The sequence below is a fragment of the Alistipes sp. genome (assembly GCF_020026455.1).
GTDB lineage: Bacteria > Bacteroidota > Bacteroidia > Bacteroidales > Rikenellaceae > Alistipes.
This window is the reverse complement of the sequence record NZ_JAHHQJ010000011.1, coordinates 1-57,379: the sequence shown is the minus strand read 5'-3', so window position 1 is coordinate 57,379 and position 57,379 is coordinate 1. Positions and strand designations below refer to the sequence as shown.

Here is a 57,379-nt window from a genome sequence, read left to right as displayed (position 1 = left end):
TCCGGAGGTGCAGGATTTCGCGCTGCGCTTCATCCGGGAGATCGTCACGAACTACGACTTCGATGCTTTTGCGCTCGACTACTGCCGTTTCCCCGACTACCAGAGCGATTTCTCGGAGGCTTCGAAGACAGCCTTTGAAAAGTATATCGGCGGCATCGTGGAGACCTGGCCGGGGGATATTTTCACCTACAATGCCTCCGGCAAGCGCATTCCGGGCAAGTATTATAAGGAGTGGTGGGAGTTCCGGTCGATGGTCATCCACGACTTCGTAGCGCGTGTCCGCAAGGAGATCAAGGCCATCAAGCCCGCTGTGAAGCTCGAATACTGGGCCGCATCGTGGTGGGGTGCGCTCTATGTCAACGGCCAGAACTGGAGCAGTCCGAAATTCCGTCCCCTGACCGATCAGGATGCGCGCTCGTTTGCGCCCTGGTGCTCGGCCAACTACCACAAGACCGCCTTTGCCGACCAACTGGATACGTTCCTTCTGGGCACCTACCTGCCGCGCGTCTACGGACCCAACGACGGCGAGTCGATCGAATTCGGCATCAACCGCGCCGAGCGGTTCCTGCTCAACGCCTGCCCCTTTTACGCCACGGTGGACTGTTCGCGGAAGACGTTCGACATCGAGGAGGCCTGCTACTATTGCCTCAAGCGCACGGCCGGACTGATGGTCTTCGACATCGTACACGTCATCAACAACAACATGTGGGCCGCCATCAAGCGCGGTATCGACCGTTACGAAGAGGAGGCCGCCAAGGAAAAATAATCCCCGAATCTTTGCCCCTGCCAGCGGCCGGGCGCCAATCTCAAACCCTTCCGATGAAAAGACTGCTTGTTTTACTGACTCTACTGCTCGCCGGCTCCGCCGTTTTCGGTGTGGAGCCGACGCTGCCGCGCACGATCACCCTGCGTGGCCGGGTGACGGCTTCCGGCAAAGGCGTGGCGGGAGTTCCCGTCACGGACGGCCGCACGATTGTGCGTAGCGATGCCAAGGGATATTACCGGCTCACATCGGACAGCGATGCGGAGTTCGTCTACCTCTCGCTGCCCGACGGCTACGCCATTCCGACCGAGGAGGGAACGCCGGTCCTCTACCGGACCATCGTCGCCGACCGGCGGCAGCGCTATGATTTCACCCTGGAGCGCACCCGGACCGACGCCACGCGCCACCGGCTGATCGTCATCGCCGACCCGCAGGTCTATTTCGAGTCCGAGCTGGACAGCGTGCGCCGCGCCGCCGCCGACATCCGGCGCACGGCGGCGGACGGGATGCAGACCCTGGGTGTAGTCTGCGGCGACATCATCGGCGACATCACGCGCCGTCCTTCGCTGTTCGAGCCCGTGCGCGCCGCCATCGCCACGAGCGGCGTCCCGTTCTTCTATGTCGTCGGCAACCACGACATGGACCTGGGCGTGCGCACGAGCGAGCGGTCCAAGGCCTCGTTCAAATCCCACTTCGGCCCCACTTACTATTCGTTCGACCGGGGCCGCATTCACTACGTCATCCTCGACGACAACTTTTACATCGGGCGCAGCTACCTCTATGTGGGTTACCTCGATGAACGGCAGTTGCGCTGGTTGGAGCAGGATCTCTCGGCCGTGGAGGCCGGGCGCACGGTCGTGGTCTGCATGCACATTCCCTCCTGGTCGCGTCCGGCACGCCGGGGCGAATGGGGCAAGGAGCAGTCGAACAAGGTGCTCAACAACCGCCGCGCGCTGTACGACCTGCTGAAGCCCTACAACGCCCACATCCTCTCCGGACACGAACATTACAACGAAAACTATAGGCCCGTCAGCCATGTCTTCGAGCACGTACACGCTCCCTTGAGCACGCTCTTCTGGCAGACGCCGTGGAGCATGGACGGCGTGCCGGCCGGCTACGGCGTCTATGAAATCGCGGGCGACAGCATCTCGTGGTACTACAAGGCCGTCGATTACGACCGCCGCCGCCAGTTCAACGCCTACGGCGTGGGTGCCGACAGCCACAAGCCCGATGCCGTGACCGTCAACGTCTGGAACCGGGACTCCGCCTGGGAGGTCCTCTGGTATGAAAACGGCGTTCTGCGCGGTCCGATGACGCCCTATACCGGCTACGACGAGTCGATTTACGATTACGTCAAACGTTTCGGCGACCGCTTCGTCTATCCGTATATCGGTGCGGACCTCACCGAACATCTTTTCTTCGCCCGGCCTTCTGCGCCCGATGCCGACATCCGCATCGAGGTCCGCGACCGCTTCGGCCGAGTCTCCGGATGGAACAACCGCACGGGCTACGAAATCCCCGACAACAAACGACAGCAATGATATGAAGACATCTTTTTTGAAACTTGCCGCGGCACTGGCCGCAGTTCTCTGCACCGCCATGGGGTGCCGCAGCGACCTCGGGATTTCGTCGCCCGACGGTTCGCTCCGTCTCACGGCCTCCGAGCGCGACGGCCGCATCGGATATGCGCTGACCCGCAACGGAACTCCGGTGGTCGACTTCTCGACGCTGGGCTTCGAGTTGCAGAATGACTCCGCGCTGCGCGACGGGCTGCGCATCGACAGCTCTGCACGCGCCTCTTGCGACGAGCAGTGGCAGACCGTCTGGGGCGAGCAGCGTCTCGTGCGCAACCACTATAACGAACTGAAGATCTCGGTTTCGGAGCGCGAAGCGCCCCACCGCCGTTTCGACGTGGTTTTCCGGCTTTTCGACGACGGGATGGGCTTCCGCTGTGAATTCCCGGCACAGGACCAGCTTGCGGAGGCCGTCATCACGGAGGAGCTGACCGAGTTCCGCTTTCCGCGCGACCACCGGGCTTGGTGGATGCCCATGCGCGAACCCTACTACGAAAGCATCGCCCGCCATACGCCCATCTCGCAGATGGACACGGTGGTGACGCCGCTGACGATGGAGTGTGCCGACGGGACGTTCCTGGCCCTGCACGAGGCCGACCTGACGGATTACGCCAAGATGAACCTTCGGCCTGCCGACTCGACCACGCTGCGCTGCTACCTCACGCCGTGGTCCACGGGCGTGAAGGTCTATGCCGCGACGCCCTTCCGCACGCCTTGGCGTACGCTCATCGTGGGCGACACGCCGGGAGATCTGGTAACTTCGCGGCTGATGCTCAACCTCAACGAGCCGTGCCGCATCGAGGATACCTCGTGGATCAGACCCGCGAAATACATCGGCATCTGGTGGTCGATGCATCTCTTCCAGGAGACCTGGGCGCAGGGGCCCCGCCACGGCGCCACGACGGCGAACACGAAGCGTTATATCGACTTCGCGGCCGAGAACGGCATCCCGGGGGTGCTGGTCGAGGGCTGGAATATCGGCTGGGACGGCGAGTGGACCAGGAATACCGATGCGATCCGCTTCACGGAGGCCTGTCCCGACTTCGACATCGCGGCCATCACGAAATATGCTGCCGAAAAGGGCGTCAGCCTGATCGGCCACCACGAAACGGGCGCCAACACGAAGAATTACGAAGCCCAGCTGGAGGAGGCCTTCGCCTACTATAAGAAATACGGCGTCAACACCGTCAAGACGGGCTACGTGAATGAACTCATGGACGGCCGGGAGCTGCACGACAGCCAGTACGGAGTGCGCCACTACCGCCGTGTGATCGAGACGGCTGCCCGTTTCGGGATCATGATCGACAACCACGAACCGGTGATGCCCACGGGTCTCGAGCGCACGTGGCCCAACCTGATGACGCAGGAGGGAATCCGCGGTCAGGAGTACAACGCCTGGTCGCCCGACGGCGGCAATCCGCCCGAGCACACCTGTGTGGTCCCGTTCCTGCGCGGACTGGCCGGCCCGATGGACTACACCTTCGGCACGTTCAACTATGCGAATCCCGTTTCGCCTTTCGCCCGTCCGCAATCGACCGTCGTGCGTGAAATCGCGCAGTATGTGGTGATTTACAGCCCGCTGCAAATGGCTTCGGATCTGCCGGAGAACTACCTCGGACACAAGACTTTCGACTTCATCCGCGACGTTCCGACCGACTGGGAGCAGACCCTCGTGCCCGAAGCCGTGATCGGCGACTATGCCGTCTTCGCACGTCAGGACCGCCATTCGGAGGATTGGTACCTGGGCGCCGTGACCGATGAGGAGGCCCGCACGGTGGAGGTTGCCCTGACCTTCCTCAAACCCGGGGTCAGCTACACGGCGCAGATCTATGCCGACGGAGCCGATGCCGACTGGAAGACAAATCCTTATTCGGTGAACTACGAGGAACGCACGCTCACGGCTTCCGATACGCTGACCGTCCGGATGGCCTCGGGCGGCGGCTGTGCCGTCCGTTTCGTCGCACCCTCGGAGCGTTGATGACGACGATTGCAGCGCTGCTGAATCAGACCGGGGGCCGTGGTGTGAAGATGCGCGCGGTGGATGCCGGGCGTCCCGTTGCACGCCGCGAGCCGGCTCTTCTTCTGGGGGAGAACCCCGATCCGCCGGCCCGTGAGATCGGACACGGCGGAGAATTCAAAAACTGATACCGCAATGAAAAAACTCTTTTTAACCCTGCTTCTGGCCGCTGCCGCGGCGACACTTCGCGCACAGGTGGATTCGCTGGACTACCGCTGCGACTACTACTTTTCGAAACGCGCCGGGCAGGAGGCCGTCCCCGTGCAGCCGCAGGACATCGTGATGCTGGGCAACAGCCTCACTGAGCGCGGCTCCTGGTCGGAATATTTCCCCGACAGCCGCATCCTCAACCGCGGAATCGGCGGCGATTGCGTGGCGGGCATGATCGCGCGCCTGGACAGCATCGTCGCCGGAAAGCCCCGGGCGATTTTCCTGATGGCGGGCGTCAACGACCTGATCTTCTCGACAATCGCTCCCGAAGTGCTGCTCGGCCAATACGAACGGCTGCTGGACGCCGTCCGTGCGGCCTCGCCCCGAACCCGGGTCTACATCGAGAGCCTGCTGCCGCTCGACGAGGAGCGGAACGCGCAATGGTTCACGGGCAAGAATGCCCGCATCGAGGCCTTCGACCTCCTGCTGCGCGACCTGGCGCACCGTCGCGGGCTCACCTACATCGATATTCGGAGCCGAATCATCCGCGATGGGAAGATGCCGGCGGAGTATACCGTGGACGGCATCCACCTCTCGCCCGCAGGATATGCCCGCTGGCGGGAGGCCATCGCGCCCTACATCGCGCCCGAAGGGGCCCGCTGCGGTACGGTCCGCTGCGAAGGCCGCGCCGTTCCGGGTGTCGTGGTGAGCGATGGCGACCGCTGCGCCGTGACTGATGCCGAGGGGCGTTTCACGCTTCCGCGCAACGACCGGGCCCGCTTCGTCTTCGTCTCGACGCCCGCGGGCTATGCTTCGCCCTCGGACGGGAGCGTCGTGCGCTTCTACCTCCCTGTCGATGAGGAGCGCACGAGCTATGATTTTACGCTGCAGCGCAACACCCTCGACGACACCCGCCACGGCTTTGTCGTCACGGCCGATCCGCAGATTTTCGCCCGCAAGGAGTTCCGCCTGCTCGAAGAGGCCGCCGAGGACATCCGCCGCACGGTGCAGGCAGCCGTCGCCGACCGCCGGCCGATGCACGGTATCTGCGTGGGCGACATCACCTCGGGCGACCATGCCTTCTACCCGGAATACAATGCCGTCATGGACCGCGCGGGCATCCCGTTCCGCAACGCCATGGGCAACCACGACATGAAAATCTGGGGCCGCTCGTTCGAAACCTCGCTGGCGCCCTACGAGGCTGCCTACGGTCCGTCGTACTACTCCTACAACGTGGGGCGGGTCCACTACGTCGTGCTGAACGACAACTTTTTCATCGGCCGCGACTGGTATTACATTGGCTATCTGGAGGAGCGGCAGCTGCTGTGGCTCGAAGAGGACCTCAGGCAGGTCGCTCCGGGCACAACGGTCGTCGTGGCGCTTCATATCCCTACGATGTACAAAGACAAGCAGACGCGGCCGTTCGACTATCCGTCGGCCAAACGTTCGCTCTGCAACTACCGCGCGCTTTACGACCTGCTGGAGCCCTACAACGCCCACATCGTTTCGGGACATATGCACACGATGGAGAACAGCGACATCCGCCCGGGGCTCTACGAACACAATGTCGCGGCGTTGTGCGGGGCCTGGTGGCAGGGGCCGATCTGCACCGACGGTACTCCGGCGGGATATGCCGTCTTCGAGATCGACGGCGACAGCGTCGCATGGTACTATAAGGCTACGGGCGAGCCGCGCGACTTCCAGCTGAAGATCTACGATGCGAAGGACGACCCGTCGTTCGCGGGGCGTATCGTGGCCAATGTCTGGAACTGCGATCCCTCGTGGCAGGTCGAGATGCATGCCGACGGCGGCCAACCCGTGCCGATGGAGCGCATGACGGCCGTCGATCCCCAGGCCCGGGCGCTCTATGCCGATCCCTCCAGGCTCGATCACAAATGGATCACCGTGATTCCCTCGGACCACTACTATGCGGCTCCGCTGCCTGCTGGCGTGCGGCGCGTACGCGTCACGGCCCGCGACCGGTTCGGAACTGTTTACCAGGCTGAAAAAAGAATCAGACCGTGAGAAACGCTTCTCCCTCCCGCCTCTTGCCCCTTGCCTTCGGGCCGCAGACCGCGGGATCCTCTTCACGGCCGCGTACGGCCGCCTGCTGACTGGGCTGCCGCCGCACGGGCTGAAAGCGCAGGGGCGCTGCCACACGGGCCGAATACGGGCTGCCGCACGGGTCGAAAGCACAGGGTTGCCGCCACACGGTCGAAAGCACCGGGCTACCGCCATACGGGCCGAAAGCACAGGAGCGCTGAGACCCTCGACTCGAATAGGGGCATATATACCATGAAAGAACCCGGGGTGTGGGCCCCGGGTTCTGGTTTTTCCTGTCGGTGTGTTCAGAGGCGTTTTTCGTAAGCCAGCCGTTCCCCGCTCCGATAGGCGACTTTCCCGCAATAGGTGAATCCCGTGCGTTCGAGCAGCCCCAGCATGGTCCGGTTGTCGAAGTTGGTGTCGATGCGAAAGGACCTGACGCCGCGTTCCCGGGCGAGAGCCTCCACACGCTGCAGGAACTCCGTCGCCACGCCGCGGCCCTGTTCTTCGGCGGCAACCGCCATGCGGTGCACCAGCACATAGGCCTCGTCGGTGAGCCATTGTCCGTCGATGGAGTCATAGGCCGGTTCGCCGTCGAACACCACCGCACCGTAGGCAATCACGGCGAGCGGTCCTTCCGTGGCGGGTTTGCACAATATATATCCGCAGTTGCGGCCGATGTCTGCCGAGATATGTCCCGGGGCGGGGTATCCATCCTGCCACTGGCGGCTGCCCGCCGCGTTCATCCGGGCCTGTGCCTGACGGATGATCTGCATGATGCGGTCTGCTTCGCAGGACTGTGCCTGCCGGAAAATCAATTCTTTGTCCATGTTGCAAAAATAGAAAAATATTTGAAATGCCACTCTGTCAGGACAATTTTTCTGCCTTTTCGGCCAATTTGCGCCTTGTATGTGACATTTTGTGACATTTTTTCATTTTTCGAGGACTGGCATAGGATTTGACCCTATCGGATTCGGAAGCGCTCCCCGAGGGGTGCGGAAATGATACGAAATGTTAAACCAAATAAAACCAAGGAGGACAAAACTATGGTACCTGTAAGACGTAATCAGAACTGGCTGCCGAGCATTTTCAACGATTTTCTGGCCAACGACTGGCTTGCCGAACGCCACAACACCACGGCTCCGGCCGTCAACATCATTGAGGACGAAAACGAATACAAGGTGGAAGTCGCCGCACCGGGCATGACCAAGGAGGATTTCAAGGTGCATCTCAACGAGGACAACGAGCTGATCGTCATGATGGAGAAGAAGACCGAGCAGCCGGAGGAGGAGAGGAAGAAGGGCACCTACCTGCGCCGCGAGTTTTCCTACACGAAATTCCAGCAGAGCCTGCTGCTTCCCGACAACGTCGTGCGCGAGAAGATCGAGGCCAAGGTCGAGAACGGCGTGATGACCATCGAGATTCCCAAGAAGAAGGAGACGGAAGCCGCCGTTGCGGCCCGCCAGATCGAGGTCCGATAGCCTGCATCCATTCTGCAATGAGGGAGAATCCGTCAAACGGGTTCTCCCTTTTTTTGACGGGCCGCCGGGGATGGTCCGAGCCGATGGGGTGGCGGGACAGGACGGGCCGCTGCCGGGAGTGCCTTCCTGCGCACCTTGCGGCGGAAAGGACGATCCTTTCCGGGAGCGGAAAGTCGTGCTTGACGCTTACTGATCTATTTCACAGATCGGTAAGTGTGTTCAGTTTGTGCGCCGCTGGAGATGCGTGGCGTTCGATCGTGATTATAAAAGCGTTACGGGAGGTTTGCGTCGGGCGAAGTTGCGTGCGAGGGCCTCGGCGAAGGGGGTGTGGAAACTCCGTGCTTCGACCGGACACCCCTTGACGCAGGCGCAGCAGCGGATGCAGCGTGCCGGGTCGGTGTGCTCCTCATCGCCCCGAGCGATGGCCTGCGTGGGGCAGATCGCGGCACAGCGGCCGCAATGGGTGCAGCGGTCGGCATTGCATGCGGGCAGGTAGACGACCGGATTTTTCTTCTGCCGGCGGCGGTACCCCATGACGAAGCGGATGAAGCGCAACATCGGCACGAACGGTGTGCGCACATCCTTCAGCCGGACGGCGTCGACTGGTGTCGGCGTTCCTGCCGCGAGCTTTTGGCGCACCGCAGTCCCGAACTCCGCGGCCCGGACGAGGTCCTGCGCATCGGGGCGCCCTGCGGCAATCGGGGTTCTGTGGGTGCTGTACGAGTGCTCGCCGACGAATGCCGCCGCGGCCACGGGTACAAATTCCTGCCGTGCGGCGAGGTCGGCCAACTCTGCGGCGGCCTTTTCGAAGGCTCGGTTGCCGTAGACTGCAATCACCACGGCGGGCGTTCCCGCACCGTGGAGCGTTTCCAGCCTTTTTACGGCCGTCGGGGCCACATGTCCCCCGTAGACGGGGGCTGCGATGACCGCCACAGTGCCGGCGGACAGCGCGGCGGACTTTGGCGCGACATGCGTCAGGTCGATGGTTTTCAGGGCGGCGGATTCGGTCCCGGCGCCGGAGGCGATGCTTCGGGCTACAGCCTCGGCGATTTTTTTCGAAGTGCCCGTCGGCGAGAAGACGACGGTGCAGACGCTTTCCGGTTTCATGGTGTTGGGTGTTGACTTGCGGACAAAGATACGAAAAAGTCGGACGAGTACAACCCCGAAGCGCATCCGCTCCGGCAAAATGCTGCGGCGGATAAAAGAGCGGTCGCGGCACCCAAGATACGAAAATACCGTGCTCCGGGCCTTTTGTCGCGGATTCCGGCCCTCGGACCGATCCTTGCCTGCGACTTTAGCCGACCGGCATCTTCCCCCAGCCCGTCCTGCGGGGCCGTGACGCAGGCCGAACCGCGGTTGCAGGCGGGGGATTCGCCCGTGGAGGCTTTACGTGCGCGGTTTTTCGGATTTTTCGGATTTTCCGGACAGGAGTCGGTTTTGATACTGTAAAAGTGTCGAAAAATTGTTATCTTTGGCTCACAACCTGGAATAGTATGGTACCTCAGACTGAACGCAAACGAATCATTGACCTCATCAACCGGGAGGTGGTCCCCGCCATCGGGTGTACCGAACCGATTGCCGTGGCGCTCTGTACGGCTCGTGCCGCAGAGACGCTGGGAGAGGAACCCGAAAAAATCACGGTGCGCCTGAGCGCCAATATCCTCAAAAATGCCATGGGCGTCGGAATTCCCGGCACGGGGATGATCGGGCTGCCGATCGCCATAGCCCTCGGGGCGCTGGTGGGGCGCTCGGAGTATCAGCTGGAGGTGCTGCGCGACGTGACGCCCGACGCCGTCGAACGCGGGCGCCAGATGATCGACCGGCGGTGCATCGCGATTTGCCTGAAAGAGGGCATCGAAGACAAACTCTATATCGAGACGGAGGCCGAAGCCGCCGGCCACCGGGCCGTGGCGGTCATCGCCGGAGGACATACCTCCTTTGTCTTCGTCAGCCGCGACGGCGAGACGCTGCTTGACAAGCGGAGTCCGACGGCGGGCGACGGTGAGGAGGAGGAGGTGCCCCTGACCCTTGCGCGTGTGTGGGATTTCGCCATGACCTCGCCGCTGGACGAACTGCGCTTCATCCTCGAAACCAGCCGCCTGAACAAGGCTGCCGCCGAACGCTCCTTCGCGGGAGAATTCGGCCACTGCGTGGGCCGCACGCTGTGCTGCGACCGCGAGCGCAAGGTGATGGGCGACAGCGTCTTCACGCGGATCCTCTCCTACACCTCTGCCGCCTGCGACGCCCGCATGGCCGGGGCGATGATCCCCGTGATGAGCAACTCGGGGAGCGGAAACCAGGGCATCGCCGCGACGCTGCCCGTGGTGGTCTATGCCGAGGAGACGCACGCCTCGGAGGAGCAGATGATCCGGGCGCTGACGTTGAGCCACCTCACGGTCATCTACATCAAGCAGAGCCTGGGGCGCCTGTCGGCGTTGTGCGGCTGTGTGGTGGCGGCCACGGGGTCGAGCTGCGGCATCACCTACCTGATGGGCGGCGGCTACGACCAGGCGGTCGCGGCCGTGAAGAACATGATCGCCAACCTGACGGGCATGATTTGCGACGGGGCCAAGCCCAGTTGTGCGATGAAGCTCACGAGCGGCGTGTCGACGGCCGTGCTGTCGGCCATGATGGCCATGGACGGACATTGCGTCACTCCGGTCGAGGGGATCATCGAGGAGGATGTGGACAAATGCATCCGCAACCTCACCGCCATCGGGCGCGACGGCATGAACGAAACCGACCGTCTCGTACTCCGAATTATGACCCACAAATGTTGATTATGAAATACCTTACACTGAAAACCCGTCTGCTGGCCCTGCTGCTGCCGGCTGCAACCTGCGCCTTTGCGCAGTCCCTCCCTGACCAACTGGTCGCCCGTCCCGAACTCACCGCGGGCATCTACCACTCCTACGAGTATCGGCCCGGTCCGGAGGTTCCGGTTCCCGCCGGCTATGAGCCCTTCTACATCAGCCACTACGGCCGTCACGGAAGCCGCTACCACACGACGGAGGCGGTCTATGCCGAGCCGCTCGCCGCATTGCGCAAGGCCGACGAGGCCGGGGTGCTGACCCCCAAGGGCCGCGAGGTGCTGGCCAAGGTCGAGGTGCTGACTGCCGATGCCCGCAAACGCTACGGCGACCTTTCGCCCCGCGGCGTGCAGGAGCTCCGCGGCATTGCCGAGCGGATGTTCGCCGCCTATCCCGGGGTCTTCTCGACCGACGGGGGCCGCGTGTGCCGCATCGAGAGCCGCTCGACGCAGGTTCCGCGCTGTATTTTGAGCATGGCGGCCTTCAACGAACGCCTCAAGGAGCTGAATCCCGCGATCAGCACCACGCGCGATGCGAGCGCCCGAGACCTCTGTTATCTGGCCAACGGACCCTCGCTCAAGAAGAGCGGCCAGGAGGCTTCGGCGGTTGCGGACAGCCTGATCCGCGTGCGCGTGAACCCCGACCGGTTCGTGCGGGGGCTCGTCTCTGATCCCGGGTGTATCGACAAGCCGCTGGAGTTGATGGAGGATCTTTTCCTGCTGGCAGCCATCACGCAGGACGTCAGCCATCTGGGCATCGAACCTTTCTATGAAATCTTCACACAGCAGGAACTCGCTACGCTGTGGGAGTGCGACAACCTTCGCCGCTACCTGATCATGGGCCCCTCGGCTCGCTTCGGCGATCCGCTCGTTGCCGATGCCGGGCCGCTGCTGCGCAATATCGTCGAGACGGCCGACCGTGTCGTTGCAGGGGAGTCGGACCTTTCGGCCTCGCTGCGTTTCGGCCACGATACCTATGTGGTTCCGCTGCTGGCGCTGCTGCGCGCCGAGGGAGCCTGTGCCCGCGTGGAGTCGCTCGACGACGTCGCTGCGGCATGGAACGCCTATGCGGTGACCCCGATGGGTACCAACGTCCAGTTCATCTTCTTCCGCAATCCCGAAACGGGGGACGTGCGTGTCCGCGTGCTGCATAATGAGCGCGACGCCAATCTGCCTCTCGCCGGAGGGCCCTACTATCCCTGGAAGGAGCTGAAGAAATACAGCGAAGCGCAGTACGGGGCGGAGAACTGACAACCGACGGATCGATCTGGCTCTGGGGCGGGAGTGACCGCCCTTGAGCGATCGGCCCGTTGCTGCTGCCGCTTCTTCGGGGAAGCTCCGAAGGGCTTCGGTTGCCTTTGAAGGGTTTCGGACGGCTCGAAGGGCTTCGGTTGCCTTTGAAGGATTCCGGACGGCTCCGTGAAGAGGAGCACGCCACGAGGTCTCCGGCGAAGACGGTCTGCCGTCCGGATGCCCGCACTCCCGGGATTGGGAACGGTCGTTTGTCCCGCAAACTGTTAACGGGGCGGATGGATTTGCGTGATGCACGCTCCATCCGCCCCGTTTTTTCGGTGTGCGAATCTCACTCGCCCGGCCGGGAAGACAGGTCCCTGCCGGCGGTTCAGTGGAAAATTGTTTTGACGATGATGCCTGTGGCTCCCTGATGCCGGGTGGTGTAGTCCTTGGCGATGCGGCTGGTTTTCAGCAGGAAATCCTCGTTGTCGCGCAGGGGCACGAACCACGTGCGCAACTGCTCGTAGTCGGTCACCGAGCGGGCGGCCGCGAGCGTCACCAGGTCACGGGCTTCCTTGAATTTCAGGTAGTTGGGTCCGAAGGCCACCGGGAGCCCGAATGTCGCGGCTTCGAGTGTGTTGTGGATGCCGGCGCCGAATCCGCCGCCGATATAGCTCCAGGTGGCATATCCGTAGACCGAGGCGAGAATACCCACCGTGTCGAGGATCAGCACCTGCCGCGAGCCGTAGCTCGTGCGGGGCGTGCATTGCGTGTAGCGCAGGGCTCCGTTCTTGATCTCGGCCATCAGCCGCGCGATGCGCGACTCGTCCATTTCGTGGGGTGCAACGACGAATTTCACATCGGGATTGTCGTTTATCAGCCTAATCAGCAGTTCTTCATCCGGCTCCCAGGTCGATCCGGCCACGAACAGGCGCTTGTCGCCCTTGAAGCGGTCGATGACATCGATGCGTTTGGCCGTGTGGGCGATCTCCGCCACCCGGTCGAAGCGCGTGTCCCCGGCCACCAGCACGTTGTCGAATCCCAGCGTCGCCAGCAGTTTTTTCGACTCCTCGTTCTGCACGAACATCACGTCGAACGACTCCAGCGCCTGCCGCCACATGCCGCCGTAGGGGCGGAAGAAGACCGAATTGCGGCGGAAGATGGCCGACACGACGTAGGTGCGGATTTTCCGGCGGCGCAGTTCGCGCAGCAGGTTGAGCCAGAACTCGTATTTGACGAAGATGGCGATTTCGGGATGTGCGGCGTCGAGGAACCGGCGGGCATTGCCCGGCGTGTCGATCGGCAGGTAGAAGATGTAGTCGACGCCCTTGTAGTTCTTGCGGATTTCGTAACCCGAAGGCGAGAAGAAGGTCAGGAGAATCTTGTATTCGGGGTGCGTCTTGCGGATCTGTTCGATGATGGGGCGGCCCTGCTCGAACTCTCCGAGCGACGCGACGTGTATCCAGATGACCCGGTCCGTCGGGGCGATTGCCTCGCGCATACGGAGGAAGAGGTCTTTGCGGCCTTCGATCCAAAGGCGGGCCTTCGGATGGCGCGGAGCCACGAGACGGATGGCCCAGACGTAGAGAATCAGACCGAAATTATAGAACCACATCGGTATTTACGGTGTTGAGTTTTCAGTTTCTAACGCCCGCGCCCGGTAACCCGACCTCAGGCTGTTTTTTTTCAGTCCGGCAAAGATAGCATAATTTGTCGGAACTGCAAAATTACCAATTGTATTCCAGCGCGTTTTCAATCAGTTCGACGCGGATGCCGCCCTTGTCGTCGACTTCGGCGGCCGCCAGGTCGAACTGCACTTCATCCTCCCAGCCCGTGACGCCCAGGTAGCAGGTCGCGGCGCGGGACAAGGCCCGGAACTTACGCTGTGTGGCGGCGCCCTCGGGAGGAGTGAGCGACCCGGAGTGGCGGGTCTTGACCTCCACGAAGTGCAGCACGCCGTCCTTGCGGGCCACGATGTCCAGCTCGTAACGACCCTGCCGCCAGTTGAGTGCGCAGATCTCGTATCCGGCACTTCGGAGGTATTCCGTTGCGGCACGTTCGCCGGCCCGGCCTGTTTCGGCTGTCGCGTTCATCAGTGGATGATGCGTTGGATGGTGTTGGCGCGCTCCATGGCGTTTTTCAACCCCTCGGCGTCGTCGCGTTCGAGCATCCGGCGCATGATCTGCAGCTGGTGTATGTGTTCGCGCAGGACATCCAGCACGTTGTATTTGTTGCGCAGCAGGATCGGGATCCACGTTGCCGCCGAACTCTTGGCTAGACGCACCGTGCTCTCGAAACCGCCGCCCGCCAGGTCGAAGATGTGGCGCTCCTCGCGCTCCTTTTCGAGCACCGTGAGCGCCAGTGCGAACGAGGTGACGTGCGAGATGTGCGAGACATAGGCCGCGTGCAGGTCGTGCTCTTCGGGGTCCATGTAGACGGCCGGGCTGCCCAGCGTGCGGAAGATCCCTTCAACCGTGGCCAGGGCGTCCTTGTCGCTCCGCACCGTGTCGCACAGCACGACGCTGCGGCCCGTGAAGGCACCCCGCTGGGCGGCTTTCGGCCCGCTGTATTCCGTGCCCCACATCGGGTGCGCGGCGACGAAGCGCCCGCGGCGGGCGTGCATCGAAATCACCTCGCACAACTCGCCCTTGATCGACCCCATGTCCATGACCACCTGCTTGCCGTCGGCACGATTGAGCGCCTTGACGGCCATCAGCGGGATGGTGTCGACAGGGGTGGCCAGCACCACGAGGTCAACTTCCGGAATCCCCTCCTCGAAACCCACGATCCGGTCCGCAAGGCCCAGCTTCAACGCCTCGGCGGCGTGTTCTTCGGAACTTTCGACCCCGAGTATCTCCTTCGCGATGCCGTGGTCGCGAAGGGCCAGGGCGAACGAGCCTCCGATGAGTCCCAGACCCGCAATCAGTACTTTCATAAACGATATACCTATTTATAATAAAAACGACAGGTCGCCGCCCGGCTCGACCTCGAACGTCTCGACCCCCTTGCGGAACATCCGCATCGGGCGGTTGCCGATCAGTTCCAGTTTTCCGTCCTCGTAGCGCAGCATGCATCCTTCGCGCAGTCCGGCCACCCAGCGGCGCGGATTGGCCTCGATATACTCCAGAATGCGCTGTTCGCGGGTCTCCCCGGCGTGTCCCGCGGGGTTGGCGTCGAGGTAGTGGGGGTTGATCTGGAATTTGATGGCCCCGATGGCCTTGAACGACTCGGGCTCCACGATGGGCATGTCGTTTGTCGTCGAGATCGTCGGGCAGCAGACGTTGCTGCCTGCCGACCAGCCCACGTAGGGCGTTCCGGCCTTGATTTTGCGGAGGATGGCCGTCATCAGCCCCTGCTGCTGCATCTTTTTGGCCAGGGCGAACGTGTTGCCGCCCCCGACGCAGATCGCTTCAGCCTCGCGGATGAGTGCGGCTGGATCCTTGGCCCGGTGTACCGAACGCAGGCGGATGCCCAGTTCGGCAAAACGCGCCTGCACCTTTTTTTCGTAATCGGCGTAGGAGAACGTGACGGCCGCGTAGGGGACGAAGACGATTTGGCGCACCCCGTCGAGAAAACGCCCTATTTCCGGGAGCGGATAACGCAGGTATTCCTCGCCGGCATTGGTCGAATTCGAGATTAGAAGCAATTTCATAAGGCTATGGTTTTGAGCGTATTAATTAAATTTTTGTGCTAAATGTCGAAAAAGTTGTGAATAAAAAAACAGGCTCTTTTGTCAAAAGTAATAAAAAAAGTGTTACTTTTGCGCAAAATTGCTCTGGAAATGTAAAAGAACTATTTCCAAATAATTGTTTAACTAAAAAATTAAAATTATGTCAGAAGTTCAATCAAAAGTTGTCGAGATCATCGTCGACAAGCTGGGTGTTAAGGAGTCGGAGGTAGTACCCGAAGCAAGCTTCACCAACCACCTGGGCGCAGACTCGCTCGACACTGTAGAGCTGATCATGGAGTTCGAGAAGGCTTTCGATATCCAGATCCCGGATGAGGACGCTGAGAAGATCGCTACCGTTGGCGACGCAATCTCGTACATTGAGGAGCACAAGAAATAATTACCCTTAGACAACTTTTTCATTTCACGACTGATAAAGCCTTAAATTTATGACAGAAAGAAGAGTAGTTGTTACGGGCATCGGTACGATAAACCCGCTCGGTAATAGTATAGAGGAGTATTTTTCGAATCTGGAGAAGGGAGTCAGCGGTGCCGCACCCATTACTCATTTCGATGCCGAAAAGTTTAAGACCAAGTTCGCTTGTGAAGTAAAAAATTACGATCCGAACCAGTATTTCGACCGTAAGGAGGTGCGTAAGTACGACCTCTTTACGCAGTATGCCCTGATCGCGGCCACGCAGGCCGTGGAGGATTCTGCTCTCGATCTCGAAACGGTCGACAAGGAGCAGGTGGGCGTTATCTGGAGTTCGGGCATCGGAGGAATCAAATCGTTCTTCGATGAGTGTGTGGGCTGGGCCGCAGGGGACGGAACCCCGCGGTTTAGCCCGTTTTTTATTCCCCGCATGATTTCCGACATCGCGGCCGGTTTCATCTCCATGAAGTACGGCTTCATGGGTCCGAACTACTGCACGGTATCGGCGTGTGCTTCGTCGAACCACGGCATCACGGCTGCTTTCGACGCCATCCGTTACGGCAAGGCCGACGTTATGGTGGCCGGCGGTTCGGAGGCTGCGGTCAACGAGCCTTCGGTCGGCGGCTTCAACTCCATGCAGGCGCTTTCGACGCGCAACGACGATCCGCAGCACGCTTCGCGCCCCTTCGATAAGGACCGCGACGGTTTTGTGATCGGCGAGGGTGCCGGTGCGCTGATTCTGGAGGAGTACGAGCATGCCAAGGCGCGCGGTGCGAAGATCTATTGCGAGGTCGTAGGCGGAGGTATTTCGGCCGACGCTTACCACTTCACGGCTCCGCATCCCGAAGGAAAGGGGGCCATGAAAGCGATGCGCGACGCCATCAAGGACGCGGGCATTGCCCCTGAGGATATCGACTATGTGAACGTGCACGGAACGTCGACCCCCGCGGGCGATATTCCCGAACTGAAGGCCGTAGCCGGCGTTCTGGGCGACCATGTTTACAACGTGAACATCTCCTCGACCAAATCGATGACGGGACACCTGCTGGGTGCTGCCGGTGCGGTGGAGGCTCTGGCCTGCATTTTCGCGCTGACGCACGGTGTGGTTCCCCCCACGATCAACTGCGAGAACCTCGATCCCGAGATCGACGAAAAACTGAATCTGACGCTTAACGTGGCGCAGAAGCGCGACGTGAAGTGTGCGTTGAGCAACACGTTCGGATTCGGCGGTCACAACGCGACGGTTATTTTCCGCAAACTCTGATCCTTGTAACGTCCGAGGTGCCGTGATTGACTTTTTACTGCGTCCTATCCGACGGAATTTCGGGCGTGACCGGGCATATTACAGAATTGTCGACGATCTGTTCGGGTTCATTCCGCACAACGTCGAACTCTACAAGCTGGCTTTGATTCACAAGTCAGCTTCTTTGGTTTTGGAGGACGGCCGCGCGATCAACAACGAGCGTCTGGAATATCTGGGCGACGCTGTGATCGAGGCCGTGACTTCGGACTATCTGTTCATCGAATATCCCGATCGCGACGAGGGTTTCATGACCCAGTTGCGGTCGAAGATCGTCTCGCGGCAGTCGCTCAATGCCCTTGCCGTGAACCTCGGGCTGGATGTCCACGTGATTTCGAACGGCGGCACGGGTATTACCCAGAAGCATATCTATGGTGACGCCTTCGAAGCGATGATGGGGGCGGTCTACCTCGATCAGGGCTATGACTTTGTCAACCGCCTGCTGATCAATAACATCTATTTCCGCTTTCTGAATCTGGAGGAGCTGACCGAGTCGGAAAGCGATTTCAAGAGCCGCCTGATCGAGTGGAGCCAGAAGAACCGCCACCAGGTCGAGTTCCGCACGGAACACGATAAGGAATACGCCCCGAACCACCCGGTTTTCTACTGCACGGTGCTGGTCGACGGCATGGAGGTCGGCCATGGCGCCGGGGATTCGAAGAAGGAGGCCGAACAGCATGCGGCATTTTCCGTGTCGCAATACATGAGCGACGAACAGTGCGCGTCGCTGCTGGACAAGGTTGACCGGTTGGAAGATTCCCGCTTGGAAAGCGGGTTGTAGCGTCCGGAGAACCTGTTGCACGCTCGCTCCGGTCCTGCGCCCGGGTCTTGGAGAGAAGAGAGGGAGGGGGAGAAGCCTTGGGGCCGGTTTCAGCCACGGTCCGCTGATGACGGTTCCGGTTGGCCCGGTTGCTTCGGCCGCTCTGACCGCTCCGGTTGTTCAGATAGCTTCGACAGTTCCGGTTGACCCGGCTGCTTCGAAGGTTCCGGTTGGCTCAGTTGCATCGACCGCTCTGACCGCTCCGGTTGGCCTGATTGCTCCAGTTGCTTCGGCCGTCCCGGCCGTCCCGGCTGTCCCGGTTGACTCGGTTACTTCGACTGCCTTGACTGCTCTGACTGCTCCGGTTGTTCAGATAGCTTCGACAGTTTCGACCGCTCCGGCTGTCGGAATGAAAACGGAATAAATTCGTAGAGAGTCACCTCACTTTTATGAAGAATATCCTCGATAAGATGGCGCCCCGGGGTGTGGAAGCCTTGAGCGACCGGGAGTTGCTGGCCCTGCTGACCGACGACGAGCAGTTGGCCGAGGCGGTGCTTTCGGCCTGTGGCGGGTCGCTGGCGCGTATCGGCGACCAGCCCGAAGCCCGCCTGCGCATGGTCGGGGGGCTGGGACTGAAACGGGCGCGGCTGCTGTTGGCCGCTGCGGAATTCGGACGCCGGGCAGCCGCTTCCGGGGATTCGGGGAGCGATTTCATCAATACGGGCGACGATGTGGTGCGTCTGTTCCGGCCGCAGCTGGAACGCCTTTCCTACGAGGAGTGCTGGGCAGTCTATCTCACCTCGTCGAACCGGATTATCGAACGTTGCCGCATCAGCCAGGGCGGGGTGACCGCCACGGTCGTCGACCACCGGCTGATTGTCAAACGGGCGCTGGAACTGCTGGCTACACAGCTGATTCTGGTGCACAACCACCCTTCGGGGACGCCCGAGGCCAGCGGGCAGGACAAGGTGCTGACCGAGCGCGTGGCGCGCGCCGCGGCCCTGTTCAATATTCGGCTGCTGGACCACATCATCATCGCCCGCGACGGCGATTTCTCGTTCCTGCGCGAAGGGCTGATAGGGCGCTGAGCTTCCCGGCAGGCAAGTAAGATAAACGGCGGTCCGACAAGGTCCGCCGTTCGTTTTTCGGGCGCTGATCGTGTCGCAGGAAGAGCCTGTTCCCGGTGATTTTCGCGAGGCCTTTCCCCTCCGTGACATTTTTCAAACAAGTCCCCCTCCCGAAAAGTCTCTCCGAAAAGTCCTCCCCGAAAAGCCCCCCCCCCGAAAAGTTCGGTTCGGGAATGGCAACCTCCCGACCGCTTTTTTGTCCGGTGTCGTTCCGTGAAGAGATCCGGTTTTCTCCCGCACGAAAACGCCGATGCGTTTTTTCCGGTTGTATGTCGCCTCTCTCGCAAAATAAAATCCCTGTCGGGGATCCTTGTTGTCATTTATTTTGTATTTTTGTGAGTTGGAAAATCAGTTAACAACAGAGAATACGATGACTCAGGAAGAACTTTTCAAAAAGCTGGTAGCGCATTGCAAGGAGTACGGATTCGTGTTTCCTTCGAGCGAGATCTACGACGGTCTGGGAGCCGTGTACGACTACGGCCAGAACGGCGTGGAGTTGAAGAACAACATCAAGCGATATTGGTGGGATTCGATGGTCAAACTGCACGAGAACATCGTCGGCATCGACGCCGCGATCTTCATGCATCCCAAGACGTGGGAGGCCTCGGGCCATGTGTCGGCCTTCAACGACCCGCTGATCGACAATAAGGATTCGAAGAAGCGTTACCGCGCCGATGTGCTGATCGAGGACTGGATGGCCAAACAGGATGAAAAGATCGAAAAAGAGGTCGAGAAGGCCCGCAAGCGCTTCGGCGCCGATTTCGACGAGGCCAAATACCGCGAGACGTCGCCGCGCGTGGCGGAGACCGCGGCCAAACGCGACGAGGTGCACAAGCGTTTTGCCGATGCGCTGAACGCCAACGATTTGGCGGAGTTGCGCCAGATCATTGTCGACTGCGAGATCGCCTGCCCGATCTCCGGTACGCGCAACTGGACCGAGGTGCGGCAGTTCAACCTGATGTTTTCGACCCAGATGGGTTCTACGGCCGAGGGAGCCAGCACCATCTACCTGCGTCCCGAGACGGCGCAGGGTATCTTCGTCAACTTCCTGAACGTCCAGAAAACCGGCCGCATGAAAATCCCGTTCGGCATTGCGCAGATCGGCAAGGCCTTCCGCAACGAGATCGTGGCCCGTCAGTTCATCTTCCGCATGCGCGAGTTCGAGCAGATGGAGATGCAGTTCTTCGTGCGCCCCGGGACCGAAATGAAGTGGTGGAACGAGTGGAGGAACACCCGCATGGCCTGGCACCGTGCGCTGGGCTTCGGCGACGACAACTACCGCTTCCATGACCACGACAAACTGGCCCACTACGCCAATGCCGCGACGGACATCGAATACAACTTCCCGTTCGGGTTCAAGGAGGTCGAGGGCATCCACTCGCGCACGGACTTCGACCTGGGCAGCCACCAGAAGCTGTCGGGCAAGAAGTTGCAGTACTTCGATCCGGAGACGGGCGAGAGCTATGTGCCCTATGTGGTCGAGACGTCGATCGGCGTGGACCGCATGTTCCTGCAGGTGATGTCGGCGGCCTATACCGAGCAGACGCTCGACGGCGGCGATTCGCGTGTCGTGCTGAAATTCCCGCCCGCACTGGCTCCGGTCAAGGTGGCCGTGCTGCCGCTGGTGAAGAAGGACGGCATGCCCGAAGTGGCTCAGAAGATCGTCGACCTGCTGAAATACGATTACAATGTCGTCTACGACGAGAAAGACTCCGTGGGCAAACGCTACCGCCGTCAGGATGCCATCGGCACGCCGTTCTGCGTGACGGTCGACGGTCAGACGCTGGAGGACGGAACCGTGACGGTCCGTCACCGCGATACGATGGAGCAGGAGCGCGTCAAGATCGAGTCGTTGCCGGCGCTCGTCGACGAGGAGTGCTCCTACCGCAAGTTGTTCCGGACGCTGCATCTCTGATTTGGGACGCATTCTTGCCATAGACTACGGGACCCGGCGCACGGGAATCGCCGTGAGCGATCCCCTGCGCCTGATCGCCGGAGGGCTGGAGACGGTCGAGACGAAGGAGCTGGAGGCCTGGCTGGCAAAATATTTCGCCCGGGAGGACGTTAGTACCATAGTTGTGGGAAAGCCCTCGCGCATGGACGGCACGCCTTCGGAGACGTGGAGGTTCATCGAGCCGCTGGCCGGCCGCCTGCGGCGGGCGTGGCCCGATAAGGAGGTGGTTTTCCACGACGAGCGCTTCACTTCGGTGATGGCCCACCGCACGATGCTCGAAAGCGGTATCGGCCGGATGGCCCGTCGCAATAAGGCGTTGGTGGATAAGATTTCCGCCACGATTATCCTTCAGTCCTACATGGAATTTATTTCACGTGATAACGGCTGAATCGCACGCTTCGGCGGTGCTCCCCGAACGGGCGTTGTTTGACGCGGCCCGTGCGTGTGCCGCGGAGCGAAACCTCCGAATTCAGTCCGTTGGGACGGGAGACGGAACGAAAAAAGTTTAGTTTATGATATACCCGATTGTGATTTATGGGGACGAGGTGCTGCGCCGCAAATGCGAGCCGATTGCGCCCGATTACCCCGATGTGAAAAAACTCGCCGAGGACATGTTCCTCACGCTCGAGGAGGCCGAAGGCGTCGGTCTGGCCGCGCCGCAGATCGGCAAGGATATCCGGCTGTTCATCGTCGACTGCACCCCGTGGGCCGAGGAGGACCCGTCGTGTGCCGACTACAAGCGGGCCTTCGTCAATCCCGAGATTTACGCCTACTCCGAGGAGAAGAAGACCTACAACGAGGGCTGCCTCTCGTTTCCCGGAATCCATGCCGACGTGCCCCGCTCGCTGGCGATCCGCATGCGCTACATGGACACCGACTTCGTCGAGCACGACGAGGAGTTTACGGGACTCAAGGCGTGGGTCATCCAGCACGAATACGACCACATCGAAGGAGTGGTCTTCACCGACCGCATTGCGCCCCTGCGCCGTCAGTTGCTCAAGAGCAAGCTGCTGAACCTCGCGAAGGGGAAATACCGCTGTGCCTATAAAACTAGATAGATAGTATGAAAAAACTTTTCGCTTTTGCATTCGCCGCGATGATGCTGGGCGGATGCGTCAAATCGCCCCTCGTTGGAGGCATCTATACCGATGTGAAGGACGGGCTGGCCGTGACGGGCAACGCCGGGTCGAGCAAGGTCGGCACGGCCGAGGCCAAGGGCTATGTCGGAGTCGTCGCCCTGGGCGATGCAAGTATCCAGGCTGCGGCCCGCGAAGCCGGTATCACGCGCATCCACCACGTAGACTACCAGGCCAAGTCCTATGTCGGCGTCTATACGATCTACACGATCATTGTCTACGGCGACTAAGCGTCTCCTGCTGGCAGCTGTTCTCTGCATCGCCGGAGCCCCGATGCTCCCGGCGCAGAACATCCGCAACCATTACGTGTCGAAGGCCGAGACCGACGGGGTGATCTACCACACCTTTCCCGTGACGCTTTTCGAGAATCGCGAGATGGGCGACCTGACGTTCGACATCACCTACAAGGAGCATCGCGGCGGGCGTGCCACGATCAATTTCACGTGCCGTATGGCGCAGGCCGTTCCGGCCGATTCGGTTCGTTTCGCTGCGGATGTGACGGTACTGTCGGGCCCGGTGTCGAAACTTTACCTCGAGCCGGAGAAGAAACAGTGGAAGCACCGGTATACGTTCGATGCCGACGGGTCGAAGCTCTGCGGCTTCTTCGATGAGCGGGCTTTGCCCGAGGTGACGCTCTACGTCGGAGGAAAGCCTTGGGTGTATCGCGTCAAGCGTGCCGCATGGCGCAGTTATGCTCCGATCGGGTATCGGATATTCGATATGATCCGTGTGAACGAACGGTAGGTTCGCTCCTCCTGCGGGCTACTTCTGTTCGATTTTGTTTGGTTTTGTTCGGTCCGAACGGGGCGTAGGGTAGCTATGTCCTGGCCGGGCCGAACTGCTTTTTAGCGAAATCAGCTCCGGGCCGAGGGGCGAATCGGACCCGGGTGAATGGCGCTCCCTGCCGCATGGCACTGTCCCGGGCGGGGCGGAGGCGGGCTGCCTGCTCCGGAAACCCGACATCAAAAAACGACCGGGCCCGAAATGAATCGACCCCGGGTGCATGGTGCTCCCTGCCGCACGGCACTGTCCCGGGCGGGACGGAGGCAGGCCGCCTGCTCCGGAAATCCGACATCAAAAAACGACCGGGCCCGAAGTGAATCGGACCCGGTCGCTGTTTTCAAGCCTCTGTGGTTAGAACTTGTATGCTGCGCCGATGCTGATGACTACGGGGTTCTTGCGCCAGTCATCGAACATGGGTTGCCACTTCAGTCCGGCCGAAAGGTCCCAGTTGCGGGCAACCTCGAAGTCGAAACCGCCGCCGATGTTCATACCTGCGGCCCAGTCGCCGATCTCGTTGGCCGTAAAGCCCACTGCCGGATACACGCTCCAGCCTTCGCTCAGGTGGAAGACATACTGCGCGTCGACGCTCAGGTCGATCGAGCATCCGCTGTGCAGCAGGGCCGTCAGCGAGGGTTCGATACGCCAGTTGTCCGTGAAGCTGTAACGTCCGAATACGCCCAGACCCACCACGGCATCACCCGTATTGGTGTAGATGTTCATGCGCGGGCCGATTGCCCAGTTACCTCTGTCCTGCGCCGATGCTGCCGTCACTGCGAAGAGTGCAACGAGCGCCGTTAAAAGAATTTTTTTCATGTTTCGTTTTTTTATAGGGAATAGATCTTATTCCAATCTGTTTGCCAAAACAAATATATGAAAATTCCCGGATGTGGCCAAATATATTCAATGAGCCCGACTTTTTTTAAAATAAAAAAGAGATTTCCGACAATTGCGTGGCTCTTTCGTGCAACAACGGGTCCTAAAGTTTGGAGGACGCTTTAAATTGTTGTAATTTTACGCTCGTCGGGGCCGATATTCCCCTGTTTCCTGTCGCCGGCCGCTTCCCCGACCGAAACCTATGCGGAACCTGATGTGCGGCACGTTATTTTACACGACCAGCTTTTGGAGATTTATGACGGTTAATGAACAACATTTGGATACATTTACACAAGGGACTCCCTGTGTTAATTTTTACATGAAAGAGTCGGATTTTCCCCCGAATCACCACGGATTGTATCGGCGTGATTTTTTCCTGCTGATGCTGCTGGACCGGGGGACCATCGACCAGAGGATCGATTTCGAACAGCACGAGATGGAGCCGCAGTCCGTTTCGCTGATCTTCCCGCACCAGTTGCACGACCTGAAGGTCTCCTCCGATGCGAAGGCGTATTGCATCATGTTCGATGAGACGGTCTTCTGTTCCGAAATCCTGCACAACGATCTGAAGGACTATAATATCGATTTGCAGAAACGCGTCAATTATGTCGCTCTGGAAGGCAAGAAGGAGGTCTTCCGCGACATGATGGGCATTTGGCGCTCGATCTGTGAGCTGTACAAGGATCTCGATCCGGTCAACATGATGCAGATAAAGCTCTACATCAAGATTCTGATTATGAAAATCATCCACGAATCACCCGGAATGGCTTTGGTCTCCAAGGATAACGAAGACACCTCTTTATATATAGGTTTTCGGGAAAAGGTCGACCGCGACTACAAGACGAACAGAACCGTGAACTGGTATGCAAACGATTTGCGAGTGTCCGTCAAACGGTTGACCGAGGTCTGCCGGTATTTTTGCGGCCTGACCCCTCTGGGCGTAATCCACGAAAAGCTGAATCTGGAGCTGAAGAAGGCCTTGGCGGTCGGACATATGAGCATCAAGGAAATATCGGTCGATTTCGGCTTCTCGTCCCATGCTGCGCTCAACAAATACATCGAGCAGAAATTCGGCATGACGCCGGTTCAATTGAAAAATAAATTGCGAAACAGGACCCCTGATACGGATGTATAAATAATGGTGGATTTTGGATAACGAATATCCGCCTGAAAGCCCGTACTTTTGCATCGTGGTTAAGGAATAAACCTTTTGACTTTTAAATTTACAAACATTATGGCAAAATTGTATGGCTCAGGAGCCTTGTTTCATGGCAACGGTTCTTTGGAAGAACTGAAAACGATCGACGGCAAGAAAGCGGTTATCGTAACGGGTAAGGGTTCGACCACCCGCAATGGCAGTCTTCAGCGCGCTCAGGCAATGCTGGCAGAGATGGGGATTGAGTGCAAAGTGTTCGATGGTGTTGAGGCGGATCCCTCTCTGGAGACGGTGAAAAAGGGTGCAGCCTTCATGACGGAATTCGGTCCTGACTGGATCATCGGTCTGGGAGGAACTTCGTCGATCGATGCGGCAAAGGCCATGTGGGTTCTCTACGAACATCCGGACCTGTCGTTCGAGCAGATGATCACTCCTTTCGGTATTCCGGATCTGAGGAAGAAGGCGCGTTTCGCAGCCATTCCTTCGACCAGCGGTACCGGTACCGAGACCACCTCGCTGGCGGTTATCACCGACCGTGAGAAGGGTGTCAAATATCCTCTGGCTTCCCACGAGCTGCAGCCGGACCTGGCTATCGTGGACGGCGACCTCTGCAAGTCGATGCCGGCGGACATCACGGCTAACACCGGTATGGATGCCCTGACGCACGCCATCGAGGCCTACACCTCGAACGTGGACGACAACTACGCCGACGCATTTGCGAAGGGTAGCATTCAGCTGATTTTCAGCAACCTGAAGAAGGCTATTGAGAATCCTGAAGACGGTCAGGTTCGTCAGAACATGCACGATGCCTCGGCTTTGGCCGGTTATGCGTTCACCAACGCCTGGCTGGGTATCGTACACTCGATGGCTCATCAGATGGGCGGTGTATTCGGTATTCCCCACGGTCGCGCCAATGCGCTGGCTCTCCCCAACGTGATGCGTTACAACTCCAAGGTAACCAATCGCTTCGAGGATCTCGCCAAGCTGATCGGTCTGAATACGACCTGCGAGTTCATTGCAGCTGTCGAGAACCTGAAGAAGGAGATCAACGTTCCGGCGTCCATCCGTGAATACGGTATCGAGAAGGAGGCTTGGATGAAGGAGGTTCACCGCATGGCCGAGAATGCATTCAAAGATGTATGTACGTCGTTCAATCCCCGCACCACTTCCGTCGAGGATATTGAAAAACTGTACGTGGCCCTGTATGAAGGCGAGAAGATCGACTTCTAACAAGCGGACGTTACCGGACTTGAAACCGGGAATTATGATGGTGGTCGGATTGGAATGACAATCCGATCACCACGTAATTCTTTATCAGTATATGAGAAAATGATGAGAGAAACAGCTGCCTTGGTGGAATTGAACCGCCTTGGGATCGATTATAAAGTTCATGAATACCCTGCCGTGAATGGGCCGGTTGCAGCGATCGACGTGGCCAATTACATGGGCTTCTCCGTCGAGCGTCTGGTAAAGACGCTGGTAACCACGGACCACCATGGAGGCTACTACGTATTTTGCCTTCCGGCGGCACATCGAATCGACATGAAGAAGGCTGCCCGGGTTGTGGGCGTCAAGAATCTGGCGATGCTCCGGCCCGAACTCTTCGAAGAGTTGACCGGCTACGTGCATGGCGGATGCTCGCCTTTCGGCCTGAAGACCAAGCTGCCCATCTATGTCGATGAGGCCGCTTTGATTTCGGAGACCATCTATCTCTCCGGGGGCCGGATCGGACTGACCGTCGAGATTGATCCCCACGCGGTGATCGATTTGCTGGAGGCAAAAAGTGGAAGTTTTACATCTTGATATTGAAAATGAGGCATATGAAATTCGAACAGTTAGCCAAAGAGCGCTACTCCTGCCGGCAATTTTCCGACCGACCGGTTGAGGACGACTTGATCGAGCAGATCATAGCTGCGGGCAATGCGGCCCCGACTGCCATCAACAAACAGCCCTTCAAGATTTTCTGGATGAAGACCGAGAAGGCGAAGAGCGATATAGCCCGTGCAACCCGATTCACATTCGGGGCGGGTACGTTCCTTGTCGTGGGATACAAGCCGAGCGAGGGATGGGTGCGCTCTTTTGACAAGCATGATTTTGCGGAGACCGATGCCGCCATCGTAGCCACTCACATCATGTTGCAGATCGCCGATCTGGGGTTGGCGACGACGTGGGTGGGCTATTTTGATGCGCCCCTGCTTCAATCGATTTACCCGTCGATGGCGGACTGCGAGCTGATCGCAATGTTCCCCATCGGCTATCCGGCCGATAACGGAGGACCCTCTCCGCGCCATTTCATCCGCAAAGAGCGGGACGAGATCCTTGAGGTCCTCTGACCCCGTTTTCCTTGTTATCCATTTCAGACCTTTTAGACAGCAGGCCCTATGAAAAGAAATCAGATTCGCGTAATTGACGCCACGCAAAACAACCTGAAACGGGTGTCCGTAGACATCCCCAAGCATCAGATTACGGTTGTCACGGGGGTTTCGGGTTCGGGCAAGAGCTCCCTGGTCCTCGATACGATCGCAGCGCAGTCGCGTCGAGAGTTGAACGATACGTTTCCGAGTTTCGCGCAGCGTTACCTGCCGAAATACGGCAGACCCACAGTCGGGCGGATCGAGAATCTCCCGCCTGCCATCGTAATCGACCAGCAAAAACCGTCGGGACAGACGCGCTCCACGGTCGCGACCTATACCGATATTTACAGCCTGCTGCGCCTGCTGTTTTCGCGTGTGGGCGAACCGTTCGTCGGCTTTTCGGACTCCTTTTCCTTCAACCATCCGCAGGGGCGCTGCACCCGCTGCGACGGGCTCGGCGAGATCACCGAGATCGACGTGCACAAGCTGGTCGACTTCGACAAGTGTCTGAACGATCCGGGTGTCATCAACTATGTGGCCTATGAGCCGGGACAGTGGCGCTGGCTGTATTACGGCACCTGCGGACTGTATGACCCCAACAAGAAAATCCGGGATTTCACGCCCGAAGAGCTCCATCTCTTCCTCTATCAGGAGCCGATGACCTTGAAGAACCCTCCGGCGGATTACTACAAGAACGGCAAATACGAGGGACTGATGTATCGCATGAACCGCATGTTGAAGCGCGATGACGCCAAGGTGCATTGGAAAAAACTCGAGCCGATCGTGATCCAGGGGGTGTGCCCGGAGTGCCAGGGGAAACGGCTGAACCCGAAAATCCTCTCCTGCAAAATTTTGGGTAAGAACATCGCCGACATAACCCGGATGTCTCTTTCCGAGGTGTTGTCCTGGCTGGAGGCCATCGACAATCCGATTGCCGTCGACATGAAGGCGGCGCTCGGGAGTCGCATCAGGGCCCTGATCCATATCGGGCTTGACTACCTGACGTTGGACCGTCCGATGGGAACCCTTTCCGGCGGCGAGGCGCAGCGATGCAAGATCGCGAAATACAACAATTCGTCCCTTTCCGACATGTTGTACGTGCTGGATGAACCCAGTGTGGGCCTCCACAGCCATGACATCCACCGGCTGAGCAATGCCATCCTGGAGTTGCGCGACCGCGGGAATACGGTCCTTATGGTGGAACACCACAAGGAAATGATGGAGATCGCCGACCATATCATTGACATGGGACCCGGTGCGGGAGCCTTGGGCGGAGAGATCCTCTTCGAGGGTTCGTACCGGCAATTGATCGACGGCGACACCCTTACAGGGCGGTTGCTGCGCGAACACAAGGGCGTGAAATCCGCGCCCCGCAAGGCTACGCAGTGGATGGAACTGAAGAATCTTTCGCTCCACAACCTCAAGAATATCGATGTTTCGTTGCCCGGAGGTCTGTTTACGGTGATCGCCGGAGTCGCCGGATCGGGCAAGAGCTCCCTCATGCAGGCTTTTCATGATCAGGTCGGCGAGCATGTTACGTTGATCAGCCAGAAGAGCATCGGGGCAAACCTGCGCTCCACGCCTGCAACCTATCTGGGTGTGGCGGATGACATCCGCAAGATGTTCGCCCGATTGAGCGGACGGGGTGTGGGTCTGTTCTCCTTTAATGGCGAAGGGGCCTGCCCGGTCTGCCACGGGAAGGGGGTTATCGTGTCGGAAATGGCTTTCATGGACTCCATCGAGACCGTTTGCGAATCTTGCGGCGGACTCCGCTATTCGGGGGAGGCGCTGCAATACAGGCTGGACGGTCTGAACATTGCGGAGACCATGGACCTGACGGTCCGTCAGGCGATGGCGCGTTTCAAGGGCACGGTGATCGAGCAGAAGTTGAAACCTCTTTCGGATGTAGGCCTGTTCTACCTCCATCTGAACCAGGCGCTGTCCACCTTGTCGGGAGGTGAGCTCCAGCGGATGAAACTGGCGTCCCATTTGGGGCGTGCAGGGCAGATTCTGGTCCTGGATGAACCGACCGACGGACTCCATTTGCAGGACGTGCAGCATATCATTGCCCTTTTCGACGAACTCGTCGACCAGGGTAACTCCCTGTTTCTGATCGAGCACAATCTGGAGGTCCTCAAGGCCGCGGATTATGTGATCGAAGTCGGACCCGGCGGAGGGGACGAGGGCGGACGGATCATCTTTGAAGGGACTCCTGCGGAGATGCTGGCAAGCAAGGATTCCGTGACGGCTCCCTACCTGAAATACAGCAGCAAATAGAGGAGGGGGGCCTTGAAATCCGCAGCCGTGCGAAGCCTCCGGCAATTTGCCCCGGCGCGCAAATCGGCATCGGACGCTTTGTCCGGCGACACCCCTGACCGGTCGGTCGGCCGACAGCATCAGCCGGCCGACCGTTTGGTATTACGCAAGAATTTTGTTATAATGCGAGCATGATGAATCCTGTAAAAGACCTGTTTGTTCCGGGCTGTGCGCTTCTTGCCTACAAGCCCCAACTGGCCGACAAGCTGAAACGCTATGTGGAAACCCGCCAGGGAGCCATGGAAACATGGATGCCTTGTTGCCTCACCCGGCCCGATTTGCCGGAAAAGACCCGCATCTTCACCCCTTGTGCCACCTGCGCACAGCAGTATGCGGCCAAATATGCCGGAGTCGAAGTCGTCTTCGTCCTCGGGCTCATCGCCGAATCGGATGATTTTCCGTTCCCCGACTATCAGGGAGCGCCCATGAGCATCCAGGATACCTGTGCGGCCCGCACCCAGCCGGAGTATCTGGCCGTGGTCCGCAAACTGCTGGAGCGCATGAACATCACGCTGGTCGAGCCGGCCAGGAGCGGGGTGCACGGCAAATGTTGCGGCCAGAAACTTTACGGCCATCTGCCGATCGAAAAGGTTGAAACGCTGATGAAGGCGCGGGCCGACGAGATGCCTTGCGAAGAGGTGGTGGTGTATTGTGCCTCCTGCATCATGAGCCTGAGCGTGGGCGGAAAGCGCCCGCGCTATCTGCTGGACCTGCTTTTCGGCGAACCTACCGACCTCTGGCAGTCGGGAGCCGAGAGCTGGAATCAGCGATTGAAGGAGTTCCGCAGGACGCATTCCCGGCAGGGGGAGACCGCCTCCGAATCCGTGAAGTAACCTCCGCACGCACCCTCCGCACGCACCCTCCGGCGCACCCTCTGCACGCACCCCGACACACCCTCTGCGCACACCCCGACACACCCTCCGCACACACCCTCCGATGCAAAACAGGCTGTAACCACCGAAAAACCGGTAATTACAGCCTGTTTGCGTTGTGGATCAATCAGGTGTGCCTATTCCTTGATTGCCGCGTGTGCAGCCGCCAGACGTGCGATGGGCACGCGGAAGGGCGAGCAGCTCACGTAGTTTAGACCTGCATAGTGGCAGAACTCCACCGACGAGGGTTCGCCGCCGTGTTCGCCGCAGATGCCGCATTTGAGGTTTTCGCGGGTTCCGCGGCCCTTGAATACGGCTTCGCGGATCAACTGGCCCACGCCGTTGCGGTCGAGGATCTGGAACGGGTCGTTTTTCAGGATTCCCTTCTCCAGATATACGGGCAGGAACTTGCTGATGTCGTCGCGCGAGAAGCCGAGGGTCATCTGCGTCAGGTCGTTGGTTCCGAACGAGAAGAACTCGGCGACTTCGGCGATCTGGTTGGCCGTCACGGCTGCGCGCGGCACCTCGATCATCGTGCCGACCATGTAGTCGATCTTGTCGTTCCGCTCCGAGAATACCTGCTCGGCCGTCGTGTCGATGATGTTCTTCTGGTAGCGCAGCTCCTTGTGGTTGCCCACCAGCGGCACCATGATCTCCACGTGAACGGGAATGCCCGTAGCCTTGACATTCATTGCTGCCTCGATGATGGCGCGGGTCTGCATCTCGGTGATTTCGGGATAGGTGTTGCCCAGACGGCAGCCGCGGTGTCCCAGCATGGGGTTGAATTCGGCCAGCAGCTCGACCTTGGAGACGATCTTCTGGAGGGGTACGCCCATTTCGGCGGCCATCTCCTTCTGGCCTTTCTCGTCGTGGGGAACGAACTCGTGCAGGGGGGGATCCAGAAGGCGCACCGTCACGGGATAGCCGTTCATGGCCTTGAACAGCCCCTCGAAGTCGCCGCGCTGAATGGGCAGTAGCTTGGCCAGCGCCACGCGGCGTCCGGCTTCGTTGTCGGCGAGGATCATCTCGCGGATCGCCTTGATGCGGTCGCCCTCGAAGAACATGTGCTCCGTGCGGCAGAGTCCGATTCCCTCGGCGCCGAAGGCGAATGCCTGTGCGGCGTCTTTCGGGGTGTCGGCGTTGGCACGGACCTTCAGTTCGGCGTACTTCCCGGTCAGATCCATCAGCTGTCCGAAATCGCCGCTCAGGTCGGCGGCCTTGGTGGCTACCTGTCCGAGGTATACTTCGCCCGTCGAGCCGTTGAGCGAGATCCAGTCGCCCTCCTTCACGGAGAATCCGTTCACCTGGATCGTGCGGGCTTTATAGTCGATCTGCAATTCGCCTGCGCCCGATACGCAGCATTTGCCCATGCCGCGGGCCACGACGGCCGCGTGCGAGGTCATGCCGCCGCGAGCGGTCAGGATACCTGCGGCGTCGAGCATTCCCTTGAGGTCCTCGGGCGAGGTCTCGATGCGCACCAGAATGGCGCGCTGGCCGGTTTTCTCCAGCGTTTTCTCGGCATCCTCGGCAAAGAACACCACGGGACCCGTGGCGGCTCCCGGCGATGCGGGCAGGCCCTTGGTGATGACCTGTGCGTTGGCAATGGCCTTCTTGTCGAAAACGGGATGGAGCAGCTCGTCGAGTTTCGCGGGCTCGCAGCGCAGCACGGCGGTCTTCTCGTCGATCAGCCCTTCGCGCAGCATGTCCATGGCGATTTTGACCATCGCGGCGCCCGTGCGCTTTCCGTTGCGGCACTGGAGCATCCAGAGTTTGCCGTCCTGAATCGTGAATTCGATGTCCTGCATGTCCTTGAAGTACTGCTCCAGATGGTGCTGTATTTCGTTCAGCTCCTTGTAGACCTCGGGCATCACCTCTTCGAGCGAGGGGAATTTCGCCTTGCGCTCCTCCTCCGAGACGTTCTGGGCCACGGCCCAGCGCTTCGAACCCTCGATGGTTATCTGCTGCGGGGTGCGGATGCCGGCAACGACGTCCTCGCCCTGGGCGTTGATCAGATATTCGCCGTTGAAGAGGTTCTCACCCGTTGCGGCGTCGCGCGAGAAGGCCACTCCCGTTGCGGAGTTCTCGCCCATGTTGCCGAATACCATGGCCTGTACCGATACGGCCGTTCCCCACTCGGCGGGGATGTTGTTGAGTTTGCGGTAGAGGATGGCGCGTTCGTTCATCCACGAGCCGAACACGGCGCAGATAGCTCCCCACAACTGGTCCCAGGGGCAGGTCGGGAAATCCTCGCCGGTCTGCTTCTTCACGGCGGCCTTGAAGTTCCTGACTAGTTCCTTGAGGTCGTCGGTCGTCAGGTCGGTGTCGTTCTTGACGCCCTTCTTGGCCTTCTGCTCCTCGATAATCTCCTCGAATGGATCGTGATCCTCCTTCGAAACGGGTTTCATGCCCAGCACCACGTCGCCGTACATCTGTACGAAACGGCGGTACGAATCCCATGCGAACCGCGGGTTTCCCGTGCGCTTGGCCACAGCCTCCACGGCCTGGTCGTTCATGCCCAGGTTGAGGATGGTGTCCATCATTCCGGGCATCGAGGCGCGTGCTCCCGAGCGTACGGATACGAGCAGGGGCATCTCCTTGTCGCCGAATTTCATGCCGGTGAGTTTCTCGATGTTTTTCATCGCCTTTTCGACCTCGGGGCGAAGTTTCTCGATGACGGCCTCTTTGCCGTGCTTGTAGTATTCCGCACACACTTCCGTGGTGATGGTGAATCCCGGGGGTACAGGGATGCCGATCAGGTTCATCTCCGCAAGGTTCGCGCCCTTGCCGCCGAGCAGTTCACGCATTTTGCCGTTTCCTTCGGCCTCTTTGTTGCCGAAGGTGTAGACCCGTTTTACGTCTGCCATAACTTTTTAGGTTTGAATTATTGTATAAATATAAAAAATTTTTCTTTTACCTCTTCTTTGAAACCGAAAAAAATGCGGTAAGGTGGGTTCGTTACCGCATTTCTAAAATGAATCTCTATCGAAGAGAGGCGAAAATACGAAAACTTTTCGAGATTTCCAAAAACTTTTACCGGATGTAGACGAATACCGGCAGCGAATAGGCGTAGCCGCCGCGATAAACCCCGCGGGAGTAGGTCGTGAGTGGGCTACCGCTCTTTTGATCAATCAGATAGCGGCGTGCGAAGACATCGCCTTCCGAGGTCTTCAGGGCCGTGTCCGCAAGGATCCGGTCGCGCATCTGCCACCGTCCGCCGCGGCGTACCGTGCCCCGCCCGGCCTGTTCGGCGCGGCGGGTTGCATCGCGCAGTCCCCAGCGCCCGGGGTCGGGGAGATCCGCGCGTCCCAGTACAATCAGTTTCACGCGGGGACGCTCCGCACGCAGATCTTTCACAACCCATCGGGCCATGCGCGCATCGCCGCACAGCACCAGCCCCACGGTGTCGCCTCCGAGTTCGCCCTCGACGTAGAGGTAGCGGCGTCCCGGCTCGTCACGGACAGGGTAGAAGAGGTCTCCGTAGTAGAGCAGTGCAAAATCCATTCCGTCGAGCGAATTGAGCGTGCGGTGGAGGTAGGAGTACCCGCCCCGGCAGGCGGTGGCGATGTCGCGGACGACCTGCTCGTTTTCGACGCCCCACAGGGCGACCAGAGGCAGGCCCATCGAGTCGATCACGGCTGCCGTATTGCGGATTTTGCGTTCGTAGCGCTCCGTTGTCCAATGCCGGCGGCCTTCGGGCGTGTAGTCCGTGTCGTTGTAGAAAAGCGCCGGAACGGTGTCGTAAATCCGGTCCACGTCGTAGAAGGCGATGCCTGCGGGGTGTTTCCCGAGGGCAGCGCAGCAGGCGGCACAGAGCAGGGCGGCCGTTATGAGAAGGCGGATCTTCACGACGGACATTCGGAACGGTTTTTCGGATCGGAAATCGTGGGTCGCGCCGCCGCGGATGGGGACGGCGCCGTTGTGACGCGACCAAAGACGCATTTGAAGCCGCTTTTAGGACTTTCGGACATGTTTGTTGAGCCTCTCGATGGATCGATGTCCGCCATGTGGCTCCTGTGCGTAAAACAGGCCGTTCCCGGGTGACTGTCGTGACCCGGCTGGCCGGACATGCCGGCTGAGCCTCTCGATGGTTCGATACCCGCCATGTGGCTCCTGCGCGTAAAACAGGCCGTGCCCGGGTGACTGTCGTGACCCGGCTGGCCGGCCGTGCCGGCGGCGATACGTGCAGGGACCCTGATCATCGCGTGCGAGGTTTGGTCAGCCTTCGATCACTCCCGAGCCGACCAGTTCGTCGCCGTCGTACCACGCTGCGAACTGCCCGGGGGTGATGCCCCGCTGGGGCTGGTCGAAAACGAGGTAAGCTCCTTCGTCGCGGATGAACAGCCGCGCGCCCTGCAAGGGCTGGCGGTAGCGGATGCGGACGGAGAACCGGGCGCTCTGCCCGGGGGTGAGCTTCCGTGCGGGGTTCACCCAGTGGATCTCGTCGGGCGCCATGTGCAGCGCGGGGCGCCACAGCCCGGGGTGGGCGTCTCCCTCGCCGACCCAGATCACATTCTGCGCCGTGTCCGTGGCGAGGATGAACAGCGACTCTTTGCGGCCGCCGATACCGAGCCCCTTGCGCTGCCCGATGGTGTAGTAATGGGCGCCGTTGTGCTGGCCGATTTTCTTGCCGTCGCGCACGGTGTAGTGCCACGGTTCGGCCAGCGCCGCGAGTTGACCGCTCGTCGGCTCTCCCTCCGGCGGGACCTCCTGGTGTGCGTATTTCGGCCACGTGGGGAGTATTTCGTGGATATTGCCCTGTTTCGGGGCGAGTTTTTGCTGGAGGAAAGTCGGCAGGTCGACCTTGCCCACGAAGCAGATTCCCTGCGAATCCTTGCGTTTGGCCGTGGCGAGCCCCTGCTCCTCGGCGATGCGCCGCACCTCGGGCTTCAGCAGCCCGCCGACGGGGAACAGCGACCGGGCGAGCTGCTCCTGCGAGAGCTGGCAGAGGAAATAGCTCTGGTCCTTGTTGGGGTCGGTTCCCGCGAGCAGTTTGTGGATCGTCCTCCCGTCGGGCAGCGTCTCTTCCGCCTTGCGGCAGTAGTGGCCCGTGGCGACGTAGTCGGCGCCCAGCTTCAGCGCCTCGCGCAGGAAGACGTCGAATTTGATTTCGCGGTTGCACAGCACGTCGGGATTGGGTGTGCGGCCGCGTTCATACTCTGCGAACATGTAGTCCACGACACGCGTGCGGTAGTCCTCCGAGAGGTCGACCACATGCAGTGCGATATCGAGTTTCCTGGCCACGAGTTCGGCGAAAACCCGGTCGTCGTGCCACGGACAGTCGCCTTCGAGCGTTCCCGTCGTGTCGTGCCAGTTGATCATGAAAAGCCCCACGACTTCGTGTCCCTGCTGTTTGAGAAGCCATGCTGCGACGGACGAATCCACGCCGCCCGAAAGTCCGATTACCACCCGTGCCATCCTTATTCCAGTGTTAAGAGTCCTTCGGGCAGTATCAGGTGCATCGTGCGTGCCTCGAAGTCGATGTGTGCTATGAACTCCTCGACGGCGGGTACCAGCACCCGGCGTCCGCCGATTTCCAGTTCGAAGAGCGGATTGGCCTCGCTGTCGTAGTAATCCGAGAGAGTCCCTTCGACGCTCCCGGAACCGCGGCTTCCGGCCTCACCGGCCCCGGCCGCCACCCTTTCGGACGCGGCTCCGGCCTCTTCGGCCACAACTGCGAAACCGATCAGGTTTTCGAGGTAAAACTCGTCGTCGTCCTGGTCTTCGTTCAGTTCGATGCTGAATTCGAGCCCCACGAGCTCCTGCGCCCTGCGCTCGGAGTCGAAGTCTGCGAACGTGGCGGTGGCGCCCGACTGGCCACGGCGTTCGAAACGCTCGCACCAGAGCGGCACCTCCAGAGCGTCGATGGTGACGCGCAGCGGGGTCTCGGTCGTGAAATCCTCGGGGAAAGCGGGGTAGAGCGAGAGCATCACTCCGCCCTCCGTGCCGAAAAGTTTGTTGATTCTGCCTGCGGGAACGATCATGTCGGTTGTGAATTATGGGGTAAAAATACAAAAAAAACGGTAATCTCCCCGTGGGAAAGTTACCGTTTTTATTCGGATAGGGGAACGTCCTGACGTATCCCGCTTCCTGTTGTAGCCTTATTCGGCGGCGGGAGTTTCCTCTGTGGCCTCAGTGGCTTCAGCAGCCTCTGCGGCGGCAGCCTCTGCAGCCTCGCGGGCAGCAGCCTCAGCTGCGGCCTTCTTCTCGGCGATTGCGGCAGCACGCTCCTCCTTGATCTTGGCCTCGGCAGCCAGACGTGCCTTCTCGGCCGTCTTGGCATCGGAAGCCAGCTTGTTGGTCTTGGCCTCGATCTTGCCGGCCTTGGCTTCCATCCACTTGTTGAAGCGGGCTTCTGCCTCGGTTTCGCTGAATGCACCCTTGGCGACACCGCCCAGCAGGTGTTTCTTGTACATTACGCCCTTGTACGAGAGGATAGCCCGACAGGTATCCGTAGGTTGTGCGCCTTTCTGTAACCAATCCAGGGCTTTCTCGAAGTCCAGGTCGATCGTAGCAGGATTCGTGTTGGGGTTGTAGGTTCCCAACTTCTCGATGAATTTACCATCACGTGGCGCTCTGCTATCTGCGGCAACGATGTGATAGAAGGCATAACCCTTCTTACCGTGACGTGCCAGACGAATTTTAACAGCCATTTGCTATAAAATTTTGTTGTAATTAATTAAAAAACGCTCACCCCTTCGGGCTTTTAAGCCTGCAAATGTAGGGAAAATATTCCGCCCGGCAAAATAAATGCCGCAAAAAACTGCATTTCACACCTGCGGGTCAGTCGTCCGGGCTGGGTGAACGGGCCGCAGCGGGGGAGGTCGCGAGGTGTTTCACTCCGGTCTGAAAACGACAGACGGATTGTATTCAATTGCTTGAAAATCAATCCGTCCGTTGTGATCCCGGCGGGATTCGAACCCACGACCGACAGCTTAGAAGGCTGTTGCTCTATCCAACTGAGCTACGAGACCATCGTTGAAATAACGTTGCAAAAGTAAGAAAATTCGGGCCAACTGCAAACTTATCGTCCGATTTCTTGCGTCGGAACCTTTTCCGGACCTTCCGTTTGGCGGTTCGGGGCCTGTTTTCCGGACATAACAATCCCCGAGAATCACCGGCCCGCACCTTTTCGCCGGATCGCGCCTTCTCGCCGCTCCCGCTTGACCGCCGGGTCACAACTACCCCCCCCCTCTCTCCTTTTTGGCCGGCGCGACCTTGTCGGAGCGGCGAAAAAACGGATCTGAACGGTCCGTTGTATTCCGGGAAAACGCCTCCTCCCTCGCTCCGCCTCCCTCGGCCTTCGGAGGCTATTTCGTGAGGTATTTGGCGAGATAGGCTTTCAGCTCGCGCGGCATGACTGGCTTGGTGATGAATCCGTTGCATCCCGCCTCTTCGGCGACGCGCCGGTCGGCGTCGAACGCATAGGCCGTCTGCATGATGACGGGCAGGCTCTCGGTGTGAAGGCGGATCTCCTTCAGAGCCTCGATGCCGTTCATCACCGGCATTTTGATATCCATCAATACGGCGTCCGGGTGGTGCGATAGTGCATATTCTACTGCTTCCTTGCCATTTTTCGCCCAGAGCAGGTCATAGTCTTTCTTGAGATTTATTTCCAGTAGTTTGTAGTTGCTTTCCACATCTTCCGCAACCAGGATCAACGGTTTGCGCGTGGAGGTATTGTCATCTGTCATTGTGTGTTACCTTGCAGTTACTGCAAATATAGGAAATTTTTCCCAAAAGAGCTAGCCCGTCAGCGGTAAAATGTCCCATCGAAATGGGTTGTGTTTCCGCATCCGTCGGTGACCGAAAGACGCACGGCATGGGTGCGCCGCTGCGCCGGAGCATCGAAGAAGTGAACCAGCGTTCCTTTCATCGGGAAACGGTCGCAGGGGACCCATTCCCCGTCGATGTGCAGCGACCACGAGGCGATGCCCGAGAAGTTGTCCGTGGCGCGGAACCGCACACCTCCGGCCCGCGAGAGGTCGGCGCCTTCGTTGAAGAGCGGACGTATTGCGGGCGGCAGCGTGTCGGCCACGATCGCCAGATCGCCCGCCGTGCGCACCGAAGCCGTCACCCCGCCGCCGGCATATGCGCCTCCGATACAGGCCAGCGAGCCCTTGCGCGTGCGGACGGCCAACTTGGCCTGGAGTTGCAGCGGGCGCGGTATGGGGGCGCGGAGCGTGGCCTCCACGGGGTGGAAAAGCGGTGTCGTGGGGTCGAAGAACCGGTAGGCGGGCGAGAGTATGACGATGCCCGAATCCGCCTTCGGGGCCTTCCCGAGTCCGGGCCGGACGTAGATCGGCTCGTAAATCGTCCCTTCTGGAACGCAGACCTCGGCCTGGTCGCCGACGCGCAGGACCGAAACCCGGTCGGGCCTCAGTGCCACGGCCGAGGTGTCGGCCTTGGCGCGAAACGCTCCGGCGCGTCCGCGGACGGCGAATTCCAGGGTCGAGACATTGCCGCAGTCGTCCTCGGCCTCGATGCGTATGCGACGCTCCTGCCCTTCCGCCGTGCGTATCAGCCCCCGTTCCTCCATCGTCGGGTAGAAGCAGTCGGGCGCCCCCTCCAGCTGTGCCAGACGGATGGCCTCGTTGCGCGAATTGATCTGTATGGGGTAGCAGCTCACGGCGTCGCAGCTTCGCGAGACGTCGTAGGTGAAGCTGTCCATGCGGAATTCGAAGAAGGGGATGCCGTCCGTGAAGGCTGTGAGGCGCCATACCCCGAAGGTGTTCCAGACATCGTTGCGGCGATCGGTGACTTCGGCCACGAAATAGCCCTTGCGGCCCACGCCGACAGGCCCGTCGTGGGTCAGGGCGTAACGGCCTTCGGCCGTGCGGACCACGGCATAACTTTCCGTGGCACTGCGCACGGGCACTCCCTGCACGGTGTCGACCTCGACGTAGTGCAGCCGCATGATGCGCGGCGGATATTCGTCCCTGGGGCGGATGATCCCCTCGCGGACGGGGTTGTAGAGCCGCTGGGTCTCCGTGTCGCGGATTTCGTAATGCAGGTGCGGGCCTCCCGATGAGCCGCTGTTGCCCGAGTAGCCCACCACGTCGCCCTGCTTCACGGGCCATGTTTCGGGTCCGAACCAGAGGTTCACGCTGTTCGAACGTCGGTTGTAACGCTCCTTGCGCACATGCTGCTCGATGTCGTCGCGGAAACGCTGGAGGTGGCCGTAGACGGCCGTTGTGCCGTTGCTGAGCGTGAGGTAGACGGCGCGTCCGTAGCCGCCCGCCTGCAATACCACGCGCGAGACGTAGCCGTCGGCCGCGGCCACGAGCGGTTTACCCTCCACGCCGTCGGTCTTGATGTCCACGCCCGCATGGAAATGCCCGGGACGGATTTCGCCGAAATTGGCCGAGTAGAGTTGTTGCCTGAGTTCCCGCAGGGGATAGATGTAGTCGTCGGGATCGAGCTGCTGGCCTTGCGCTCCGAGGCAGGCCGCCGTAAGCAGAAAAAGTATCAGAAGTCGTCGCATGTCTCTATATCTCTGACCATTGCCGATGCGGCGTCCGCTACGGCCTCGTAGTCGTATCCGAGCGAAAGCCCGTATCGTATCAGTTTGGTTTTTAATTCGTATTGCGAGGTGTATTTCACCGTCCGGGCCTTGCGCTCGAGCTGCTGCGCAAGCCGCTCGCCCATTGCCGAACGATCGGCCTGGGCCAGTGCCGCGTCGATCCGCTCCTTCGAAACGCCCTTACGCTGGAGCGCCGTGCGGATTTTGTATTCGCCCCAGCCGCTGAGCCTCAGTTTTTCGCGCACGAAGGCCTCGGCGTAGCGGCTGTCGTCGATAAAGCGGTCGCGCACCAGCCGCCCGAGCACCTGTTCGGCGTCCTTTTCCGCCACTCCCCAGTCGCGCATCAGCCGCCGGGCGTCGCCCTCCGACTTTTCGGCGCGGGCGCAGAGACGCATCAGGACCGCGAGCGCCTCGTCGGGCGTCTTGTCGCGTTTTTTCCTCATTTCAACCGGCTGCATACCATGCGTTGTTTTCCGAAAAGGTCTTCGCGGACCTCGGTGTGGGTGTATCCTTCGGCGCCGAGCATGCCGGCGACCTCCGCCGCGGCGCGATCGTAAATCTCGAACCAGAGGCGTCCGCCGGGCGTCAGCATCCGCCGCCCGGCCCGAGCGATGGCGCGGTAGAACCGGATGATGTCGTTGTCGGGGACGAACAGCGCCAGACCGGGTTCGTGGTCGCGGACATTGGGGTGCATCGCCGCGCGGTCGCTCTCGGGAACGTAGGGCGGGTTCGATACGATGACGTCGAACCGCTCCGGGAAAACCTCCTCCAGCCCGTTCAGGGCATCGGCTTTGCGGAGCGTGACCGCTGCGCCGAGCCTTTGGAAATTCTCCTCGGCCACGACCAGCGCCTCGTCCGAGATGTCGACGGCGAAGACCTCCGCTCCGGGCATTCCCAGAGCCAGCGAAGCCGCGATGCAGCCGCTGCCCGTTCCTACGTCCAGCAGCCTCCGGGCTTCGGGCTCCTCGCGCAGAATTGCATCGACCAGCTCTTCGGTTTCGGGCCGCGGGATCAGAACCCCTTCCCGCACGGCGAATCGGTGCCCGTAAAATTCCGTGTGTCCGACGACGTATTGCAGGGGTCTTCCGGTCAGGAGCTGTTGCTCGGCCTCCGCCAGACCTTCCACGGCGAGCTCCGCTTTCGGGTCGGTCAGCAGAGCCGAGGGCGAGAGCCCCGAAAGCCCGGCCACGGCGGCCAGCGCGATGCTGCGGGCTTCGCGTGCGTCGTAAAGTCCCGTGAGCCGTGCGGCCAGAGTGTCGATGGTTTCGCGGCGTGTCATCGTCGGTACAAATCGGCCAGGGCGATGGCCACGGCGGCTTCGACGACCGCTGCGCCGCGCAGGGCGACACAGACGTCGTGGCGGCCGTGGATTTCCAGCGGTTCGACCCTGTCGGTCGCCCGGTTGTAGGTGATCTGTTCGCGGGCGATGCTCGGCGTGGGCTTCAGCGCTGCGCGCACCACGATCTCGTTGCCGTTGGTGATGCCTCCGTTGATGCCCCCGGCGTTGTTGGTTGCCGTCGTTCCGTTGCCGTCGGTGAAGCAGTCGTTGTTCTCCGAGCCGCGCAGACGGGCTCCGGCGAATCCGCTGCCGAACTCGACTCCCTTGACCGCCGGGACGGCGAACAGCAGATGGGCAATCGTGCTTTCTGCCGAGTCGAAGAAGGGCCGCCCCAGTCCGAGGGGTATGCCCTGCACGCGGCATTCGACGATGCCGCCCACCGAGTCACGCCGGGCCGCCGCGTCATGCAGCACCTCGTTGAAGCGCTCGGGATCGGTGCAGCCGCCGATCTCGGTCAGCCGGGTCGCAAACCGGACTTCTGCGGGCAGGATCTTTTTGGCCACGACGCCCGCGGCGACCAGCGCCACCGTGAGCCGTGCCGAGAAGTGCCCGCCGCCGCGCGGATCGTTGAATCCGCCGAATTTGCGGTCGGCCACCAGGTCGGCATGCGAGGGGCGGTAGTGACGCATGACAGTCGTGTAGTCCTGCGAACGGGTGTTGGTGTTGGCGAATTCGATGGTCAGCGGCGCCCCCGTCGTGTAGCCGTTGTAGAGCCCCGACACGATCTGCGGCGCATCGGGTTCGCGTCTCGGCGTCGTTCCGGGAGCTCCGCTGCAGCGTCGCGCGAGGTCTTCGGCGAAGTCCTCCTCGGCGAGCGGAATGCCCGCTGGGACGCCGTCCAGCGAAATGCCTATCTGTTGTCCGTGCGACTCGCCCCAGATGGCGAGCCGGAAATTGTGTCCGAATTGGTTCATGGGCGGTTTGGGGTTTTTAGAACCGAATGAGCTCCAGATCCTCGAAAAACCGGGGATAGCTCTTGGCGATGCTCCCGGCGTCCTCGATCACTAGGGCATCGTCCGAGCGCAGGGCGGCGACGGCCAGCGACATGGCCATGCGGTGGTCGCCGTGGCTCTTCGTGCGTGCGGCGCGTATTTTCCCGCCGCGGATTTTCATCAGATCCTCCTCCGAGGTGTCAACCTCGATGCCCAGTTTGCCATACTCCTCGCGGATGGCCTCCGAGCGGTTGCACTCCTTGTATTCGAGACGCGAGGTGCCCCGGATGACGCTCACGCCGTCGGCCGCGGCGGCCAGTGCCGCCAGCGCCGGGAAGAGGTCGGGGCAGTTCGTGGCGTCGAATTCGAAGGCCCGGAGCTTTCGGTGCTGGGCCGTCACCGAGTCCTCCTCGTTGATCACGGCGGCACCTGCGCGCACCAGCGCGGTGCAGATGGCCGTGTCGGCCTGCTTCGAGAGCATCGAGACGTTGCGCACGGTGACCTCTCCGGCCGTGGCTCCGGCCACCAGCAGCATGGCCGCGGCGCTCCAGTCGCCCTCGATGCTGAAATAGGTCGAACGGTAGCGCTGCCGCCCGGGGATGTAGAACTCCGCGTAGTCGCGCTGGTTGATTTCGACACCGAAGCGCGCGGCCGTGTCGAGCGTCATATCTAAATAAGGTGTCGAGACGGCTCCGCGCACATGCAGCGAGGTGTCTTGCCCGGCCAGCGGCAGCGCGAGCAGCAGCCCCGTGATGAACTGCGACGATACCGATCCGTCGACTTCGACCTCTCCGCCCTGAATCGGGCCGCAGACCTCGATGGGCAGAAATCCCCCGTTGTCGCGGACCCGCACGCCCAGCCGGCGGAGCGGATCGAGCATCATCTGCATCGGGCGGTGGCGTAGCGAGCCGCGCCCCTCGATGGTGACGGGCGTGGCACAGAGCGATGCCACGGGAGTGAACAGACGCGTCGCGAGGCCCGATTCGCCGACCTTGAGCACATTCCCCTTCGGCGACAGTCCGCCTTTGATCGAGAGCGACGTGGGATCGACGCGGCGCACCTGCGCACCGAGCGTTTCGATACATTGCAGGGCGGAACGCGTGTCGTCGCAGAATTCGATGTTGCGTAGGACCGAAGCCTCTTCAGAGAGCAGCGCCGCTGCGAGGGCGCGCTGTGCATAGCTTTTCGAGCAGGGGGGCGTCAGCGTGCCTTTGACGCGGCCCGGCGGAACCGTTGTGTCCATACTTACTCCTTAACCTCCTGTGCCTTTCGGTTTTTCATCTCCTGCGTCAGCTGATGGCTCTTCTTCAGTTCGAAATGCTGCCCGAGGTAGACTTTGCGGACCATCGGGTCGGCGGCCAGTTCTTCGGCCGTACCCGTCTTCAGGATCTTGCCCTCGTAGAGCAGATAGGTGCGGTCGGTGATGGCCAGCGTCTCGTCGACGTTGTGGTCGGTGATGATCACGCCGATGTTCTTGTGCTTGAGCGTCGCCACGATCGACTGAATGTCCTCCACGGCGATCGGGTCCACACCGGCAAAGGGTTCGTCCAGCAGGATGAACGCCGGATTGATGGCCACGGCGCGTGCGATCTCCGTACGGCGGCGCTCGCCGCCCGAGAGCTGTATGCCGAGGCTTTTGCGCACCTTCTGCAGGCGGAACTCCTCGATCAGCGCCTCGACCCGTTCGTTCTGATACTCCTTCGAGAAGGAGGTCATCTCCAGCACGGCCCGTATGTTGTCCTCCACCGACAGACGGCGGAATACCGAGGCCTCCTGCGCCAGATAGCCCACGCCGAGCTGGGCGCGGCGGTATACGGGCAGTCCCGTCAGTTCGGAAGCCTGCCCCTCGTCGTTTTCGAGGAAGATACGTCCTTCGTTGGGCTTGATGAGGCCCACGATCATGTAGAACGTTGTGGTCTTTCCGGCCCCGTTGGGGCCCAGAAGTCCTACGATTTCACCCTGGTTGACGTCGATCGACACGTGGTTGACGACGGTCCGGGCCTTGTATTTCTTGACGAGCTCGCTGGTGTAAAGACGCATTGCGTTTGGATAATTTTTTTACAAAGTTATGCTTTTTTCCGAAAAGTTTTTTATCTTTACAATGAATTTTCAGATTTTATACTCTCGGCGAAATGAAACAATTCGATTCTTCCCTGCTGCATGACAAGCTGAAGGAGTACTTCGGCTTTTCGTCGTTCAAGGGGAACCAGGAAGCGGTGATCCGCAATGTGCTGGAAGGTAAGGATACCTTCGTGCTGATGCCCACGGGTGGCGGGAAGTCTCTGTGTTACCAGTTGCCGGCCATGTTGATGGATGGCGTTGCCATCGTCATCTCGCCACTGATTGCCCTGATGAAGAATCAGGTCGATGCCATGCGGACCTTCTCGGCCGAGTCGGGGATCGCACATTTCCTGAATTCGTCGCTCAACAAGACTGCCGTGGCCCAGGTCCGGCAGGATGTGCTCGACGGCAAGACCAAGCTGCTCTATTTTGCGCCCGAGTCGCTCACCAAGGAGGACAATGTGGCCTTTCTGCGCAAGATAAAGGTTTCGTTCTATGCCATCGACGAGGCGCACTGCATTTCGGAGTGGGGCCACGACTTCCGCCCGGAGTACCGCCGCATCCGTCCGATCATCAACGAGATCGGTGCGGCGCCGCTGATCGCCCTGACGGCCACGGCCACGCCCAAGGTGCAGCTCGACATCCAGAAGAACCTGGGCATGTCCGACGCCTCGGTCTTCAAATCGTCGTTCAACCGCGCGAACCTCTACTACGAGATCCGGCCCAAGCACAACGTCGACCACGACATCATCCGGTTCGTCAAGCAGAACGAGGGCAAGAGCGGCATCATCTACTGCCTGAGCCGCAAGAAGGTCGAGGAGCTGACCGAGTTGCTCGTGGCCAACGGTATCCGGGCTTTGGCCTACCATGCCGGGATGGATGCCTCGACGCGCGCCGCCAATCAGGACGACTTCCTGATGGAACGCGTGGAGGTCATCGTCGCCACGATCGCCTTCGGCATGGGCATCGACAAACCCGACGTGCGCTACGTCATCCACTACGACATCCCCAAGTCGCTCGAAGGCTATTATCAGGAGACGGGCCGTGCCGGCCGCGACGGCGGCGAGGGTTACTGCCTGACCTTTTACAGTTACAAGGACATCCAGAAACTCGAGAAGTTCATGCAGGGCAAGCCCATCGCCGAGCAGGAGATCGGCAAGCTGCTGCTGCTGGAGACGGTTTCCTACGCCGAGAGTTCGATGTGCCGCCGCAAGACGCTGCTGCACTACTTCGGCGAGGACTACACCGAGGACAACTGCGGCAACTGCGACAACTGCCGCAATCCCAAGCCGAAGGTCGATGCCCGTGCCGCGCTCAAGATGGCGCTCGAGGCCCTGCGCGACATCGGGGACAAGTTCAAGTCCGACTATCTGGTCAACGTTCTGGTGGGCAAGACCACGGCGCTGATCAAGAGCTACGGACACAACAAATCGAAATGGTTCGGTGCGGGCGCCGAGCACGACGCCCGTTTCTGGGGTGCGGTGCTACGCCAGGCCCTGATACTGGGCCTTGTCGACAAGAATATCGAAAACTACGGGCTGATTTCGATCAACCGGAAGGGTGAGGGCTATATCGCTCTGCCGTTCCCGGTGACTGTGACCCTCGACCACAACTACGACGAGGAGGAGAAGGAGGCCGAGTCGGTGGCTCCGATGGGCAAGGGCGGTGCGGCCGACGAGGAACTGTTCTCGATGCTGAAGGACCTGCGCAAGAAGGTCGCCAAGCAGCACGGGCTGCCGCCGTTCGTCATCTTCCAGGACCCGTCGCTCGAAGACATGGCTGTGCAGTACCCGATCACGCTCGAGGAGATGCAGAACATCACGGGTGTCGGCGTGGGCAAGGCGCGCAAGTTCGGCGAGGAGTTCATCCGTCTGATCAAGGCCTATGTCGAGGAGAAGGAGATCATCCGTCCGCAGGACATGATCGTCAAGGGTGTGGCCAGCAAGTCGGGCAACAAGATCTTCATCATCCAGTCGATCGACCGCAAGATGGATTTCGAGGATATCGCCCGCGCCAAGGACCTCGACTTCGACGAACTGCTGACCGAGATCGAAGGCATCGTCAATGCCGGGACGAAACTCGACATATCCTACTACCTGAAGGGATTCATGGACGAGGAGAAGGTCGAGGACATTTACCTCTACTTCAAGGAGGACGCCGAGAGCGACTCGCTCGACGCGGCCATCGAGGAGCTGGGGGCCGATTATACCGAGGAGGAGATCCGCCTGGTGCGCATTAAGTTCATGTGCGAGCAGGGCAACTGATATTCGATCTTGCGGGGATGCATTCCGCCTGCGGTCGCGACGCGACCTGCTTTTGCCGGGACCTTGCCCGCACTCCGCAGTCAGGGAATCGCCCTTTGGGGATCGGGAACGATATGACGGAGCCGGTCTTCCGTGGCCGCTGGCAGGAAGCCGACTCCCCGAGATAACCTAATTTTGACGCCTATGAACAAGAAGACCTTTTCTTTAGCCGTGCTTTTCCTGATTTGCTCATTGGGATGGCTCGGGACCAATATCTATTGGCGTGCGACGCATTCCAACTGTGTGAATGTATTCGACCTGATCGTGGGCGTGCTGTTCGTTGCGGCCGCAGCCGGCATGGTGTATAACGAATTCAAGAAAAAGAAATGCCGCCACCTCGATGAGGTGAACAAACACAAAATTCCTTGACCGATGCGGGCGAAAGCCCGTTTTTGGGCCGTCAAGGCACCTTCTTCCCCAGGGGGGCGCCGACTTTCGGCCGACGCTCCGCCGCCGAAGGTCGGGGTGCTCCGGTCCGTTCCCGGCTCCATGGCCGTGGCCGCCGGGGCTGTGACTGTCGGATTCGTGGCCGCCGGGGCTGTCCCTCGGTACAGTGATTGCCGGGGGCAACGACCGCCGGCGTGAAGACTGTTGGCGTGAAGATCTCCGGGGCAACGACTGTCGGCGTGAAGATCTTCGGGGCAATAACCGCCGGTGCGTTGCGGCGCCGGCAAAAAGGTAGTTATTCTAAATGACGATTGACATGAAAACCAATCTTATGCAGCTTCTGCGACTTGTCCTGATGGTGCTGGCCATCGCAGGAATCATCTATGCCATCGAATTCATGGAGCGCGGCATTGCCGTGTGGTTTTGGGTTGCGTTGCTCGGTATCGGATTCGTGGGTCTGCTCTACACGTTCCGCCTGACACAGCGCCGTATGGCCCGGGAGCGTCAGGAACAGCAGCGTCTCGAAAAAAAGAAGCGCAGCCGCCGTTCGAAACGCTGACCGTAACCGTACCCGGTGCCTTATTGGGCCGCTCGGGCTTATCCCCGCATCGGGGCCGCGCTACACCGTAGCCGGGGCCGGAATTGCACCCCACCATAGTCGTGTCCGGTGCCGCATTGGGCTGCCCGGGCTCATCTCCGCATCGGAGCCGCGCCTTCGTCGTAGTTGTATTCGGGGCCGGGGCCGCGCCACATCGTAGCCGGGGCCGGAATTGCACCCCACCATGGCAGTATCCGGAGCCTTATTGGACCGTTCGGGCTTATCCCCGTATTGGGGCCGCGCCGTAGTAGTAGTTGTCCGGGGCCGCGCCACATCGTAGCTGTCCTCGAAATTTGCACCCCACCATAGCTGTCCTCGGAATTTGCTCCCCACCATAGCTGTAGTTCGGGGCACACCGCAGCAGGGCAGGCGGCGTTCTGCAGGGACGCTGCGGTCGGCGCCTGACAGCACTTTTGATTGCCGTAGGGATTTGCAATCCGCCGGCGATTCGGTTTTGAACCGGCTTTTTTGTATCTTTGTGGCCTGTAATGTAAAGTTTATGGGAGAAGTAAGGGCAAAAAAGGCGTTGGGACAGCATTTCTTGGTCGATCTGAATATCGCACGCAAAATCTGCGACTCGCTTTCGGGAGGCGATGTGGCCGGCCGGCCGTGTCCGGTGCTCGAAGTGGGTTGCGGTATGGGTGTGCTGACGCAGTTCCTGCTGCGGCGCAGCGACATCGAGGTCTGGGGGGCCGAGATCGACTCGGAGAGCGTCGCCTACCTCCACGCGCACTATCCGGAGTTCACGCCGCGGCTCATCGCGGGCGATTTCCTCGGGATGAACCTGCGCGAACGCTTCCCCGAAGGACTGAAAATCATCGGTAATTTCCCTTATAACATCTCGTCCCAGATTTTTTTCAAGGTGCTGGACAATCGCGATCTCGTCCCCGAGTGCGTGGGTATGATCCAGAAGGAGGTCGCCGTGCGGCTGGCCGAGCCTCCCGGCTCGAAGGAGTACGGCATTCTGTCGGTACTGCTGCAGGCGTGGTACGACATCGAGTACCTTTTTACGGTGGGTGAGACGGTTTTCAACCCGCCTCCGAAGGTCAAGAGTGCCGTCATCCGCCTGCGCCGCAATGCCACGGAGCGCCTCGACTGCGACGAGACGCTGTTCGTGAAGGTGGTGAAAGCCTCCTTCGGCCAGCGACGCAAGATGATCCGCAACTCGCTGAAATCCGTTTTCGGCGATTTCGGCGGGGCCGAGCATCCCTACTTCACCCGACGCGCCGAGCAGTTGGGCGTCGCCGAGTTTGTGGAATTGACGAACTGGGTCTCCGAACATCGGCGCTAACGGCCGCTATTCCCGGCCCGCTCCCACGCCCGTTTCCCGACTTTCACGCTCCGACGCCCGGCTTCACTCCCGTTTCTTGGCTTCTACTGTCCTGACGTCCGGTCTCATACTCGTTTCCTGACCTCCACTCCGGCGCCCGGTCTCACACTCGTTTCCCGACTTCCACGCCCCGACACCCGGTCCCACTCTCGTTTCCTGACCTCCATCCCGGCGCCTGGTCCCACGCCCGTTTCCGGCTTCCACCCCCCCCCCGACGCCCGGCTTCACGCTTGTTTCTCGGCTTCCACTGTCCTGACATCCGCTCCCACGCCCGTTTCCCGGCTTCCACCCCGACGCCCGGTCTCTCGCCCGTTTCTCGGCTTCCACCCTGATGTCTGGTCCCACGCCCGTTTCCCGACTTCCACCCCGATGCCCGGTCTTTCTGCCCGGGCGATGGCGGCTGCAGCGGGCAAGGCGGGTTGTCCGACCGAACCGCCGCATCCCGGAGTGGAAACCTCCGGAGTTAAAAGATTCCCGGATCCGTACAATGGCTTTTGCAAGCCTCTCCCACACAACGATTTCCGCCCGACAATTTCCGCACAACGGCTCCCGCGCACATGGATCTCCCGCGCACCCACACACCCGCGACCCGCACAAGGGTTTCCGCCGCAGGGATCCATTGCGGACGCCCCGGCATGGACCCGCGGGCGCCGGCTTCCGGCAAGCGGGCCGGCCTTCCCCGCTTACATCCGGGGCTTTTCCGCTCCGGCGACCACCGTCACCAGATCTTCGCGGCGGAGGTATTTCCGGGCAAGCTGCTGCACTTCGGCGGGTGTCATCTGCCGGATGCGGCGTATGTTCTCGCCGATTACCGTGTTGTCGCAGCCGCAGAGGATGTTCTCGATCGTCACGTCGGCGATGCCGAACGGCCCGTCGAGGATGCGCATCATCTCGCCCGTCATCATGTTTTTCACCAGCTCCAGCTCGGCCTCGGGCATCGGCTCGGCGCCGAGACGTTCGATCTCGGCGTAAATCTCCCGCAGGGCCTCCTGCGTCACATCCGCACCGACCTGTGCCGCCACGGCGAAATAGCCTTCGCGCTCGAAGTTGACCATCGCCGAGACCGCGCCGTAGGTGTATCCGTGCTCTTCGCGGAGGTTCTGCATCAGCCGCGATCCGAAATAGCCGCCCAGGGCCGTCGCCACGACCTGCATGCCCAAAAAATCGGGATGCGTGCGCGGAAACAGCAGGCGGCCGATGCGCAGCGACGACTGCACGGCTCCCGGATACGCGACAAATGCCGCATGGGTGGTCTCGGGTGCGGGGAAGTCGGGCAGGGCTCGGGCCTCGCCGCGCGGAATCCGTCCGGCGAGTTCGGCCAGGGCCTTCAGCTCGTGGTCGCCGATGCGGCCGCTGCAGACGACGAAGCAGTTTTCGGCGGTGTAGCACCGGTGGTAGAAACCCTCCACGTCGTCGCGCGTGAGTCTGTCGTAGTCCTCCTCGTGCGACGAGATGCCGTAGGGGTGCCGCTCCCCGAACAGCGCCCGGGCAAAGGCCTCGCGGGCCTTCACGTCGATCTTCGACCGCTCGACCGCCAGCCGCTGTTTGCGCTTGGTGGCGTAGGTGCGCAGTTCCTGCTCGGGGAAGGTGGGGTAGAGCAGGATCTGCTCGGCCACGGCGAGCGTCGGGTCGACGAATTTCGAGAGGGTGGCGAAATTGACATAGGCATAGTCGCGGTCGACATTCACGTCGTACCACGAGCCGTAGTAGTCGAGTTGCTCGGCGATCTGGTGGGCTGTCATGTTGCGCGTGCCTTCGGCGAGGAGGTTGGCGGCGGCCGACGCCGAGAAGGGCGCCTGCTGAAAGGCCGATCCGGCACGGAAGACGAACGAGATGCGCAGCACCTCGAAATCCTCCGATGCGAGCGTGTAGAGTCCGATCCCGTTGGGCAGCGTCGTGCAGCGGGCTTCGGCGACCTCGACCTGCGAGGGCGTTATGCGGGGTTGTGTCATTTTCTGGCGTTGTAGATGAGTGTGGAACTGTTTTCGGGCCGCAGCGTGCGGCGGCAGAACGAGCGGATCTCCTCGTCGGTTACGGCGCGGTAGCGCTCCACCTCGCGGTTGATCAGGGGGAGGTCGCCCAGCATCTCGTAGAAGCCGAGGTTCATCGCCTTGTTCATCACGTTCAGTTCGCCGAAGAGCGTGTTGGCCTCGAATTTGTTCTTGACCTTTTCGATTTCGTAGGCGGTCGCAGGGATCGTTTTCAGGTCCTCGATCTCCTGCAGGAATGCCGCTTCGACCGCTTCGGGCGTGACACCCGGGAGCAGCTGTCCCGTGAGGACGAACAGCCCCGGGTCGACATCGCCCGTGATGTAGGCGTTGACGCTCGACAGCAGGCCGCGTTCTTTGACAAGGTGCGTGTAGAGCCGCCCCGAGTCGCCTCCCGAGAGCAGGTCTGAAACCAGATCGGCCGTGTAGAAATCGGCCTCCGTACGCGCGCACATGTGATAGGCTATGGTGAGGGTCGAGGCCGGCACGTCGCGCTCGACCTCCTGGTGCCGGGCCCGGGTCTGCGCGGGTTCCTGCGGAATGGGAGCCATTGCGGACGGGTGGTTGGCCAGCGGTGCAAACCACTTTTCGGCCAGCTCCAGCATTCGCTCCTCCTCCATGTCGGCCGAGATCGACAGAATGGCGTTCGAGGGGTGGTAATGCGCGCGGTAGAAGGACTCGACGTCCGCGAGCGTGGCTTCGGCGATGTGGTCGGTCGTGAGCCCGATGGCCGCCCAGCGGTAGGGGTGCTCCTTGTAGGCGAGCGTGCGCAGCAGCATCGTCTGGTCCCCGTAGGGCTGGTTGAGGTAGCGCTGGCGGAACTCCTCGATCACCACCTTCTTCTCGGCTTCGAGCTTGGCGGGGGTGATGTCGAGACCCTCCATGCGGTCGCTTTCGAGCCAGAGGGCCGTTTCGAGGTTGTCCTTCGGGAGCGTGATGTAGAAATCCGTGTAGTCGTTGTTGGTGAAGGCGTTGTTGTCGCCCGAGGCCATCTGCACCGGAAGGTCGAAATTCTCCACGGCGCGCGTTCCGCGGAACATCAGGTGTTCGAACAGATGGGCGAATCCCGTGCGTGCGGGGTTCTCGTTGCGCGCGCCGACCTTGTAGAGGATGTTCACGGCGGCGAGTTTCGATGCCCGGTCGCGGTTGACCGCGACGGTCAGCCCGTTGGGGAGTATTTTTCTGGTGTATGGAATCATAGTTGTGCAAAGGTACGAAAAAGTCCGTTACCGCAAACCGGCCTTGCGCGGGAGAGGGGCCCGGAGGACCTGCACTCCGGGGCGGCCCACGGACGGCGCATACGCTTCCGGGAGGGTGCCCCTTTTCGGGTAATTTGCTATTGGTTAGCCACTTCTGCAACTCGGTGATTTCTCGAGAGTTTGTTGTTAACCGAATAACAGAGGGATTGTTATTCGATTCACATTTGAAAAGTCGAAAAATAACACTTTTTGGGAGGCAGTAAGTAGGGATTCTCGGCTGAAATTGCTATATTTGCATCGCCCGTTTGTCGGGGCCATTCCTGAAATATCGGAAAAACACACAAATATCATCTAAATTTCAACTAAAATGGCAGAAAAGAAATTTATCACCTGTGATGGTAACTACGCTGCGGCCCATGTGGCTTACATGTTCTCGGAAGTCGCAGCCATCTATCCCATCACACCCTCGTCGACGATGGCCGAACTCGTGGACGAGTGGGCCGCCCAGGGCCGTAAAAATATCTTCGGAGAGACCGTTAAAGTCGTTGAAATGCAGTCCGAGGCCGGAGCCGCAGGCGCCGTGCACGGATCGCTGCAGAGCGGAGCCCTGACCTCGACGTTCACCGCTTCGCAGGGTCTGCTGCTGATGATCCCCAACATGTACAAGATCTCGGGCGAGCTGCTCCCGGGCGTGTTCCACGTTTCGGCGCGTGCGCTGGCCGCACAGTCGCTGTCGATTTTCGGCGACCACCAGGATGTGATGGCGGCCCGTCAGACGGGTTTTGCCATGCTGGCCACCTCGTCGGTTCAGGAGGTCATGGACCTCGCAGGCGTCGCACACCTCGTGTCGCTGAAGGCCCGCGTTCCGTTCCTTCACTTCTTCGACGGCTTCCGCACCTCGCACGAGATTCAGAAGATCGAACTGATCGACGAAGCCGCTCTGACGGCGATGCTCGACCGCGATGCCCTGAAGGAGTTCCGCGCCCGGGCGCTGAATCCCGAACACCCCGTCACCCGCGGTACGGCGCAGAATCCGGATATCTATTTCCAGACGCGTGAGGCCTCGAACAAGTTCTACGCTGCCATTCCCGACATGGTGGCCGACACCATGAAGGAGATTTCGAAGATCACGGGCCGCGACTACAAGCCCTTCGTCTACTACGGAGCAAAGGATGCCGAGAATGTGATCGTCGCCATGGGCTCGGTGACCGAGACCATCAAGGAGACGGTCGACTACCTGATGGCCAAGGGCGAGAAGGTGGGTGTGATCACCGTGCACCTCTACCGTCCCTTCTCGGTGAAGTACCTGATGGCTGTTCTTCCCGAGAGCGTGAAGCGCGTCTGCGTGCTCGACCGCACGAAGGAGCCGGGAGCCAATGGCGACCCGCTGTATATGGATGTCGTCGAGGCATTCGCTTCCTGCCCGTGCGACCGCAAGCCGCTGGTCATTGGCGGGCGCTACGGCCTTTCGTCGAAGGACACCACGCCCGCACAGATGCTGGCCGTGTTCGAGAACCTGAAGATGAACGAGCCGAAGAACCAGTTCACGGTGGGTATCGTCGACGACGTTACGTTCCGTTCGCTGCCTGTCGGCGAGGAGATTTCGCTTGCGAAGCCCGGCACGTTCGAGGGTCTGTTCTTCGGTCTGGGTGCCGACGGTACGGTGGGCGCCAACAAGAACTCGATCAAGATCATCGGCGGCACGACCAACAAGTACTGCCAGGCCTATTTCTCCTATGACTCGAAGAAATCGGGCGGCTACACCTCGTCGCACCTGCGTTTCGGCGACCTGCCGATCACGTCGCCCTACCTGGTCACCACCCCCGACTTCGTGGCCTGCCACGTGCCTTCGTATGTCGACAAGTACGACGTGCTGAAGGGTCTGAAGAGCGGCGGTTCGTTCCTGCTGAACTCGGTGCACGACGCCGAGACGACCTGCGCGACGCTGCCCGACCACATGAAGGTCTACCTGGCCAAGAACCGGATCAACTTCTATATCATCAACGCCACGAAGATCGCCGCCGAGCTGGGTCTGGGTTCGCGCACGAACACCATCATGCAGTCGGCCTTCTTCAAGATCGCCAATGTCATTCCCTTCGACAAGGCCGTCGAGGAGATGAAGAAAGCCATTCTGAAGTCCTACGGCAAGAAGGGCGAGGATATCGTCAACATGAACTATGCGGCCGTCGATGCCGGCGGCAACGCCGTCGTGAAGGTCGACGTTCCAGCCGAGTGGGCGAATATCGTCGTGGAGGAGGAGGAGCACACGGCCGATGCCTCGCGTCCCGACTTCGTGAAGAAGATCGTCGATCCGATCAACGCTCTGAAGGGCGACCTGCTGCCCGTTTCGGCCTTCAACGGCCGCGAAGACGGCACGTGGGACAACGGCACGGCCGCCTATGAGAAGCGCGGCATCGCCGTCAACGTTCCCGAGTGGAAGATCGAGAACTGTATCCAGTGCAACCAGTGCGCCTATGTGTGCCCCCACGCCGTGATCCGTCCGTTCCTCGCCACCGAGGAGGAGGCTGCCGCTTCGGGTATGGATTGGAAGCAGGGCCTCGGCGAGACCAAGGAGTACAAGTTCCGCATCCAGATTTCGCCGCTGGACTGTACGGGTTGCGCGAATTGCGTCGATGTCTGCCCGGCCAAGAATAAGGCGCTCGTGATGCGCCCGCTGGAGGAGCAGATGCCCCAGCAGCAGAATTGGGATTACATCACCAAACATATCGGCTACAAGCAGGTTGTGGACAAGACCAAGTCGGTCAAGAACCTGCAGTTTGCCCAGCCGCTGTTCGAGTTCTCGGGAGCTTGCGCCGGTTGCGGCGAAACCCCTTATATCAAGGCCATTTCGCAGTTGTTCGGCGACAAGATGATGGTTGCCAACGCCACGGGCTGTACCTCGATCTACTCGGGATCGGCTCCCTCGACGCCCTACTGCACCAACGCCGCCGGCCAGGGTCCCGCATGGGCCAACTCGCTCTTCGAGGACAACGCCGAGTTCGGTCTGGGTATGCACATCGGTGTGGAGAAACTTCGCGACCGCATCCAGGAGATGATGGAGAAGGCCATTGCCAACTGCAGCCAGTGCTCCGAGGAGTTGAAGGCCGTGATGAAGGAGTGGATCGAAAACCGCGGTTCGTCGGCCAAATCGGCCGAGGTCACGGCGCGTCTGATTCCGCTGATGGAGGCCTGCGATTGCGACTACTGCAAGGAGATTCTCGAGCACAGAGACTGGCTCGTGAAGAAGTCGCAGTGGATCATCGGCGGCGACGGCTGGGGCTACGACATCGGTTACGGCGGTGTGGACCACGTGCTGGCTACGGGTCAGGATGTGAACATTCTGGTCGTGGACACCGAAGTCTATTCGAACACCGGCGGTCAGTCGTCGAAATCGACTCCCGTGGGTGCCGTTGCCAAGTTTGCATCGAGCGGCAAGCGCATCCGCAAGAAAGACCTCGGCGCAATGGCCATGACCTACGGTTATGTCTATGTTGCCCAGGTTTCGATCGGAGCTTCGCAGCAGCAGCTGTTCAACGTGCTGAAAGAGGCCGAGGCCTATCCCGGACCTTCGCTCGTGATCGCCTATGCTCCGTGTATCAACCATGGCATCAAGGGCGGCATGACCCGCACGCAGACCGTGGGCAAGGAGGCCGTGGCCTGTGGTTACTGGCACCTGTGGCACTACAACCCGCAGCTTGAGGAGCAGGGCAAGAACCCGTTCGTGCTCGATTCGAAAGAGCCGGATTGGTCGAAGTTCCGCGAATTCCTGCTGAAGGAGGTGCGCTATACCTCGCTCCAGAAGTCGTTCCCCACCGAGGCCGACGAACTCTTTGCCGCCGCGGAGGAGAATGCCAAGTGGCGCTATAACGGCTACCGGCGTCTCGCCCAGATGGAGTACTAATCGTCCGTCTGCTTCCGCTGAAAGGCCGCATCCCGATCGGGGTGCGGCCTTTTTTGGCGGCGTTGCGCAAATGCCCGGAGTCTCGCCGGACGGGACTTCCGGGCTTCCGTTCCTTTCTGGTGCCGGTTGTTGCTCAACCCGAATATATTGCCTATATTTGTTCTGTGGAATCAGCTCCGGTGACGCCTGTTTTTTCGGCCCGCCGTCGCTCGATCCTCAGCCGTGTCTGCGGGCCGGCTGGATGCCATGCCGCCCTTGCCGCCGGCATCCCCGCCAGCCGCGCGCGGGAAGACCTGCAGCCGGCATACCTTGCGACCGGGCCGCAACCCGCCGCTGCATTCGACATAACCCGCCCGGGCTCCTGACTGATGCCCGTCTGGCCCCTTGCTGCGGGAATACGGTGGAGACCGACCATCGTCTGGCGCGTATTTTGAATGAATTATTCGATTGACAAACGTATTTTGAAATTATGAAAAAGATTTTTGCAGCCGCAGCGCTGCTTTTGACCATGACCGCCTGTGGCGGAGCACAGCAAAAGGCCCTTCCGCTGGAGGGCACGACGTGGAAACTTGCCAAAATGGAGGCAATCCCCGCCCAGACCATCGGCGTCGAGGCCGATTACTTCACCCTGCAGTTCAACGCTGCCGATACGCTCGTGTCGGGCCGCACCAACTGCAACAGCTTCTTCGGCAAGTACGAACTGGAAGGGCAGAAACTGGAGTTCGAGAACCTCGGCATGACCCGGATGGCCTGTCCCGAGATGCAGTACGAGGATGCTTTCGTGAAGATGCTCGACGAGGTGGACCGCTATGAGATCAAGGGCGAGGCGTTGAAATTCTACGACGACCGGAAGTTGCTTGCCGAGTTCCGCGCCGTTCAGGAGACAGCCTCCTCCAAGAAATGAGCCTCCTCCGACGCCCTGAATGAAACATCCCGCTCCCGATACCCGGAGGCGGGATGTTTTCGACACTGTCCAAAATTTTGTGTAAATGGAAACAGGATTCAGCTGTAAGTTTGTCC

50 protein-coding genes and 1 tRNA gene (1 of these 51 cut by a window edge) are annotated in these 57,379 nt (G+C 60.4%); 29 read left to right on the top strand and 22 right to left on the bottom strand.

Translation table 11 applies throughout. The features are described 5' to 3' along the window. The 5 genes in view from QZ460_RS07510 to QZ460_RS07490 are tightly spaced (at most 53 nt apart) and all read left to right on the top strand, a layout consistent with a single transcriptional unit that may run on beyond the window. Positions 1–766, top strand: partial view of a family 10 glycosylhydrolase gene (locus QZ460_RS07510; RefSeq protein ID WP_290540960.1) — the 3' portion only. Its footprint begins 569 nt before the window's first position; only the last 766 of its 1,335 coding nucleotides appear in the window; its start codon lies beyond the left edge, outside the window; it ends in the stop codon at positions 764–766. 53 nt (positions 767–819) lie between these two features. Next, the gene (locus tag QZ460_RS07505; RefSeq protein WP_290540959.1) at positions 820–2,304 is read left to right on the top strand and encodes a calcineurin-like phosphoesterase family protein; all 1,485 of its coding nucleotides are present in this window, start codon (positions 820–822) and stop codon (positions 2,302–2,304) included. Between the two features lies 1 nt (position 2,305). Next, positions 2,306–4,315, top strand: coding sequence for a glycoside hydrolase family 97 protein (locus QZ460_RS07500; RefSeq protein WP_290540958.1), 2,010 nt, complete (start codon positions 2,306–2,308; stop codon positions 4,313–4,315). After that, positions 4,315–4,482, top strand: a complete 168-nt coding sequence (locus QZ460_RS07495) for a hypothetical protein (protein ID WP_290540957.1) — start codon at positions 4,315–4,317, stop codon at positions 4,480–4,482. The genes QZ460_RS07500 and QZ460_RS07495 overlap by 1 nt, the downstream gene beginning before the upstream one ends. A 7-nt stretch (positions 4,483–4,489) precedes the next feature. After that, positions 4,490–6,529, top strand: a complete 2,040-nt coding sequence (locus QZ460_RS07490) for a calcineurin-like phosphoesterase C-terminal domain-containing protein (protein ID WP_290540956.1) — start codon at positions 4,490–4,492, stop codon at positions 6,527–6,529. Positions 6,530–6,852: 323 nt separating this feature from the next. On the opposite strand, the gene QZ460_RS07485 is transcribed toward QZ460_RS07490, so the two are convergent. After that, a complete protein-coding gene (locus QZ460_RS07485) occupies positions 6,853–7,377 on the bottom strand; it encodes a GNAT family N-acetyltransferase (protein ID WP_290540955.1) in 525 nt (174 codons plus the stop codon). A 216-nt stretch (positions 7,378–7,593) separates the two neighbouring features. Here QZ460_RS07485 and QZ460_RS07480 point away from each other — a divergent pair, with 216 nt between their 5' ends. Beyond that, a complete protein-coding gene (locus tag QZ460_RS07480; protein WP_290540954.1) occupies positions 7,594–8,028 on the top strand; it encodes an Hsp20/alpha crystallin family protein in 435 nt (144 codons plus the stop codon). 261 nt (positions 8,029–8,289) lie between these two features. On the opposite strand, the gene QZ460_RS07475 is transcribed toward QZ460_RS07480, so the two are convergent. Further along, on the bottom strand, positions 8,290–9,135 hold the full coding sequence (locus QZ460_RS07475; protein WP_290540953.1) for a 4Fe-4S binding protein: 846 nt from the start codon (positions 9,133–9,135) through the stop codon (positions 8,290–8,292). A 386-nt stretch (positions 9,136–9,521) separates the two neighbouring features. On the opposite strand from QZ460_RS07475, the gene QZ460_RS07470 reads away from it, so the two are divergent. Together QZ460_RS07470 and QZ460_RS07465 are read left to right on the top strand one after the other, a co-directional pair. Beyond that, positions 9,522–10,808, top strand: a complete 1,287-nt coding sequence (locus QZ460_RS07470) for a serine dehydratase subunit alpha family protein (protein ID WP_290540952.1) — start codon at positions 9,522–9,524, stop codon at positions 10,806–10,808. Between the two features lie 2 nt (positions 10,809–10,810). Continuing rightward, positions 10,811–12,088, top strand: a complete 1,278-nt coding sequence (locus tag QZ460_RS07465) for a histidine-type phosphatase (protein WP_290540951.1) — start codon at positions 10,811–10,813, stop codon at positions 12,086–12,088. A 370-nt stretch (positions 12,089–12,458) separates the two neighbouring features. Here the strand turns inward: QZ460_RS07465 and QZ460_RS07460 are convergent, their stop codons facing one another. The 4 genes from QZ460_RS07460 to pepE form a co-directional block, all read right to left on the bottom strand. After that, complete coding sequence (locus QZ460_RS07460) at positions 12,459–13,685, bottom strand: glycosyltransferase N-terminal domain-containing protein (RefSeq protein WP_290540950.1); 1,227 nt, start codon at positions 13,683–13,685, stop codon at positions 12,459–12,461. A gap of 112 nt (positions 13,686–13,797) precedes the next feature. Further along, positions 13,798–14,163 (bottom strand): YraN family protein, encoded by a 366-nt coding sequence (locus QZ460_RS07455; RefSeq protein ID WP_290540949.1) that lies wholly within the window; start codon positions 14,161–14,163, stop codon positions 13,798–13,800. Then, positions 14,163–15,005 (bottom strand): prephenate dehydrogenase, encoded by an 843-nt coding sequence (locus tag QZ460_RS07450; protein WP_290540948.1) that lies wholly within the window; start codon positions 15,003–15,005, stop codon positions 14,163–14,165. Before QZ460_RS07450 ends, QZ460_RS07455 begins: the two co-directional genes overlap by 1 nt. Before the next feature lie 15 nt (positions 15,006–15,020). Continuing rightward, complete coding sequence (gene pepE, locus QZ460_RS07445) at positions 15,021–15,722, bottom strand: dipeptidase PepE (protein WP_290540947.1); 702 nt, start codon at positions 15,720–15,722, stop codon at positions 15,021–15,023. Between the two features lie 178 nt (positions 15,723–15,900). Between pepE and QZ460_RS07440 the strand changes: the two genes are divergently transcribed. From QZ460_RS07440 to QZ460_RS07400, 9 genes are all read left to right on the top strand, one after another. Next, positions 15,901–16,137 (top strand): acyl carrier protein, encoded by a 237-nt coding sequence (locus QZ460_RS07440; protein WP_015546678.1) that lies wholly within the window; start codon positions 15,901–15,903, stop codon positions 16,135–16,137. Between the two features lie 49 nt (positions 16,138–16,186). After that, entirely contained in the window at positions 16,187–17,434 is a 1,248-nt protein-coding gene (fabF, locus tag QZ460_RS07435; RefSeq protein WP_290540946.1) for a beta-ketoacyl-ACP synthase II, read from the top strand. Between the two features lie 37 nt (positions 17,435–17,471). Beyond that, entirely contained in the window at positions 17,472–18,251 is a 780-nt protein-coding gene (rnc, locus tag QZ460_RS07430) for a ribonuclease III (RefSeq protein ID WP_290540987.1), read from the top strand. 428 nt (positions 18,252–18,679) lie between these two features. After that, positions 18,680–19,318 (top strand): RadC family protein, encoded by a 639-nt coding sequence (gene radC / locus QZ460_RS07425; RefSeq protein WP_290540945.1) that lies wholly within the window; start codon positions 18,680–18,682, stop codon positions 19,316–19,318. A gap of 409 nt (positions 19,319–19,727) precedes the next feature. Beyond that, positions 19,728–21,272, top strand: a complete 1,545-nt coding sequence (locus tag QZ460_RS07420) for a glycine--tRNA ligase (protein ID WP_290540944.1) — start codon at positions 19,728–19,730, stop codon at positions 21,270–21,272. Position 21,273: 1 nt separating this feature from the next. Next, positions 21,274–21,699 carry a Holliday junction resolvase RuvX gene (gene ruvX / locus QZ460_RS07415; protein WP_290540943.1) on the top strand — a complete coding sequence of 142 codons (426 nt, stop codon included), beginning with the start codon at positions 21,274–21,276 and terminating at the stop codon, positions 21,697–21,699. Positions 21,700–21,823: 124 nt separating this feature from the next. Further along, positions 21,824–22,369: a peptide deformylase gene (def, locus tag QZ460_RS07410; RefSeq protein WP_290540942.1), complete on the top strand. Its 546-nt coding sequence runs from the start codon at positions 21,824–21,826 to the stop codon at positions 22,367–22,369. Between the two features lie 5 nt (positions 22,370–22,374). After that, positions 22,375–22,677, top strand: coding sequence for a TRL-like family protein (locus tag QZ460_RS07405; RefSeq protein WP_290540941.1), 303 nt, complete (start codon positions 22,375–22,377; stop codon positions 22,675–22,677). Continuing rightward, entirely contained in the window at positions 22,661–23,191 is a 531-nt protein-coding gene (locus tag QZ460_RS07400) for a hypothetical protein (protein ID WP_290540940.1), read from the top strand. Before QZ460_RS07405 ends, QZ460_RS07400 begins: the two co-directional genes overlap by 17 nt. 390 nt (positions 23,192–23,581) lie before the next feature. On the opposite strand, the gene QZ460_RS07395 is transcribed toward QZ460_RS07400, so the two are convergent. After that, positions 23,582–24,043: a porin family protein gene (locus QZ460_RS07395; protein ID WP_290540939.1), complete on the bottom strand. Its 462-nt coding sequence runs from the start codon at positions 24,041–24,043 to the stop codon at positions 23,582–23,584. 379 nt (positions 24,044–24,422) lie between these two features. Between QZ460_RS07395 and QZ460_RS07390 the strand changes: the two genes are divergently transcribed. The 6 genes from QZ460_RS07390 to QZ460_RS07365 all read left to right on the top strand — a co-directional run bounded on the left by QZ460_RS07390 (position 24,423) and on the right by QZ460_RS07365 (position 30,762). Next, positions 24,423–25,238: an AraC family transcriptional regulator gene (locus QZ460_RS07390; RefSeq protein ID WP_290540938.1), complete on the top strand. Its 816-nt coding sequence runs from the start codon at positions 24,423–24,425 to the stop codon at positions 25,236–25,238. Positions 25,239–25,337: 99 nt separating this feature from the next. Then, positions 25,338–26,489, top strand: coding sequence for an iron-containing alcohol dehydrogenase (locus tag QZ460_RS07385; RefSeq protein WP_290540937.1), 1,152 nt, complete (start codon positions 25,338–25,340; stop codon positions 26,487–26,489). A gap of 174 nt (positions 26,490–26,663) precedes the next feature. After that, the gene (locus QZ460_RS07380; RefSeq protein ID WP_290540936.1) at positions 26,664–27,062 is read left to right on the top strand and encodes a YbaK/EbsC family protein; all 399 of its coding nucleotides are present in this window, start codon (positions 26,664–26,666) and stop codon (positions 27,060–27,062) included. A gap of 17 nt (positions 27,063–27,079) precedes the next feature. Further along, entirely contained in the window at positions 27,080–27,592 is a 513-nt protein-coding gene (locus QZ460_RS07375; RefSeq protein WP_290540935.1) for a nitroreductase family protein, read from the top strand. 48 nt (positions 27,593–27,640) lie between these two features. Next, on the top strand, positions 27,641–29,890 hold the full coding sequence (locus QZ460_RS07370; RefSeq protein ID WP_290540934.1) for an excinuclease ABC subunit UvrA: 2,250 nt from the start codon (positions 27,641–27,643) through the stop codon (positions 29,888–29,890). A 173-nt stretch (positions 29,891–30,063) separates the two neighbouring features. Next, positions 30,064–30,762, top strand: a complete 699-nt coding sequence (locus QZ460_RS07365; RefSeq protein ID WP_290540933.1) for a heterodisulfide reductase-related iron-sulfur binding cluster — start codon at positions 30,064–30,066, stop codon at positions 30,760–30,762. Positions 30,763–30,938: 176 nt separating this feature from the next. Here QZ460_RS07365 and ppdK read toward each other — a convergent pair whose 3' ends face one another. The 13 genes from ppdK to lptB all read right to left on the bottom strand — a co-directional run bounded on the left by ppdK (position 30,939) and on the right by lptB (position 44,632). After that, on the bottom strand, positions 30,939–33,665 hold the full coding sequence (gene ppdK / locus QZ460_RS07360; protein WP_290540932.1) for a pyruvate, phosphate dikinase: 2,727 nt from the start codon (positions 33,663–33,665) through the stop codon (positions 30,939–30,941). 166 nt (positions 33,666–33,831) lie between these two features. After that, a complete protein-coding gene (locus QZ460_RS07355; protein WP_290540931.1) occupies positions 33,832–34,740 on the bottom strand; it encodes a hypothetical protein in 909 nt (302 codons plus the stop codon). Between the two features lie 276 nt (positions 34,741–35,016). Continuing rightward, positions 35,017–36,216, bottom strand: a complete 1,200-nt coding sequence (mnmA, locus tag QZ460_RS07350; RefSeq protein WP_290540930.1) for a tRNA 2-thiouridine(34) synthase MnmA — start codon at positions 36,214–36,216, stop codon at positions 35,017–35,019. A 2-nt stretch (positions 36,217–36,218) separates the two neighbouring features. Continuing rightward, positions 36,219–36,782, bottom strand: a complete 564-nt coding sequence (locus tag QZ460_RS07345) for a 16S rRNA processing protein RimM (RefSeq protein WP_290540929.1) — start codon at positions 36,780–36,782, stop codon at positions 36,219–36,221. Between the two features lie 117 nt (positions 36,783–36,899). Beyond that, complete coding sequence (locus QZ460_RS07340) at positions 36,900–37,451, bottom strand: 30S ribosomal protein S16 (protein WP_290540928.1); 552 nt, start codon at positions 37,449–37,451, stop codon at positions 36,900–36,902. 247 nt (positions 37,452–37,698) lie between these two features. After that, positions 37,699–37,772, bottom strand: a tRNA-Arg gene (locus tag QZ460_RS07335). Positions 37,773–38,108: 336 nt separating this feature from the next. Then, entirely contained in the window at positions 38,109–38,492 is a 384-nt protein-coding gene (locus tag QZ460_RS07330) for a response regulator (RefSeq protein ID WP_290540927.1), read from the bottom strand. A 59-nt stretch (positions 38,493–38,551) separates the two neighbouring features. Beyond that, positions 38,552–40,282, bottom strand: coding sequence for a M23 family metallopeptidase (locus QZ460_RS07325; RefSeq protein WP_290540926.1), 1,731 nt, complete (start codon positions 40,280–40,282; stop codon positions 38,552–38,554). Further along, positions 40,267–40,779 carry a regulatory protein RecX gene (locus tag QZ460_RS07320; protein WP_290540925.1) on the bottom strand — a complete coding sequence of 171 codons (513 nt, stop codon included), beginning with the start codon at positions 40,777–40,779 and terminating at the stop codon, positions 40,267–40,269. Before QZ460_RS07320 ends, QZ460_RS07325 begins: the two co-directional genes overlap by 16 nt. After that, on the bottom strand, positions 40,761–41,600 hold the full coding sequence (prmC, locus tag QZ460_RS07315) for a peptide chain release factor N(5)-glutamine methyltransferase (RefSeq protein ID WP_290540924.1): 840 nt from the start codon (positions 41,598–41,600) through the stop codon (positions 40,761–40,763). The genes QZ460_RS07320 and prmC overlap by 19 nt, the downstream gene beginning before the upstream one ends. Next, positions 41,597–42,574: a chorismate synthase gene (gene aroC, locus QZ460_RS07310; RefSeq protein WP_290540923.1), complete on the bottom strand. Its 978-nt coding sequence runs from the start codon at positions 42,572–42,574 to the stop codon at positions 41,597–41,599. Before aroC ends, prmC begins: the two co-directional genes overlap by 4 nt. A 16-nt stretch (positions 42,575–42,590) precedes the next feature. Further along, positions 42,591–43,835, bottom strand: a complete 1,245-nt coding sequence (gene aroA / locus QZ460_RS07305; RefSeq protein WP_290540922.1) for a 3-phosphoshikimate 1-carboxyvinyltransferase — start codon at positions 43,833–43,835, stop codon at positions 42,591–42,593. A gap of 2 nt (positions 43,836–43,837) precedes the next feature. Next, positions 43,838–44,632, bottom strand: a complete 795-nt coding sequence (gene lptB, locus QZ460_RS07300) for an LPS export ABC transporter ATP-binding protein (protein WP_290540921.1) — start codon at positions 44,630–44,632, stop codon at positions 43,838–43,840. A 92-nt stretch (positions 44,633–44,724) separates the two neighbouring features. Between lptB and recQ the strand changes: the two genes are divergently transcribed. The 4 genes from recQ (at position 44,725) to rsmA (ending at position 49,232) form a co-directional block, all read left to right on the top strand. After that, positions 44,725–46,917, top strand: coding sequence for a DNA helicase RecQ (gene recQ, locus QZ460_RS07295; RefSeq protein ID WP_290540920.1), 2,193 nt, complete (start codon positions 44,725–44,727; stop codon positions 46,915–46,917). Between the two features lie 183 nt (positions 46,918–47,100). After that, a complete protein-coding gene (locus tag QZ460_RS07290; RefSeq protein WP_290540919.1) occupies positions 47,101–47,325 on the top strand; it encodes a hypothetical protein in 225 nt (74 codons plus the stop codon). A gap of 334 nt (positions 47,326–47,659) precedes the next feature. After that, complete coding sequence (locus QZ460_RS07285) at positions 47,660–47,902, top strand: hypothetical protein (protein ID WP_290540918.1); 243 nt, start codon at positions 47,660–47,662, stop codon at positions 47,900–47,902. A gap of 538 nt (positions 47,903–48,440) precedes the next feature. Beyond that, complete coding sequence (gene rsmA / locus QZ460_RS07280) at positions 48,441–49,232, top strand: 16S rRNA (adenine(1518)-N(6)/adenine(1519)-N(6))-dimethyltransferase RsmA (RefSeq protein WP_290540917.1); 792 nt, start codon at positions 48,441–48,443, stop codon at positions 49,230–49,232. Positions 49,233–49,954: 722 nt separating this feature from the next. On the opposite strand, the gene QZ460_RS07275 is transcribed toward rsmA, so the two are convergent. Together QZ460_RS07275 and QZ460_RS07270 are read right to left on the bottom strand one after the other, a co-directional pair. Continuing rightward, entirely contained in the window at positions 49,955–51,223 is a 1,269-nt protein-coding gene (locus tag QZ460_RS07275; RefSeq protein ID WP_290540916.1) for a pitrilysin family protein, read from the bottom strand. Continuing rightward, a complete protein-coding gene (locus tag QZ460_RS07270; RefSeq protein WP_290540915.1) occupies positions 51,220–52,458 on the bottom strand; it encodes a pitrilysin family protein in 1,239 nt (412 codons plus the stop codon). Before QZ460_RS07270 ends, QZ460_RS07275 begins: the two co-directional genes overlap by 4 nt. Positions 52,459–52,825: 367 nt before the next feature. On the opposite strand from QZ460_RS07270, the gene nifJ reads away from it, so the two are divergent. Both nifJ and QZ460_RS07260 read left to right on the top strand, forming a co-directional pair. Continuing rightward, the gene (gene nifJ, locus QZ460_RS07265; protein ID WP_290540914.1) at positions 52,826–56,359 is read left to right on the top strand and encodes a pyruvate:ferredoxin (flavodoxin) oxidoreductase; all 3,534 of its coding nucleotides are present in this window, start codon (positions 52,826–52,828) and stop codon (positions 56,357–56,359) included. A gap of 469 nt (positions 56,360–56,828) precedes the next feature. Next, on the top strand, positions 56,829–57,263 hold the full coding sequence (locus QZ460_RS07260; protein ID WP_290540913.1) for an META domain-containing protein: 435 nt from the start codon (positions 56,829–56,831) through the stop codon (positions 57,261–57,263). Positions 57,264–57,379: the final 116 nt, after the last annotated feature.

Excerpts from the sequence above, each read along its gene's own strand:
- QZ460_RS07285 (WP_290540918.1), top strand. The coding sequence starts at position 47,660 with ATGAAAACCAATCTTATGCAGCTTCTGCGACTTGTCCTGATGGTGCTG.
- QZ460_RS07460 (WP_290540950.1), bottom strand. The coding sequence starts at position 13,685 with ATGTGGTTCTATAATTTCGGTCTGATTCTCTACGTCTGGGCCATCCGT.
- prmC (WP_290540924.1), bottom strand. The coding sequence starts at position 41,600 with ATGACACGCCGCGAAACCATCGACACTCTGGCCGCACGGCTCACGGGA.
- mnmA (WP_290540930.1), bottom strand. The coding sequence starts at position 36,216 with ATGGCACGGGTGGTAATCGGACTTTCGGGCGGCGTGGATTCGTCCGTC.
- def (WP_290540942.1), top strand. The coding sequence starts at position 21,824 with ATGATATACCCGATTGTGATTTATGGGGACGAGGTGCTGCGCCGCAAA.
- QZ460_RS07390 (WP_290540938.1), top strand. The coding sequence starts at position 24,423 with ATGAAAGAGTCGGATTTTCCCCCGAATCACCACGGATTGTATCGGCGT.
- rsmA (WP_290540917.1), top strand. The coding sequence starts at position 48,441 with ATGGGAGAAGTAAGGGCAAAAAAGGCGTTGGGACAGCATTTCTTGGTC.
- radC (WP_290540945.1), top strand. The coding sequence starts at position 18,680 with ATGAAGAATATCCTCGATAAGATGGCGCCCCGGGGTGTGGAAGCCTTG.
- QZ460_RS07375 (WP_290540935.1), top strand. The coding sequence starts at position 27,080 with ATGAAATTCGAACAGTTAGCCAAAGAGCGCTACTCCTGCCGGCAATTT.
- QZ460_RS07270 (WP_290540915.1), bottom strand. The coding sequence starts at position 52,458 with ATGATTCCATACACCAGAAAAATACTCCCCAACGGGCTGACCGTCGCG.
- QZ460_RS07365 (WP_290540933.1), top strand. The coding sequence starts at position 30,064 with ATGAATCCTGTAAAAGACCTGTTTGTTCCGGGCTGTGCGCTTCTTGCC.
- aroC (WP_290540923.1), bottom strand. The coding sequence starts at position 42,574 with ATGAACCAATTCGGACACAATTTCCGGCTCGCCATCTGGGGCGAGTCG.
- QZ460_RS07395 (WP_290540939.1), bottom strand. The coding sequence starts at position 24,043 with ATGAAAAAAATTCTTTTAACGGCGCTCGTTGCACTCTTCGCAGTGACG.
- QZ460_RS07440 (WP_015546678.1), top strand. The coding sequence starts at position 15,901 with ATGTCAGAAGTTCAATCAAAAGTTGTCGAGATCATCGTCGACAAGCTG.
- QZ460_RS07290 (WP_290540919.1), top strand. The coding sequence starts at position 47,101 with ATGAACAAGAAGACCTTTTCTTTAGCCGTGCTTTTCCTGATTTGCTCA.
- pepE (WP_290540947.1), bottom strand. The coding sequence starts at position 15,722 with ATGAAATTGCTTCTAATCTCGAATTCGACCAATGCCGGCGAGGAATAC.
- QZ460_RS07405 (WP_290540941.1), top strand. The coding sequence starts at position 22,375 with ATGAAAAAACTTTTCGCTTTTGCATTCGCCGCGATGATGCTGGGCGGA.
- nifJ (WP_290540914.1), top strand. The coding sequence starts at position 52,826 with ATGGCAGAAAAGAAATTTATCACCTGTGATGGTAACTACGCTGCGGCC.
- QZ460_RS07340 (WP_290540928.1), bottom strand. The coding sequence starts at position 37,451 with ATGGCTGTTAAAATTCGTCTGGCACGTCACGGTAAGAAGGGTTATGCC.
- QZ460_RS07260 (WP_290540913.1), top strand. The coding sequence starts at position 56,829 with ATGAAAAAGATTTTTGCAGCCGCAGCGCTGCTTTTGACCATGACCGCC.
- QZ460_RS07320 (WP_290540925.1), bottom strand. The coding sequence starts at position 40,779 with ATGCAGCCGGTTGAAATGAGGAAAAAACGCGACAAGACGCCCGACGAG.
- QZ460_RS07475 (WP_290540953.1), bottom strand. The coding sequence starts at position 9,135 with ATGAAACCGGAAAGCGTCTGCACCGTCGTCTTCTCGCCGACGGGCACT.
- lptB (WP_290540921.1), bottom strand. The coding sequence starts at position 44,632 with ATGCGTCTTTACACCAGCGAGCTCGTCAAGAAATACAAGGCCCGGACC.
- recQ (WP_290540920.1), top strand. The coding sequence starts at position 44,725 with ATGAAACAATTCGATTCTTCCCTGCTGCATGACAAGCTGAAGGAGTAC.
- QZ460_RS07450 (WP_290540948.1), bottom strand. The coding sequence starts at position 15,005 with ATGAAAGTACTGATTGCGGGTCTGGGACTCATCGGAGGCTCGTTCGCC.
- QZ460_RS07345 (WP_290540929.1), bottom strand. The coding sequence starts at position 36,782 with ATGATCGTTCCCGCAGGCAGAATCAACAAACTTTTCGGCACGGAGGGC.
- QZ460_RS07495 (WP_290540957.1), top strand. The coding sequence starts at position 4,315 with ATGACGACGATTGCAGCGCTGCTGAATCAGACCGGGGGCCGTGGTGTG.
- fabF (WP_290540946.1), top strand. The coding sequence starts at position 16,187 with ATGACAGAAAGAAGAGTAGTTGTTACGGGCATCGGTACGATAAACCCG.
- QZ460_RS07500 (WP_290540958.1), top strand. The coding sequence starts at position 2,306 with ATGAAGACATCTTTTTTGAAACTTGCCGCGGCACTGGCCGCAGTTCTC.
- QZ460_RS07330 (WP_290540927.1), bottom strand. The coding sequence starts at position 38,492 with ATGACAGATGACAATACCTCCACGCGCAAACCGTTGATCCTGGTTGCG.
- QZ460_RS07505 (WP_290540959.1), top strand. The coding sequence starts at position 820 with ATGAAAAGACTGCTTGTTTTACTGACTCTACTGCTCGCCGGCTCCGCC.
- QZ460_RS07490 (WP_290540956.1), top strand. The coding sequence starts at position 4,490 with ATGAAAAAACTCTTTTTAACCCTGCTTCTGGCCGCTGCCGCGGCGACA.
- QZ460_RS07470 (WP_290540952.1), top strand. The coding sequence starts at position 9,522 with ATGGTACCTCAGACTGAACGCAAACGAATCATTGACCTCATCAACCGG.
- QZ460_RS07355 (WP_290540931.1), bottom strand. The coding sequence starts at position 34,740 with ATGCGTCTTTGGTCGCGTCACAACGGCGCCGTCCCCATCCGCGGCGGC.
- QZ460_RS07370 (WP_290540934.1), top strand. The coding sequence starts at position 27,641 with ATGAAAAGAAATCAGATTCGCGTAATTGACGCCACGCAAAACAACCTG.
- QZ460_RS07480 (WP_290540954.1), top strand. The coding sequence starts at position 7,594 with ATGGTACCTGTAAGACGTAATCAGAACTGGCTGCCGAGCATTTTCAAC.
- QZ460_RS07455 (WP_290540949.1), bottom strand. The coding sequence starts at position 14,163 with ATGAACGCGACAGCCGAAACAGGCCGGGCCGGCGAACGTGCCGCAACG.
- aroA (WP_290540922.1), bottom strand. The coding sequence starts at position 43,835 with ATGGACACAACGGTTCCGCCGGGCCGCGTCAAAGGCACGCTGACGCCC.
- QZ460_RS07420 (WP_290540944.1), top strand. The coding sequence starts at position 19,728 with ATGACTCAGGAAGAACTTTTCAAAAAGCTGGTAGCGCATTGCAAGGAG.
- QZ460_RS07485 (WP_290540955.1), bottom strand. The coding sequence starts at position 7,377 with ATGGACAAAGAATTGATTTTCCGGCAGGCACAGTCCTGCGAAGCAGAC.
- QZ460_RS07465 (WP_290540951.1), top strand. The coding sequence starts at position 10,811 with ATGAAATACCTTACACTGAAAACCCGTCTGCTGGCCCTGCTGCTGCCG.
- QZ460_RS07275 (WP_290540916.1), bottom strand. The coding sequence starts at position 51,223 with ATGACACAACCCCGCATAACGCCCTCGCAGGTCGAGGTCGCCGAAGCC.
- QZ460_RS07385 (WP_290540937.1), top strand. The coding sequence starts at position 25,338 with ATGGCAAAATTGTATGGCTCAGGAGCCTTGTTTCATGGCAACGGTTCT.
- QZ460_RS07325 (WP_290540926.1), bottom strand. The coding sequence starts at position 40,282 with ATGCGACGACTTCTGATACTTTTTCTGCTTACGGCGGCCTGCCTCGGA.
- ppdK (WP_290540932.1), bottom strand. The coding sequence starts at position 33,665 with ATGGCAGACGTAAAACGGGTCTACACCTTCGGCAACAAAGAGGCCGAA.